This is a genomic window from Bradyrhizobium macuxiense, from assembly GCF_007993935.1.
Classification (GTDB): Bacteria; Pseudomonadota; Alphaproteobacteria; order Rhizobiales; family Xanthobacteraceae; genus Bradyrhizobium; species Bradyrhizobium macuxiense_A.
Genome location: NZ_VITY01000007.1, coordinates 392,670 through 446,966, shown reverse-complemented (window position 1 = coordinate 446,966; position 54,297 = coordinate 392,670). Strand labels below are relative to the sequence as shown.

Here is a 54,297-nt window from a genome sequence, read left to right as displayed (position 1 = left end):
CGGGACGTTCGACGGACTGCTGGAGGCCCAGATGTTCTCGCGCCTGCGGCTGCCGGCGGTTGCCGACGGCACCATGCCGCCGCATCAGGCTGCGAGCGGCCGGCGCTGGACCACGGCGCTCATCCTGTCCGCCTTCATCCCGGCGCTGACCTATTACCCGGCCTTTGCGCTGGGCGGCACCTTCGTCACCCCGAGCGCATTCCTGCCGCAGGGCATCACCAACCAGATCCTGGTGTGGGCCATCATCAACGGCCTGATCACTTTGGCCCTGATGCCGTTCGCCCCGAAGCGTACCAGCCGGGCCGGCCTTGTCGGTCAATCCGTCGTGATCGCGGTGATCTCGGTTGCGGTGGGTTACGCCGCGCTCTGGCTCGCCGACCTCGCCTTCAAGATCGACTTCAGGTTCTGGATCGTCGCGCTCAAATTGATGAGCGCGAAGCAATTCCTCATCTTCCTGATCTATCTGATTCCGTTCACGGCGTTTTTCGTCGTGGCGCTGCACGTGCTGCACCGGAATTTCTCGACCATGGATGCGCCACGCGGCGCGCTCTACCTCACCAACATGCTGGCGCTGACGTTGGGTTTCATCGTGTTGCTGGTGCTGCAATACGGCACGATGTGGCTCACGGGGAAGCTGTTCAATCCGGTGCCGGACCCCGGTTTCGTGCCGCTCTCGACCATTGTCGCGATCCAGTTCGTGCCGCTGCTGGCGATCGTGGCCGTGATCGCGACCTTCACCTGGCGGCGGACCGGCTCAAGCCTGCCGGGGGCCCTGATCGCGGGCCTGTTCGTGACCTGGTACATCGTGGCCGGGACCGCGACGCAGGTGCCTTTCTAGCGGGGGTCAGGTGAAGAAAACCGGTCCAGGACAGGGACCCGAGAGCCGCCGTCAGAATGGCGGTTCTCGGTGAAAAGATGGGCTGAAAGTGCATAACCGGTGCGCTTCCGCCCGTCCCCGGGCGGTGCTATAGCGCAGGCGTATTTTCCACCCCCCGCCGTCAAAAGCGCGCCGTTCCCAAGAGGGCCTCCCCGTCATGGCAAAAATCAAGGTATCCAACCCCGTCGTCGAGCTCGATGGCGACGAGATGACCCGGATCATCTGGCAGTACATCAAGGACAAGCTGATCAACCCGTTCCTGGATGTCGAACTGCTCTATTTCGATCTGGGCATGGAATACCGCGATGAAACCAATGACCAGGTGACCATCGACGCCGCCGAAGCCATCAAGAAGGTCGGCGTCGGCGTCAAATGCGCCACCATCACCCCCGATGAGGCCCGGGTGAAGGAGTTCGGCCTGAAGCAGATGTGGAAGTCGCCGAACGGCACCATCCGCAACATCCTCGGCGGCGTGATCTTCCGCGAGCCGATCATCTGCAAGAACGTGCCGCGCCTGGTTCCCGGCTGGACCAAGCCGATCATCATCGGCCGCCACGCCTATGGCGACCAGTACCGCGCCACCGACATCAAGTTCCCCGGCAAGGGCACGCTGTCGCTGAAGTTCGTCGGCGAGGACGGCACCGTGATCGAGCGCGAAGTGTTCAAGGCGCCCGGCGCCGGCGTCGCGATGGAGATGTACAATCTCGACGACTCCATCATCGATTTCGCCCGCGCCTCGCTCAATTACGGCCTGCTGCGCAACTACCCGGTCTACCTCTCGACCAAGAACACGATCCTCAAGGTCTATGACGGCCGCTTCAAGGACATCTTCCAGGACATCTACGACCGCGAGTTCAAGAAGGAATTCGAGGCCAAGGGCCTGACCTACGAGCACCGCCTGATCGACGACATGGTGGCCTCGGCGCTGAAATGGTCCGGCGGCTATGTCTGGGCCTGTAAGAACTATGACGGCGACGTGCAGTCCGACACCGTGGCCCAGGGCTACGGCTCGCTCGGCCTGATGACCTCCGTCCTGCTCACCCCGGACGGCAAGACGGTGGAAGCCGAAGCCGCCCACGGCACCGTGACCCGGCACTACCGCGAGCACCAGAAGGGCAAGGAGACCTCGACCAACTCGATCGCGTCGATCTTCGCCTGGACCCGTGGCCTCGCCCACCGCGCCAAGCTCGACAACAATCCGGAACTGGCGACGTTCGCCACCACCCTGGAGAAGGTCTGCGTCTCGACCGTCGAGGAAGGCTACATGACCAAGGACCTCGCGCTCCTGGTCGGCGCCGACCAGCGCTGGCTCTCGACCACCGGATTCCTCGACAAGGTGTCCGACAATCTCGTGAAGGCGATGGCGGCCTGACGGCTGCCGTCTTGGAATGACAGGTGCGAGCGTGACCATGGCCCTCATCAGAGCCGTCGTGCTCGCATCACTTTTGCTAACCGGGTCGGCGGCATCAGCTGCCGATCCCCTGCCCGACGCCGTCGCGGCACCGGGCGAGTCCCCGGTGCTGTCGGTCCATGCCGAGGGCGTCCAGGTCTACGAGTGCAAGCCGGTCACCGACGGCAAGCTGGCCTGGTCGTTCCGCGAACCGGTCGCTACCCTGATCGCCAATGGCCGCACGGTCGGCCGGCACTATGCGGGGCCCAACTGGGAGCATGTCGACGGCAGCGCCGTGACCGCCCGCACCGCCGGCAGCGCGCCCGGCGCGACGCCCGCAGACATTGCCTGGCTGAAGCTCGAGGTGATCTCCCATCGCGGCAATGGCGTGCTCTCGAGCGTTGCCACCGTGCAGCGGATCAACACTTCGGGCGGCGAACTCAGCGGCACCTGCGACAAGGCCGGCGCGCTGAAGGGCGCGGCGTATTCGGCGGATTACGTGTTCCTGCGCCGCGACTAGACTAGTCGCGGATACCGCCATCGGTTTCGTGCGGCGCTTGGGCGATCTCTGCGGCGGCAAGGTCGCCGCCGGCCGTGAGCGGATCGGCGAGCCGCGCCTCCGCCGTCTCCCGGACATGTGCGGCGAGTGCCGGCATGCGCTCGATCAGGGCATGGAAGTCCTGCGCATCGAGCAGCAGCAGCTTGGTCTTCCGCATCGCCGTCACCGTGCCCGACCGGTTGGTCCGCCTGAGCAGCGCGATCTCGCCGAAGAACGTGCCGTCGGCGAGCCGCACGCGCTGGCTCGGCAGGTCGATCTCGACCTCGCCGGCGGTGATGAAATACATCGACGAGGCCGCATCGCCGCGCCGCACCAGCACCTCGCCGGCCTCGATGGTCTGCGACCGCAACAGCCGCATGATGTCGGCGATGTCGGCGGCGTTGAGATGCGAGAACAGCGGCACCCGCGCCAGCATGCCCCAGGTCACGACGAAGTCGCGGCGCCGCACCTCGTCGGCGAACGCGGTCGAGATGATCGCAACCGGCAGCGCGATCATCGCAAACCCGACCACGATCGCAACCACGGTGACGATCCGCCCGAGCGGCGTCACCGGCACGACGTCGCCGTAGCCGACGGTGCCGAGCGTCACGATCGCCCACCACATTGCCTGCGGCATGGTGCCGAACTTGTCCGGCTGCACCTTGTGCTCGATGGCATAGAGCAGCGAGGCGAACAGCAGCACCGCGCCGGTCAGGATCACGACGCAGCCGAACAGCGTACGCCGCTCGGCATGCAGGGCCGCAAGCAGCGAGCGCATCGCGGTCGAATAGCGCACCAGCTTCAGGAACGGCAGCATGCCGAACAGCACGAGCGCGGTCTTGTCACCGATCGCGAGCGCGATGGCCGACGGCAGGAAAGCCAGCAGATCGATGAGACCGAGGGTCGAAAGCGCGTATTCGAGCCGCGCCCGCAATGGCGTCATGTCGCGCAGGGAATGGCCGACCACGCTCCAGAGCCGCGCGGCATACTCCAGCGCGAAGGCGGCCACCGCCGCGATCTCGACGGTCGTCAGCAGCCATCCGAACTGCGCGTCGATCTCGGGTACCGAGGCGAAGATCGCCGCCAGCACGTCGACGGCGATGATTGCGACGATGATCCCGGCAAACCGCGAGCCGCCCGAATGCGGCAGATCATCGCGCTCGAGCAATTCGTAGAGACGATTGCGCAGTCCGGGATCGCTGATCGTGGGCTTGAGCGGAGCCGTCGCCACGATCAGCCTCTCCGTCAGGCGCCGGCCATTGCCTGCTCAATCGCCGACAGCGCGGCGTCCGCCTTGGCGCCGTCGGGCCCACCGGCCTGCGCCATGTCGGGCCGGCCACCGCCGCCCTTGCCGCCGAGCACCTCGGAGCCCTTGCGGACCAGCTCGACCGCGTTGAAGCGCGAGGTCAGGTCGGCGGTGACGCCGACCACGATGCCGGCCTTGCCGTCCTCGGTGACGCCGACGATCGCGACCACGCCGGAGCCTATCTGCTTCTTGCCATCATCGACCAGGCTCTTCAGGTCCTTGGTCTCGACGCCTTCGACCGCGCGCGCCAGCAGCTTGACGTTGCCGACCTCGCGAACGGCTGAGGCTGCGCCGTTCGATGCTCCACCGCCGCCCATCGCGAGCTTCTTCCTGGCATCCGACAGATCGCGCTCCAGCTTCTTGCGCTCCTCCATCAGCGCGGCGATGCGCGAAGGCACATCCTCGATCGTGGTGCGCAGCTCGGCCGCCGCGGTCTTCGCCAGCGCCATGGTGTCGTTGGCGTGCTTGCGCGCGTGACGCCCGGTCAGCGCCTCGATGCGACGCACGCCGGACGCGACCGCGCTTTCGCTGGTCACCGAAATCAGGCCGATGTCGCCGGTGCGGCGGACATGAGTGCCGCCGCAGAGCTCGACCGACCAGCCGAGCGCGTTCTGGCCGTGCTCGCGGGCGCTCTTGCCCATCGAGACGACGCGGACCTCGTCACCGTATTTCTCGCCGAACAGCGCGCGCGCACCGGCCTCGCGGGCGTCGTCGACAGCCATCACGCGGGTCGTCACCTCGTCATTCTCGAGCACGACATCGTTGGCGATGTCCTCGACCCGGGCGAGCTCTTCCGGCGTGATCGGCTTCGGATGCACGAAATCGAAGCGCAGGCGATCGGGCGCGACCAGCGAGCCGCGCTGCGCGATGTGATCGCCGAGCACCTGGCGCAGCGCCTCATGCAACAGATGCGTTGCCGAGTGGTTGGCGCGGATCGCCGACCGGCGCGCGTGGTCGACCTCGAGCTGCAAAGCCGTGCCGACGTTCAGCGTGCCCTGCTCCACCGTGCCGACATGCACGAACAGATCACCGGCCTTCTTCTGCATGTCGGTGACGCGGAACTTGACGCCCTCGCCGGTGAGCACGCCGATGTCGCCGACCTGGCCGCCCGACTCCGCGTAGAACGGGGTCTGGTTGAGCACGATCGCGCCACTCTCGCCGGCCTTGAGGCTGTCGACCTCGGCGCCGTCCTTGAGCAGTGCCGTCACCGCGCCTTCCGCGCTCTCGGTCTCATAGCCGAGGAATTCGGTTGCACCGAGCTTCTCGCGCAGCGGGAACCAGATGGTCTCGGTCGCCGCCTCGCCGGAGCCTGCCCAGGAGGCGCGCGCCTTCTCGCGCTGCCGCTCCATCGCGTCGGTGAATGCCGCCTGGTCGACACTGATGCCGCGCGACTTCAGCGCGTCCTGCGTCAGGTCCAGCGGGAAGCCGTACGTGTCGTACAGCGTGAACGCGGTGTCGCCGTCGAACATGTCGCCCTTCTTGAGGCCGGCGCTCTTCTCGTCGAGGATCGATAGTCCCCGCACCAGCGTCTTGCGGAAGCGGGTCTCTTCCAGCTGCAGCGTCTCCTCGATCAGCTTCTCCGCGCGCACCAGATCTGGATAGGCCTGGCCCATCTCGCGGACCAGCGCCCAGACCAGGCGATGCATCAGCGGCTCGCTCGCGCCCAAGAGCTGCGCATGGCGCATCGCGCGGCGCATGATCCGGCGCAGCACGTAGCCGCGGCCCTCGTTCGACGGCAGCACGCCGTCGGCGATCAGGAACGCCGACGAGCGCAGATGGTCGGCGATCACCCGGTACGACGCGACGTTCTGCGCATTCGGTCCATGGCCGAGCGCCGACGAAGCCGCCTCGATCAGGTGCCGGAACAGATCGGTCTCGAACACGCTCTCGACGCCCTGCAGGATGCAGGCCATGCGCTCCAGCCCCATGCCGGTGTCGATCGAGGGACGCGGCAGCGCCACGCGCTCCTCCTTCGTCACCTGCTCGTACTGCATGAACACCAGGTTCCAGAATTCGAGGAAGCGATCGCCGTCCTCCTCCGGGCTGCCCGGAGGTCCGCCCCAGATGTGCTCGCCGCGATCGATGAAGATCTCCGAGCACGGACCGCACGGGCCGGTGTCGCCCATCGCCCAGAAATTGTCCGAGGTCGGGATGCGGATGATGCGGTCGTCGGAGAAGCCCGCGATCTTCTTCCAGTAGCCCGCCGCCTCGTCGTCGGTGTGGTAGACGGTGACCAGCAGCTTGTCCTTCTTCAGCCCGAAATCCTTGGTGATCAGATTCCAGGCGAGCTCGATCGCGCGCTCCTTGAAGTAATCGCCGAACGAGAAGTTGCCGAGCATCTCGAAGAAGGTGAGATGGCGCGCGGTGTAGCCGACATTGTCGAGGTCGTTATGCTTGCCGCCGGCGCGCACGCATTTCTGCGACGTCGTGGCGCGCTGATAGGCGCGCTTCTCGACGCCGGTGAAGACGTTCTTGAACTGCACCATGCCGGCATTGGTGAACATCAGGGTCGGGTCGTTGCGCGGCACCAGCGGCGACGACGCCACGATCTCGTGGCCGTTCTCCTTGAAGAAGTTCAGAAATGTCGACCTGATGTCGTTGACGCTGCTCATGTTCATCCAATCGGAAAAAGGGGCCGGCCAGCCGCAAAAAGGCGTCATTTTCCGGCCGAACGCTTTTAGACATTGCCAGCTGCGGTGTCCAGAAACTGTGCAGGCGGATCATGGGCTTGCCGCGGCAGCACAAAGCCCCGTTGGATAGTTGTTGCAGCTGCGTTGACAGTCTTGGTGGCGCCGTGTTTTCTACCTACCTGTTACCCGTCACGTCGGGAGAGACCGGCCTTAACCGCCGGCGCCGAAGGAGCAACCGCCCCGGAAACTCTCAGGCAAAAGGACCGCGTGACGTCTGACATCTGGAAAGAGGCGCTGGGGTTCTCCCCCGATTGCGTCCGCCGACGGGATAATACTCTCAGGCACAGCGACAGATGGGGCTTTCTGCAGGTTTCTCAAGGGGAAATGGGTCCCCGACGGGAACCGCGAGGGCCCTGTGATGCTTGCGCACGAAAACTCCCCGCTGAAACAGACCCCGCTGCACGCGCTGCATCTGGCGCGCGGCGCCAAGATGGTGCCGTTCGCCGGCTACGACATGCCGGTGCAATACACGGCGGGCGTGCTCAAGGAGCATCTGCACACCCGCAAAGACGCCGGCCTGTTCGACGTGTCCCACATGGGCCAGCTCGTGCTGAAGGCCAAATCCGGCAAGGTCGGCGATGCGGCGCTCGCGTTGGAAAAACTGGTGCCGCAGGACATCGTCGGCATCGCGCCGGGACGGCAGCGCTACGCGCAATTCACCAATGACGACGGCGGCCTGCTCGACGATTTGATGGTGGCGAATTTCGGCGATCACCTGTTCCTGGTGGTCAACGCCGCATGCAAGGCCGAGGACGAGGCGCATCTGCGCACGCACCTCTGCGACACCTGCGAGATCGTGTCGCTGGCCGACCGCGCGCTGATCGCGCTGCAAGGGCCGAAGGCCGAATCGGCGCTGGCAAAACTTTGTGCAGATGTCAGTTCGATGAAATTCATGGACGCCGGCCCGCGGCGCGTCGCCGACATCGACTGCTTCGTCTCCCGCTCCGGCTATACCGGCGAGGACGGCTTTGAGATTTCCGTGCCGGCCGACAAGGCCGAAGCCCTGGTCGCCGCGCTGCTCGACAATCCCGACGTACTCCCGATCGGGCTCGGCGCGCGCGACAGCCTGCGGCTCGAGGCCGGGCTCTGCCTCTACGGCCATGACATCGACACCACGACGACGCCGGTCGAAGGCGCGCTGGAATGGTCGGTGCAGAAGGTCCGCCGCAGCGGCGGCGCCCGCGCCGGCGGTTTTCCGGGCGCCGACAAGATCCTTAGCCAGTTCGCGCAAGGCGCATCGCGCCGCCGCGTCGGCCTCAGGCCCGACGGCCGCGCGCCGGTGCGCGAAGGCGCCTTGCTGTTCGCCGATGCCGCCTCGTCCGAGCAGATCGGCAAGGTGACCTCGGGCGGCTTCGGCCCGAGCCTCAATGCGCCGGTTGCGATGGGCTATCTGCCGACCGCTCTTTCCGCCGTCGGCACCACCGTTTTCGCCGAGGTGCGCGGCCAGCGGCTGCCGCTGAAGGTCGCCGCCACGCCCTTCGTCCCCAATACCTACAAACGCTAAACGCCAAAGGATCGATCCCCATGACGACGCTGTACACGTCCGACCACGAATGGCTCCGCATCGAGGGCGACGTCGCCACGATCGGGATCACCGACTATGCGCAGTCGCAGCTCGGCGACGTCGTGTTCGTCGAGCTGCCCAAGGTCGGCCGCAGCCTCAAGAAGGCCGAGGCCGCTGCCGTGGTCGAATCCGTCAAGGCCGCCTCCGACGTCTACGCGCCGATCACCGGCGAGGTGATCGAGGTCAACGAGGCGCTCGCCGCCGAACCCGCGCTGGTCAATTCGGATGCCGGCGGCAAGGCCTGGTTCTTCAAGCTCAGGATTGCCGACAAGGGCGAGCTCGGCGGCCTGATGGACGAGGCCGCCTACGCCGCGCACACCGCCTGAGGATGATGCCATGAACGCGCCCTTCAAGCCGATCAACGAAGCCGCCACCGATTTCGTCCGCCGACACATCGGACCGTCACCGCGCGACATCAACGCGATGCTCGACACGGTCGGCGCTGCGAGCCTGCAGGCGCTGATGGGTGAGACGCTGCCGGCGTCGATCCGCCAGAAGGCGCCGCTCGATCTCGGCCGCGCGCTGAGCGAGACCGAGGCGCTCACGCATATGAGCGAGCTCGCGGCGCAGAACCAGGTGTTCACCTCGCTGATCGGCCAGGGCTATTCCGGCACCATCCTGCCCGCGGTGATCCAGCGCAACATCCTGGAGAACCCGGCCTGGTACACCGCGTACACGCCGTACCAGCCTGAGATCAGTCAGGGCCGGCTGGAAGCTTTGTTCAACTTCCAGACCATGATCTGCGACCTCACCGGGCTCGACGTCGCCAACGCCTCGCTGCTCGACGAAGCGACCGCGGCCGCCGAAGCAATGGCGCTCGCCGAGCGCCACTCGCAGGTCAAGGCGAAGGTGTTCTTCGTCGACAAGGAGGTGCATCCGCAGACGCTGGCCGTGATGCGCACACGCGCGGCCCCGCTGGGCTGGGCGCTGCTCGTCGGCGATCCCCTCACCGAGCTCGACAAGGCCGACGTGCTCGGCGCGCTCTTGCAATATCCCGGCACCACGGGTGCGGTGCGCGACCTCCGGCCGGCGATCGCATCGCTGCGCGCCAAGGGTGCGCTTGCGATCGTCGCCGCGGACCTGCTGTCGCTGGCGCTGCTGACCTCGCCCGGCGAGCTCGGCGCAGACATCGCGATCGGCTCGGCGCAGCGGTTCGGCGTGCCGATGGGCTATGGCGGACCGCACGCCGCCTACATGGCGGTGCGCGACACGCTGAAACGCTCGCTGCCCGGCCGCATCGTCGGCCTCTCGGTGGATTCGCGCGGGGCACCCGCCTATCGCCTCGCGCTGCAAACCCGCGAGCAGCATATCCGCCGCGAGAAGGCGACCTCGAACATCTGCACCGCGCAGGTGCTGCTCGCCGTGATCGCCTCGATGTATGCGGTCTATCATGGTCCGGAGGGCCTGACCCATATCGCGCGCGGCGTGCATCGCCGTGCCACCGTGCTCGCTGCCGGCCTGCGCAAGCTCGGCTTCGCGCCGACCAGCGAGGCGTTCTTCGACACCGTGACGGTCGAGGTCGGTGCCAAGCAGATCGAGATCGTCTCCCGTGCGCAGGCGGAGCGGATCAATCTGCGCATCGGCGCGACCACGCTCGGCATCGCGCTCGACGAGACCACGACGCCTGAGACGGTCGAGGCGGTCTGGCGCGTGTTCGGCGGCAAGCTGAGCTTTGCCGAGATCGAGGGTAGCGCAAGCGAGACGCTGCCGAAGGAGCTGCGGCGCTCTAGCACCTTCCTCACCCACCCGGTGTTCAACACGCACCGCTCGGAGACCGAGTTGCTGCGCTACATGCGCAAGCTCTCAGATCGCGACCTTGCGCTCGACCGCGCGATGATCCCGCTCGGCTCCTGCACCATGAAGCTCAACGCCACCACCGAGATGATCCCGCTGACCTGGCCGGCGTTCGGCAATCTGCATCCGTTCGCGCCCACCGATCAGGCCAAGGGTTATCACGCGCTGTTCAAGCGGCTGGAGCAGTGGCTGTGCGACATCACCGGCTATGACGCGGTGTCGCTGCAGCCGAACTCCGGCGCGCAGGGCGAATATGCCGGGCTGCTGGCGATCCGGGGCTATCATCTTGCGCGCGGCGAGCCGCACCGTAAGGTGTGCCTGATCCCCTCCTCCGCGCACGGCACCAATCCGGCGTCGGCCGCGATGGTCGGCATGGACGTTGTGGTGGTCGCGTGCGATGCGCGCGGCGACGTCGACGTGAATGACCTCCGCGCCAAGGCGGAGAAGCATTCAGCCAACCTCGCCGCCGTCATGATCACCTATCCGTCGACCCACGGCGTGTTCGAGGAGCATATCAGCGAGATCTGCGACATCGTGCATGCGCATGGCGGACAGGTCTACCTCGACGGCGCCAACATGAATGCGCAGGTCGGGCTCTCGCGGCCCGGCGATTACGGCGCCGATGTCAGCCATCTCAACCTGCACAAGACCTTCTGCATTCCGCATGGCGGCGGCGGCCCCGGCATGGGCCCGATCGGCGTGAAGGCGCATCTTGCGCCCTATTTGCCCGGCCATCCCGCAACCGACGGTGCGACGGCACACGCCATCGGCCCGGTGTCGGCCGCGCCGTTCGGCTCGGCGTCGATTCTGACCATCTCCTACATCTACATCCTGATGATGGGCGGCGAAGGCCTGACGCGCGCCACCGAGATTGCGATCCTCAACGCGAACTACATTGCCGCACGGCTGCAGCCGCACTTCCCGGTGCTGTACCGCAACGAGCGCGGCCGTGTCGCGCATGAATGCATCGTCGACCCGCGGGCGCTGAAGACGACCAGCGGCGTCACCGTGGACGACATCGCCAAGCGGCTGATCGACTACGGCTTCCACGCACCGACGATGAGCTTCCCGGTGGCGGGCACGCTGATGATCGAGCCGACGGAATCGGAATCGAAGTTCGAGATCGACCGCTTCTGCGACGCCATGATCGCGATCCGGGGCGAGATCGCAGACGTCGAGAAGGGCCGCTGGAAGGTCGAGGCGTCGCCGCTGCGCCACGCCCCGCACACCGTGCACGACATCGCCGACGATGTGTGGGACCGGGCCTACACCCGCGCCGAGGGCTGCTTCCCCGCGGGCGTGTCACGGTCCGACAAATACTGGAGCCCGGTCGGCCGCGTCGACAATGTCTACGGCGACCGCAACCTGGTGTGCTCGTGTCCGCCGGTCGAGGATTACGCGCAGGCGGCGGAGTAAGGAGCTACTGCAGCTATGTGGCGTTGCGTCTCTGACGCCTGATTCACTCGGTGTCATTCCGGGGCTCGCGAAGCGAGAACCCGGAATCTCGACCCACGACTTCTGGATTCCGGGTTCGCGACTTCGTCGCGCCCCGGAATGACGGACTGGCCAGCGCCGCGGCAGGAGGAAACATGCGCGAGGAGTTCTGGTTTCACTTCCCGTTCCGCGTCCGCTATTCCGAGGTCGATGCGCAGGCCGTGGTGTTCAACGCCCACTACCTGACCTATTTCGACACCGCGATCACAGAGTATTTCCGCGCGCTCGGCTACGACTATCTCGGCGAGGTGGCGCGCACCGGGATCGACTTCCACACCGTGAAGTCGGTGGTCGAGTACAAGGCGCCGATCCGGTTCGACGAGGACATCGAGGTCTGCGTCCGCGTCGCACGGATCGGCCGCTCCTCGATCAATCTTGCGCTCGCGATCTTCGCCAAGGGCTCCGACGATCTCCGCGCCACCGGCGAGATCATCTGGGTCGCGACCGACCAGACAACCCATCAATCAGTCGCCGTGACGGACGACATGCGGGCGCTGATCGCGAGCCGGGAAAAGGCGCTGGCCTAGGGAGGAGCGACGCCTGCTGGCATCCCGCGAACAGGCCTTACGGCGCGATCAGGGCGCGGCTCTCGGTGTCCCAACGCCACAGCCGGTCATTGGTCAACTCCGTGCCGCCCCACCATCGATGGATCGGGTCGTACTGGCTGAAGTCGAGCCTGTGTTCGAGCACCTCTTCGCCGAAATCGGTCGTTGACAGGCGACTGTGCAGAAGACGCTCCTGCCGGGCCTTCGCATCGCCGGGCCCTTCCATTTCTGCGGGAAAGCCCGAGATGACCGGCGTCTGGCAGTAAGCCAGCCGATCGAGCACCAACTCTGCTTCCTCAAGGTCGAACACGCCGCGCTCCCTGTGCAGCTCGCTTGAAAGATTCCGCGGTCTTGTCTCGCCCTCGGAGACGAGATCCAGCATCCGCAACTCGGTCGCACCGAGGCCGGTATCACACCCGGGAAGCTCCTCAAGCAGCGCGATGAGCGCCGCCCGGAGCCGCGGAATAGCGGACAGATCCTGCATGAGAAGGTCGAAACAAGGCTCGGGAGTCGGAGCGCGATAGGCGTTCCAGGCGCGACTGGCCAACTCCAGCCGATCGTCGGCTACCGTAAGTGCAGGCAATCGCCATTTCGCCGAGCTCTCGCCTCGGTACCTGGCAATCTCGACATCGGTCTGAACCAGACTAAGCTTCGAGACGATGTGCCGGTGCGGCCGGAGCACGTCGAGCAACCAGAACAGGACCAGCTGATCATTCGGCTGCGGATCAGCCCATAGCTCGATGTCTTCGCAATGCTCGCACAGTTCGACAAGACCGACGTCATTGCCGATGGAGCCCAGCCATCTTGCACTCGCGAAGTCGAGCCAGTGGGTGTCGAAATCGGCATGGCTGGCGGAGCGTGGCGCCAGCAAGCGCGTAAGCTCGGCCGACGAGGGCATTTGCCCCCAAACGAAGCGCGGCCTCAAGCCGACGACGATATCAGCCCTGCCCGCCTGCCTCAGGCGATAGCTCGCGAGATCACTGGTCGCAAGAATCAGGCTCGTCACGATGCTCTCCGGCTACGCGCGATGGCACGTCAGCACCGCGACATGAGAACCACAGCTTCACCGACGCGAGAAAACAAAACGGGCGCCGATGACGTCGGCAACTCAACGTCCTCAGCGCCCGCTTGCAGCAAAATGATTGAGCCTTACTCCTCCGTCGGCTCCTCGCCGTCGGCGTCGCGCTCGGGCGCGCCGGCGAGGATCTGCTCGGAGATCAGGCCGGAGTTCTGCCGGATTGCGGCTTCGATCTTGGTGGTGATGTCGGGGTTGGCGCGCAGGAACGCCTTCGAATTCTCGCGGCCCTGACCGAGCCGCTGGCTGTCATAGGAGAACCAGGCACCCGACTTCTCGACGAGACCGGCCTTGACGCCGAGGTCGAGGATCTCGCCCATCTTGGAGACACCCTCGCCGTACATGATGTCGAACTCGACCTGCTTGAAGGGCGGCGCCAGCTTGTTCTTCACCACCTTGACGCGGGTGGTGTTGCCGACCACCTCGTCGCGCTCCTTGATCGCGCCGATGCGGCGGATGTCCAGACGGACCGAGGCATAGAACTTCAGCGCATTGCCGCCGGTGGTGGTTTCCGGCGAACCGTACATCACGCCGATCTTCATGCGGATCTGATTGATGAAGATCACCATCGTGTTCGACTTGTTGATCGAGGCGGTGAGCTTGCGCAGCGCCTGGCTCATCAGGCGCGCCTGCAGGCCCGGCAGCGCATCGCCCATCTCGCCCTCGAGCTCGGCCTTCGGCACCAGCGCCGCGACCGAATCGACCACCAGCACGTCGACCGCGCCGGAGCGCACCAGCGTGTCGCAAATTTCCAGCGCCTGCTCGCCGGTGTCCGGCTGCGAGATCAGGAGCTCGTCGATATTGACGCCGAGCTTGCGCGCATAGACCGGATCGAGCGCATGTTCGGCGTCGATGAAGGCGCAGATGCCGCCCTTCTTCTGGCCCTCCGCCACCGTGTGCAGCGCCAGCGTGGTCTTGCCCGATGATTCCGGCCCGTAGATCTCGACGATGCGCCCCTTCGGCAGGCCGCCGACGCCGAGCGCGATGTCGAGCCCGAGCGATCCCGACGACACCGTCTCGACATCCATCGAACGGTCGTTCTTGCCGAGCTTCATCACCGAGCCCTTGCCGAACTGGCGCTCGATCTGGGAGAGCGCGGCTGAGAGGGCCTTGGACTTGTCCATGGAGGATCCTTCGACGATACGCAGTGCAGTGGCGGACATTTGGGATGTGCTCCTTATGGCGAGGATTCGCTAGCGGGACAAACGGCGGGTGAGATCAGGCGGAATGCGTTGTTGATAGGAATCTCGTACCACGTTTGTTCCGTGTTCGCAATATGTTCTTTTGAGGAGTTAGGCGCTGTCGGTATTTAAGCCCCCGTGTCCCAAGTTGATTTTTGAAGTGTCCTAGTTCGGATTAAGCGAACGGAAACCATGACTTAACCGCGATTCTCGGTAGGACTACCGAACGGCGGTCACGGGATGTTCTTCCCATCCTCGGCTCTTATGCAGCTATAAGATTCAATATGCAGTTTGTGCCAAAATGCTCTTGTGGGTGGCGATCAGTTCCTATGCGGGAACAATCGACACTGTGGCGCGTTTTCTTACTCGCCCCCAGCCAGCTAGGTAGCCCCCCGACTGCTGGAGGAAAACCCGCCTCCGGGACGGGTTGGCGGCCCCCATTTGGGGCCGTTTAAAATTCCGGGTGCGCTCGGAGTTGTCCGGCTACAACCCCAGTGACAGCCCCTCGAATCTGGCTCCATATTTCGGGGATGCCCCCACTTGGAAGCCTGCTTGGGAATTCTGCGCCGCTTGATCGCCAAGGGTGACGTGAACGGCATTCCGCTAGCTGAGTGCGCAATCACCGAATATCTGGAGGTGACGCCGGGGGCCGCCCGGCGGAGCGGGCTTCGCTTAATTCAGGACGACGTTCTGAAACAGCGCGATGCCGTGATTGGAGACCGGCGCGAGCTCGCCGAAACCGTCAACGCATACATTGAGCCGATGCTAACTCGACGCTAGCGAGGGTCGGGCCGGTTTAGCATCACCAACGAGCCTGCTGCAGCGGTGATTGACGCGAGAAGCGACGCAACCTGGATAGCGAACAATACGTCTTCGTCTTGACCGGCCCCACGCTCGTATCTTGGCTCAAAGAAACGGCCCCAGAGAGTGGGCACAAGCTGGGGCCGAAGTAGTTCAAGGTGGATCGTCATCCGATCAGAAGCCAGCTCACACTGACGATGAGCGCAATGAACGACGCCCCGGCAAAGCCGAGGAAGCCGTAGTCCACTGCGTCCAAATGGTGATCTGATCTGAACATCCACACAGTCTGTACCCGGCAGGGCATGACCGCATTAGGATATGTAAGTCAGCTAGGGTGCCCTACGTCTCGCCAATCGAGACGGCCCCGGCGCGCTCGCAGGGGCTAGATGGCGGCCGGAGTCGTCCCACTAGCGCTCACTGTGAGCGCAATCACATTGTATCGGGAGTGCTGGCAACCGTAATGGTCCATCCCGGATTACCTCACTTTGACAAGTGTCCTAATTCCAGCCTGTGCCACATACGCGGGGGATTATGCACGGTTTTGGGCATATAGATTTCGATGGTGCCCAATCTGTTCGCAGTTCTCTGGCTGCCCGCGAGTTTGAACCGCGAAGTGCCTGGCCAGGCTGGCCAAACGCCATGCCCGCAGCCGCCGCGGATTGGCGCGGTCTTCCGGATCGGAGGCGCTAAAAGCGGCCCCAGCGAGTGGGCACTAACCGGGGCCGAGTTGCACTTTGGTCGTCCCGATGCTGCCCGGCAGGAACAGCACCCGAACGGGTGATAATCCGGGGTGCGATGCGCTGGTTCCTATTCCGGCCTGTCCTGGTTCCCCTCCGCGAGTGCCTAACAGGGACGGCACCGGCTGAACGCCCGTCGCAACGGATGGAGCGAACGGAAACCGCGGCCTGGCCGATGTTCTCAGTAGGACTACCGAGGCGGCATAGTAAATGTTCTAGCCCCATCATTTTCCATGGGACGACATCTGTTCTTACTGCGCGCCGAGGCCGAGCCGCTCGGGCTGGTCACCGTGATAGCCAATTTGGGACATGTCCTTTGGCACAAATTGTATAGGCTTCCAGTCATCAGGATTTTGCTCACCTTCCTGGGGCTAGGGCCAACGCCGTCCGCAGCTATTTCAAGCGGGCGGCGTTGTGCTGTCGGACGTCCGATCGGCTGAAAAGGTCGGCACCCCGGAACGCGGCGTGGGCCTGTTCTCGGACCGTTTGGGCCGCGGCCAGGTGCGATCCGTAGTTCTCCGGGCTAGAACAAAGTTCCGCGAGCAGGCGGATCCGCCCGCATCCCAAGTGCTCCGGATAATCAACGAGTTACCGGCAAATTTGGCGACAGCAGCGTGCGATTGGCACAATCTGCATACTACCTTGGTACCCCTCCTGACCCCCAAAAAAACTACGTAGCCTTCACGGGAAGACTCGGGTTCCGCCAGTGTTCGTAACATTGGCTCGCCAGCGCCAACGCCAGATTTCGCGTGGCGAGACATGGCGTGCCGGCGGATGGATCCACGTCGGGATCCACACCGACGCCCGGACGGGTGCCGCAGTTCACAACATCGTTTTACGGGTGTCAATCATTGTTACAACCTATAGTTTAAATATCGACGACCGCCATTCCTCCGCGGAACCGTTCCAGATGATTCACAAGGGCGTCGAATTCAGCGTCACGCAGGTCACGGCCGGCGTCTGGAAATGGCGTTTCCAGATCGGCGATCGGGTCTACACCGGCAAGACCGAAGCAAAGCTCGACCTGCTGGCGATCCGCCGCGTGCAGTTGCGGATCGACCGCGAGCTGAACAATCTCGGGCTGGGACGGCCCCGCGGGCACAGCGATCAGGATTGAGGCGCCGGTCGGATTGGCTCCGCTGCGCCGGCCAACAGGCGCGCGCTTCAGTCCGCGCTGGCCAGCCGCCGCATCGTGAACTCGATATCGCCGCCGGGCAGCTCACGCCAGCTCTCGACCGCGCTCATATAGGCGGCCTTCGGATAGCGCTTGAGAAAGGCGCGCGCCCGCAGGCGGGCCTGATCGCGCGGCAGGCTGAAGGTCTCGCGCAGATAGCCGTCATCCGGCTTGCGCCGCGCGGCCATCCGGCTGGCGAGATCGCGCGGACGAGACACCATTGCCGCAACTCCGGACCAACTGACGACGCCCCCAATATAGGGGCGACGCGGGGAGAATCCGAGTCTGCGGGAGCCGGCGAAGCAGGCCCGAACGGGGCTGGGCTTATTGGCTGCGCTGCGCGGAGCCTGCGGGCTGCGCGGAGCTTCCGGTCTTGGTCTTCGGCTTGGCGGGATGGGCCGCCGCCTTCGGCGCATCGCTGCGCACCGCGCCCCAGGGGTCGGACGATCCCTTGGCATCCGGAATCTTGCTCAGCGAGTCCTTGTAGGCCCGGTCGTTGACCGCGTCCCGATCCTTCTCGTCCTGGGTCTTGGTCTTGACCTCTGGCATCAGATTGACGTTCGGCATTTGCGCATAGGCCGGCGCCGACAGCAGCACCGCGACCGCAACTGCGCACAAAACTCTCATCACAACGCTCCCTGCATTTTCGTCAGCGGTATATCACCGCAAGAAAGCGGTCGCCAAGCGCGTCCGTCCCTGCCCTAGAGATGGTCTGATTTGCAGGATTTCGGCGACTGCATCCAGTCGTCCCAGATCGGACCGCATCGCGTGCACCCACCAAGCGCAAGCCCGATCGCGATCACGCCGCCCAGCAATACCAACCTGCGGAACATGTACGCCCCCAACGCTGACGAAGGGCAATTGGGCGCCGAAACTGGGGCATTTTCAAGCCGGGCACGGCGCTTGCAGCGCGGCGCAAGCGCGCCTCGGAGCGTGGCGCAAGCGCGTCGGAGCGCGGCGCACGCGCGACGGTTTGACCGGGCGGCTCTGCAAATTACAGTGCGCAACAAAGCAGAAAAGGAATCGACGACATGACTTTGGCGATGAGCTGGGACGAATGGACGCGGCATGACGGGACGGCGCTCGCCGCGCGCGTCCGCAAGGGCGAGCTGACGCCGCGGGAGCTCGCGGCGCAGGCAGCCGCTGCCGTCGCCAGGGTCGATCCCGCGCTGTCAGGCGTGGTCGAGCTGTTCGACGACGTGATCGCAGATCCCGCGCGCGACGGCGCCGACCTCAACGGCCCGTTCGCCGGCCTGCCCTTCCTGATGAAGGATCTCGGCCCGACCTTGAAGGGACGGTTGCAGGAGATGGGCTCGCTGATGATGCGCGGCAACCGCGCCGCGGCCGACACCTTCCTGACCACCAAGCTGCGCAAGGCCGGCCTCAATTTGATCGGCCGCACCACGACGCCGGAGTTCGGGGTCTGCAGCTCGGCCGAAAACCCCGCGGTCTATGTCACGCGCAATCCCTGGAACACCGACTACACCACCTGCGGCTCGTCGGCCGGCAGCGCGGCAATGGTTGCCGCCGGCGCGGTGCCGATCGCGCATGCGACCGACGGCGGCGGCTCGATCCGGATTCCCGCCGGCGTCAACGGCAATATCGGACTGAAAGTATCGCGCGGCGTGTTCTCGCTCGCGCCGCATCTGTCCGATCTCACTGGCCTCGTTTCGATCCAGGGCTGCCAGTCGCGCTCAGTGCGCGACACCGCCGCCTTCGTCGACGCGTGTCGCGGACCTGCGCCCGGCGAGTTCATGCCATTCTGGACACCGCCGGAGCCGTACACAGCAATGATCGCGCGCGATCCCGGCCGGCTCAAGATCGCGCTGTCGCACAGCTGGGGCGACTACCGCGCGACACCGCATATCGCCGCCGAGCTCGAGCGGGTCGGACGCTTCCTCGAAGGTCTCGGCCATCAGGTCGATTACGCACTGCCGTCGCTCGACTACGCTGAAGCCTTCGCGGCGCAGACCACCTGCTACATCAGCAATTTCGCCGTCGTGATCGGCAACATGCTCGCCGTGCGCGGACTGACGCGGCCGCCGGCGGACCTGATCGAGCCGATCAACATCCGCATCTGGGAGCACGGCCGCGACTTTAGCTTCGCCGATCGCGCCCGCATGCAGGCCACCTTCAATACGACGGCGCGCGGCTTCGGCGCCTTCTTCGAGGATTGGGACATCATCCTGACCCCGATCACGGCACTGCCGACACCGAAGGTCGGCACCACGGAGTATCTCACCATCAGCGACAATCCGTCGGTGCTGGACTGGTTCGGCAATCTCTGGCGCAACTTCGCCTTCACGCCGCTCGCCAATCTCTGCGGCATCCCGGCGATCTCGCTGCCGCTCGCGACCAACGAGCACGGCCTGCCGCTCGGCATGCAGGCGATCGCAAAGCAGGCCGATGACGGCCTGCTGCTGCAGCTCGCCGCCCAGATCGAGCGGGCGATCGACGGCAAGTGGAATGCCGGCAAGACGCCGGGCGTGCATGTCACGCGCAACTAGGCGATAGATAGAGAACGATAAATCAACAGGGGAAACGGGACGTCATGCAGCAGGCCGGTGAATTCGGGATCGACGAGGCGCGACGGGTGCTCGGCGACGTCTTTGCGCCGTGGGTGCAGGATCTCAATCTGTCGATCGAGCAGTTCGAGTTCACACAGCCGCCCGGCAACGCTGCCGATTGGCAGCCTGGCGCCATCCTGCGCATGCCGTTCTCGGAGCGGCTGTGCCGCAATGGCGGCATCGTCTGCGGCCAGGCGTTGATGGCGTTCGCCGACACCGCGATGGTGCTGGCCAATCTCGCGGCCAACAAGGGCTACCGCCCGATGACGACGGTCGACCAGACCACGCATTTCATGCGCGCGGTGACTGCCTCCGATGTGCTGGCCGACGCCCGCGTGGTCCGGCTCGGCCGCACCATGAGCTTCGGCCGCGTCACGCTATCCTCCGCCACCGACAACAAGCCGGTGGCGATGGTGTCGAGCGCGTTCGCGATGCTGCCGGGATAGAGCTGATCCGGAAAAGTGCGAAGCGGTTTTCCCGCGACAAACGCAACGCGTTTGCGCTGAGATCATGCTCAAGCAGTTACTTCCCAAGGACAGCCTCCGCCGCATTGACGATGCTGATGGTCGGATTCTTTCCGCAATAGGTGCCGAACTTCTTGGCGTTCTCGGTAAACACGTCGGTGTCGATGATCGCCTCGTCGGAATCGCCCTTGTACCAGCCATCCATCCAGACCAGCACCATCTTGATGGTGTCGTCGCCGCCTTCGACGAACTGCTTGCAGGTCATGGTCGAGAGATCGAGGACGGTGGCGTTGGCCGGCGCGGACGACAGCGCGAGCGCGGCGGCAAGCATGATCGAGGCAGTGATCTTCATCGCAATCTCCATGGGCAATGATCTGAAATGAACAGCTCGCTGGGAAAGCCAGCGTGTCCGCCCGCGACCCGTAAGCGATGCGTTGCATGGAACGCAAGCACGGCATCGCACGGATCAGCCCAAACGTCGTTTCGGTGCACGCATTGAGAATTCGTGTTTCTGATTTTTGACGGCGCCGCGCTAAAACATGATGACGGTCAACCGGAAGAAGACCCCACTTGTCGGAGCCGTTACGCGATCAAATCACGATGCGTCGATATCGTGCCACCGCGTCGTTGCGAGCGACGGGAAGATGCGCGGGTACAACCGCGGTACGCGCACCCGTTGATCGCTCTGTGGATGAACGCGCGTGTGTTCTCTTTGGGTCGAGGATAAGCTCCGCTAAAGAAGGGACGTGGTTTAGATCAGCTTCAGTTTCTTTTAGACTGGCGTGACCTTGCTTGCCGACGATGATGTGGTCCTGGATCGCAAGACCGAACTGCTTCGCGATCTCAACAATCACTCGCGTCATCTCGATGCCAGCACGCGATGGTATTGAGTCTCCTCCCGGATGATTGTGCATCAGCACGACCGGACGGCATGATGTCCGCTTGAGGTCAAATGCCGCCCATCGCGACCGAACCGGGAACTTCCGGTTCACAACGATGAGCCGACGTTCCAGGTGGTCACGCAGACCGTCAGCTATGGACCAGAAGGCGACGTAAGCCGTGACGGGCCAATAGGCGACATGATAGATCGAGTGTGCCTTGTGTGGTCCGAGAGGTGAAATGGCTGGAGTTCTGAATGTAGCAGGCTTCATTATAGCCGCTTCCCTTGACGTCTGATTTAGCAGGGGCAGAGCTGACATGCTCTGCCCTGCGTCGCAGGCGGCTTGGGGCCAGCCCCGGAGTGGATCGAGCCCGCGACGGCAGGTAGGTCAGGCCGTCGACGCGCGTGTGCTATCGTGCAGCAAACCGCTCATCACGCAAAAGCCCCAGAACACCTGAGGAGGAGAGGCTCTCCGCGAAGAGAGCCTCTCATCCCTCGACGTTAGCTTGCTTCAGGCGTCGGCCTTCTTCACCGCCGGGGGCTTCCACGACCCGTCGATGATCGAAGGGTTCTTCTCGCTTGGCCAGTACAATCGCATCATCAGGACGAAATCGCCCGCCGGCGCTGGAAGCCAATTGGATTCCTTGTCCTTCCCGGGCGAGTCCTTCTGGATGTAGAGATCGGTCGAGCCGTCCGGATTTGTTTTTAGGTTTTCGCGCGCGCTGATCGAGTAACGGTTGATCGGGTTGGCCACGAAGAAATAGGAGGCATCGTACATCGTCACGGACCAGAAGCCTTGCGCCGGCGGCATTTGGCCTTTGGGGAAACGCATGACGTATTTGTTGGCGCCGCTGTATTTGCGGCCCTCGGCATCCTTCAGCGAAGTCGGATACACGGCGTCCTGCGGCCGGTTGGCGCCGAGGCCGATGGCGGTGACGAGCGCCCGCATCAGGTAGTCGGTGCCGTAGACGCCGGTTTTGGTCGTGAAACCCCAACCGTTCTCATCCTTCACGTCCTTGTTGATCTTGAACTGAAGCATGATCCGGTCAAAGCCGATTTCCGGAATCCGCTTGACGAAATCCGCCTTGAGCTTGCTCGCATCGAAATCCTGCCCCGGCACGATTCCGATTCGGGCGAACTTGGCGAGCTGCGGCGCATCGGCCGCGGTGGGCGGATTGTCTTTCATGAGCTTGCAGAGCAGCGTGAAATAAGCCACCGCATCCATGCGATTGACCTGCTCTCGCACCGCCGTCTTCATGTCCTGAGACGGATCGACGGTGCCCGGGGGCGGCGTGTAGGGTTTGCCATACGAGCTTAGCGGCACCAGCTTGCACTCGTCCTGCAGCTTGTGCACCGCGGCGTAATCCTCCGGCGTGCCGGTGCAATAGATGCGGCCGAGCAACCACACGATGCTCGTCGGCGACTTGTATTCCTTCACGCCGGCTGGCAGCATGCCTTTCCATCCAGGGCCCGTGATCGCATAGGTCTGCGCGCCGGTGCCGGTGGTCCGCTTGCCCGGCACCTGGAAGACGGTGGTCCATCCGTCCAGCATCGGAAACAGGGCGTAGCGGCCTTTCGTGTCTGGGATACTGAGTACCCACGGCTCCTTGCCGACGTCGAAGAACGACGTGGTGTAAAGTGTGTCGGCGTTCGGCGCCGTCACGTCCCGGAATGACGCGTTGGGATATTGACGCAGCTTGATGATCTGTCCCATCGGCGCTCGCGTTCCCTCCGGCGCCGCGACGTTGGTGACAACCCTGCGCGTCATCTCCATCGTCACCAGCGGATAGCCGAAGATGTAGGCGTCTGTAGCAAGCGCGAAGTCCTCAAATCCCTCACCGATTCCGAGGAGCTCACCGAACTCGGCCCGGCCCATCGTGCTCATGGAGGTGCTGGCGAGCAGGCTGAGGCCGCCAATCGTTACGTTGCGACGCGTGAAGTTCATGGGAACGATCTCCTTACATCTGCGTGGGGAAACGGTATTGGCGTGATGTCTGGAAACGATGGTCCTGGTACGTTGGCGTGCCGATCGTCTTCATGGTCGGCGGCCATGGCGTGTTTTGGGCAAGTGCTGCGTCAGTCCCGCAAAGCGGTGGTCAGAGCGAGCAATCCGAAAATCTGATTCAATCTTGCGACGAGCATGGCATCGACTCCCTATTCTTCGCAGAAGTTCGATCGTCGTCTTTAGTACACTCGCTTCGATGCGAGAGGCCGGCAAGGAAATGCGCAATATCAGTCAAGCAGGACGGCGTCTGCGGGATCGAAAACGATCGCTGAAATCAAAGATCGTAGACCTGCAGCCTAAGGTTGACAACGAAGAAATGATGCTTCGGCTACTTCCACGGGAAACAGATTAACATGAGCTAAAAACGGGGTCTAGCGATTACCACATTTTGCGCCTCTACATCCTTGCAGTGTCGCGCAACTTCGAATTTGGGCTCGTCCGCAGGCTGGCTTTTCGCACGATCGCGCTGCTGACCTGCCGATTCATTCCCGCGACATTGCTCGCGCTCTTCAATTACCTCACGCAGTCGGACCGGCGGAAATCGGTAGCGTCATCGAAGTGACGCTGAACGTGAAATGACAAATTGTCGCAGTCTCGTTCAAGCAGAACCTGCCGGTGAAGAGGACGCCGTGCTGTCTGGGATCGACCCGGCGTCGTTTCAGTACATGGCCGCGGAGCTACAATGGGGCAGCCGGCCCCCGCTCTCCAGTCGCCGGCGCAGGAATCGGCGCCGCTAGTCAGCCTATGATGTGACTCCAGCGCCACAACGTAGACCGATCTTCCGGCGTGCTACTTTAGGGTGAGACGTCCTGAGGCGGCTAGTGTACCGTCGCAAGCGGACATGAAGGCAAAGGGGGCGAGCAATGAAGCGCTGCATGGCGAAGTCTCGTCGTCGGCTGGTTTACCCGGCCGTTGGAGTGATCCTGGCGATGTCCGCAACCTGGTCCGACTTCGCACACGCCGATGAAGGCGGCGTTTCCTATTGGCTCCCCGGCCGCTTTGGCAGCCTCGCAGCAGCCCCCACGGTGCCGGGATGGTCGATGGCGGAAGTGTACTATCACACCTCGGTATCGGCCTCAGGCGCAGCTGCTGCGGCAAGAGAAATTACGATCGGCAGAATTCCCGCGAGCGTAAACGTCAACGTGAATCTGAACCTGAGCGCGCAGGGCGATCTCGTATTTCTCAACCCGACCTACACATTTGCTTCTCCGGTGCTGGGCGGACAATTTGCGATCGGGGTGACAGGGTTGTTCGGCCGCTCGGCCGCCGACCTCAGCGGGACACTCACAAAGAGCCTGGGACCGGTCTTCATCACTCAAACTGGAAGTATCAGCGATTCCATTACCTCGGTCGGCGATCTCTATCCGCAAGCAACATTGAAGTGGAACGCCGGCGCCCACAATTTCATGACCTATGTGACCGGAGACGTTCCGGTCGGCGCCTACAGTCCGACACGCCTCGCCAATCTCGGGATCGGTCACGGCGCCATCGATGGCGGCGGTGGCTACACTTACTTCAATCCGGAGACTGGGCACGAATTTTCCGCGGTCGCGGGCTTCACCTACAATTTCAAGAATCCGGACACGCGGTATCAGAGCGGTATCGACTTCCACCTCGACTGGGGTGCCTCGCAGTTTCTCTCAAAACAGTTCTTTGTCGGTCTGGTCGGATATGCGTATCAGCAGGTCACCGACGATTTCGGACAGAATCCTATTCTGGGCAACTTCCGCTCACGCGTCCTTGGTGTCGGTCCGCAAGTCGGATTCCTGTTTCCCGTCGGCGACATGCAGGGCTATTTGAACCTGAAGGGATACGGTGAATTCGATGCGGCCAACCGGCCATCAGGCTGGAATACTTGGTTGACGTTCTCGCTCTCTCCGGTGGCGCCAACCGGCACTGCGACACCAACACGGCGGATCGTGACGAAGTAGCAACGGTCTATGGCGGGCCGCGAAGCACTGTTCGCCGCTGCTCCATCAGATGATGAAGCCTTTGCGCGGCCAGGCCAAGGGCGGTCAACTCGCTGTTTTCGGCGCCATCCCTGCTTGCGTTCCTGGCAAGCTCCGTTTTCAGAATGTCGTCAATGCGCTTTTCCGTGTCGTCCAGCTCGGTCTCGCTCCGCGCATTCCTGATCTCGTCGCCAAGCGCGTAGAACGGCTCCAGCATGCTTTTCGACCCGCCCCCGGAATAGGCGAACCGCCATGCGGCCAGAATGATCGAGATCAGCGACCCCAGCAGGAGCGACGCATAATAAAGCTTGTCGTCGTATTTATCGAGGAAGCTCTGCTGGTTTCCGTTGTAATAGGTGGCCGCTCCCGGATGAATCGGGATCAACGCGTTGGTATCCGTGCTGGGCGCGGCGGCTTGCGCCAGTATCGGGTATTGCGACAACAGATCCCGCCGTACATCGACAAGGGATTGCGTCAAGTCGGTGATGGTGTCGGCATCCACCGACTTGTTGGCAACCAGAAAGAATGACACCCGCAGCGACGTCAGATCGTCAGACGGAACGGGCGGCGCTCCTCGCAGGGTGCCCTTGGGAATGTCATAGCTCTCATAATATTGTGCGACATCGGCGACCGCGCCGGCCGATTCGATTTCTATCAGCTTGGGCGCTGCGCCCTTCGCGCCAGCTTTCTGAAACAATTGCCGCGCCTTTGCCAGGTATCGTTCGGTAACGGGCACGACGGCAAGCAGCGCTTGTACCTGTCCGGAAGATAGCGCCGCCGCGCCTTCTGTCACCGCAACGTCGCGGAAGCCAACCTTGGTGCGGTCGAATTGATAGACTTGCTTCAGCGCATTGACGATTGGCCGGTTGATGGGACCGCCGACAACCCCGATGGTGACGTCGTGCAAATCGCCAAGACTATCGGCGCTCGCGCTCGAGGGCGCCATGATCAGGACGACGCCGTGTGTCAGCAGGAGGACGCTTCTCGCATCTGCGAGGCCTGCCGTGTCACCGCGGACCACCGCAAGATCCGCCTTACCCGAGGCCAATAGCTCCGATGCTCCGGCTGACGTTTGGCTATCGACGACTTGCAGCCGCGTGTGTGCGTTCGATGCCGCCAGGCGGGCTGCGATGGCTGAGATCAGCGACAGCGCCTCACCATCGACCGAGCCGGCGGCCACGGTGAGATGAACGGGCTTGGCAAAATAGCGATAGGCAAGCCATCCTCCGGTGATGCAGGCGGCGGTTGCGATCCCGACCAAGGTTATCCGCAGCGATCGAGGCCACAGATCGACGGCAAGGCTCGACATCGCGTTCCCCCTGGCGCTGAGCGAGCCGGTGCGCTCTCGCCGCTGCGATTTTACATGGGACATCGCGCAAAGCGAGCGTAAACTGCGAGCGACTACTCGGATGCCGGGGACGGCCGAATGGGAGGCCGATATGATATTACCTAAAAACTGCGACGGGTCGCCAATCTCAGGTCGGAGCCAATGTTACCAGTCACTCCATCAGTCAGTCAGCTCTCGCATGTCATCTCGCAGGCGGCCGCTCCTGCGTTTCTTCTCGGCGCGTTGGCCGCCTTCATCTCTGTGCTGATATCTCGCATGAACAGGATCATCGACAGAACGATCTACCTGAACGGAATCCCCGACCAGGATGCAGCGAGGTCAAGGCTCAAGACCGATCTGCCTCGTCTCATGCGACGCGCAGCCATGCTCAATCGCGCAATCTTCTGGTCAGTGTTAGCAAGCATCTCGATCGGCATTCTGATCGTTGTGGCGTTTGTGAGCGCGTTCTTTGAAATTCAGCACGAGCGTGGCGTTGCCGTCCTCTTCATTGTCTCGGTGATCGCCTTCATCGTGTCGCTGGTTGATTTCGCGCGGGAGGTTCGAATTGCCCTGAGCGAACTCGACCATCACGGCTGATCTGCGCCTGCTGCGTTGGTTGGTGCGCACGTCTGAGTTAATGCCGCGTGTCGGCTACGGGTCAAATGCGGCGGTCGAGGATCGTTGATGAAAAGTGCGGACTACATCTAACACCGGACCAGTCGGAAGCGGCGAAGTTGTCCCACAAGGCGACATCTGCGCCGCGTGTCCGCATTTCCTTTGGGAAGCGATATCCCAGATTTATGAGTCCGCACCCCAGGTTCGATCGCATCCGCGAACAACCCGCGCTCCCTCTCCGGTTGCGGGTGAGATGCAGCGAATGCCGCAAGGCCGATTCAACCTGAATTCATCGCGCTTGAGCGGAGCGAGGCGACATTTGCACCATTTCGGAATATTGGAAAAATACCCCTGACTTGCCCGACGTGTCAAGTTGCTTTCGAACGCCGGCAGCCGCCGGCTCCTTTGCATGGGGTTGTTTTCGATATTTTGGCGGCGCGCACCTGCGACAGGGAGCACCTAGGCGGATCGCGAGCGGCGGCTCCGCCGCCAGCACCACAACAGCGCAACGAGGGCGACGAGCACGAGGCCGCCAGCGACCGCCTTGACGGTCAGTCGTCCGCCGGGGCGATCAATCAGGCGCGACCACAGCGAAACAGCTTCGCCCTGATGCGGCAGGCGAAACGCCACGACGCTGTCGCCGATCGATGTGCCGCCTTCGGAATGGCCGCCGGCGCCGATCACGACATACTGCTCGCCCTTCCACAGATAGGTCATCGGATTGGCGACGCCCGGCACTGGAAGCCGGCCGAGCCACAATTGCTTTCCCGACTTGACATCGAACGCGCGCAGATAGGCGTCCATCGCGCCGGTGAACACCAGTCCGCCCGCGGTGATCGCAACGCCGCTGAGCAGCGGCGTGCCGGTATTGAGCGCGATGCCGAGCGGCGCGAGATCCTCGCTGGTGCCGACCGTCGAATGCCAGAGCACCTTGCCGGCCTTGAGATCGACCGCCACCGTCTCGCCCCATGGCGGCTTGTTGCACGGCGAGCCGACCTCGGTGCTCGCCAGTGCCCGCGACATCGCAAACGGCGCGCCCTGTTGCTGGCCGAAATCGTGGCCGGGCGGCGGATTGAAGCCCTTGGCCTGGTCGCGCGGAATCAAAGTGATGATGTGCGCCGCATGGCTGACATTGGCGAGCAGGATCTGGTTCATCGGATCGAACGCCGCGCTGCCCCAGTTCACGCCGCCGCCGGTCATCGGATAGACGATCGTGCCTTGCGTCGACGGCGGCGTGTAGAGCCCCTCATTGCGGGATTGCGCGAGCAGCTTCTCGCACGCCGCGCTGCCGACGCCCGGCAGCATGCCGCCGACATCATCGGCCGTCATGCGCTGCGTCAGCAATGGCGGCACATGGGTCGGAAACGGCTGCGTCGGCGACAGCTTTTCGCCCTCGGCGCCGCTCTGCGGCACCGCGCGCTCCTCGACCGGCCACACCGGCTTGCCGGTGTCGCGATCAAGCACGAACACAAAGCCCTGCTTGGTCGGCTGGATCACGACGTCACGCATGCCGTTGCCGGTGTCGATCCGCGCCAGCGTCGGCTGCGCCGGCAGGTCATAATCCCAGACGTCGTGATGCACGGTCTGGAAAGCCCAGGCGAGCTCGCCGGTCTCGATCCGCAGCGCGACCACCGAATTGGCATGCTCGTCATTGCCGGGGCGCTTGCCGCCCCAGAAATCGGGACTCGGCGATGTCGTCGGCAGGAACACCAGGCCGCGCGCCTCGTCCACCGACATCGGCGCCCAGACATTGCTGTGGCCGGCCTCGACGCTGTCGTGCACCAGCGGATCGAAGGTCCAGCGCGGTTGGCCGGTCCGTGCATCGAAGGCGCGCACCGCGCCGACCGGTGCGTCGACCCGCCGGTTGTCGCCGATCGCGGACCCGACCACGACCACGCCGCGGCCGGTCACCGGCGCCGACGTGATCTGAAATTCGCCCGGCCATTCCAGTTTCATGCCGGCATCGATCTTGATCTCGCCGCCATTGCCGAAATCGGCGCAGGGCTTACCAGTCCTGGCATCGAGCGCGATCAGGCGCGTGTCATTGGTGCCGGTGAAGATGCGTGACTTGCAGGCCGCAGCTTCGGCCGCACGATCATCCGTCCAGTGCGCGACGCCGCGGCAGACGAAGCGGTTGGCCGGCCGCTGCGCCATGCTGATCTTCGGATCGAAGCGCCATTTCTGCGCGCCGGTGCCGGGATCGAGCGCGATCACTTCGTTGAACGGCGTGCAGAAGATCAGGCTGTCCTCGACGAACAGCGGCGTCACCTCGAACTTGGTGCGCTTCATGACCTCGGGCGGACGGGCGTCGAGATCGCCGGTGCGGAATTCCCAGCCGCGCACCAGCGTGCCGACATTGTCCGTTGTGATCTGCGTCAGCGGCGAGAAGCGTTGTCCACCGCGATCCCCTCCCCAATACTCCCAGGCGAGCGCCGGTTGTACGCAAAGCACCAGGGCGGCGAGCAGGCGAAACAGGGACCGCATTGCGTCCTCCCGCAAGATGCGATCATCGGACGCCGCATCTCATGCGGGAAAGCCTTTACGCGATTGGCGCCTCAGTATCCACCCCTGTGATAGCCGCCGCCATAATTGCCGCGATAGCCGCCGCGGATGCCGATCCCGATTCCGATCGGCGGCCCGACCGGCTCGTAGACCACGGTCGGCGGCGGCCGGCGCACCACGACGACGTCGTCCTCGACCACGACGCGCGGCGGGCGCTTGCCTGCACGCCGCGGCGGATCGGGATCGGCGCGTTTCTTCGCCGGCGCGGCAGCCTTCTGCTGCTCCGGCGGCGCGGCATTGCAGGGACACATCGGCGCTGCCAGCGCGACATTGGTCGCGGGCACGCTGAGCGCTGTGGCCGGCGTCAGGTCGGGACGGTAACGCAATCGTTCGATCATCTTGCGCGCGGTGGCGGTGAGATCGCCGTCGGGATACAGCACGAGGAAACTGCGATAGGCCGCCGCGGTGTTGGCGAGAACAGCGTCGTTCCACGCCACCATGCGGCGATGCCGGTCGAGCCAGTCGCGCGCCTGCAGGCCGCGCGGCGTACCGGCGAAGATCGCGGCGAAGGCCTCATAGGCTTCGTCGGTGCTGTCCACCACGATCAGTTCGTTTGCAGCCTCGATCGGCTTGCCCTGCAATTCGCGCTTCCATTCGTCGACGGTGCGTTTGGTCGCGGCCGGCGCCGCCGTGGCCGCGGGCGAGGATGAAGGACCTGCCATGAAGCGGAAGTCGTCGGTGAGCGACGAGGAGTCCCATGGTGTCTGGCGGCCATCGGTCGCCTTGTTCACGGCAAGACGAACGCGCTTGAACGTATCCTCGATCGGAATCCCCGGCTCCTTCGCGGAAGCCAGCAATGCGGTCGTATAGGGGCTGTTGGCGCCGCTGCCGTCCTCAGCCTCGGCGCCCGGTGACGTCGAGAACGACACGAAGGTACCGGGCGCACCGATCCTGGCGTCGACGATGGCAAGCCCGTGCCCCGCGGTCTTGCTGAGTTCGGGGAACGGATTGTTGCGGCAGGCATCGAGCAGCACGATGCGCATCCGGCTCGGCACCGAGGTCAGCGTGTTCAGGATGTCATTGAGACGAACCGCCTGGATCGGGATGTCGGCCTCACGCTTCGGATCGACGTCGACCGGCACCAGATAGTTCTCGCCATCGATCTGCAGGCCATGCCCGGCATAGAACACCAGCGCCACGGTGTCGGCGCCCTTCGCCGCCACCTGACCGGCGAAATCGCTGATCCGGGCGCGCATCTCATCCTGGGACAGGTCCGATGCCGTCGTCACCGCAAATCCGGCATCCGTCAGCATCTGCGACATCGCCTTGGCGTCGTTGGCCGGATTGGGCAGTGCTGGCACCGACTTGTAGGCGGACTGCCCGATCACCAGCGCCAGGCGGCTTTCCGCGGATGCCGGCACGGCGCCGAGCAGGATCGCGGCCGGAACGATCAGGCTGAGGAGCGAACGGCGAAGCATGGCGGCCTCCGACAACAGATACCGGAGATGGGTCGAAAGCCGTCAGGTGAAGGTTCATGCCGTGCGGCAATGTGCTGCCGCCGACGCCGATTATTACGTCGAGACGCCGCAGGAGCCCGATGAGCTCCCGATAAGTCTTAGCTATTTCAGCTGACTATTTCGGTTTCTTGGCCGGATCGGCGGCCGGCTTGGTGACACCCCAGGGATCGTATTTCTCCTTGGGCTCTGGGATACGATCGAGCGCGGCCTTGTAGGCCTTCTCGTCGATCTGGGGCTTCTTCTCCGTCTTCCTGTCGTCGCCTCCGCCGCCTCGCCGGCCCTGGGCCAAGGTCGGTGTCGCGATCAGCGCCAGAATGACGGCAGCCACCGTGAAGCTTTTCATGTCAGTCCGTCTCCCCCGCAGCCGTAGAAACATCCGGCAACACCTCTGCCCCCAGGATAACTTGTCGCTCGACATTTGTTGATCGACAAAGCGTCGCGCGATGCGAATTCAGCCCCACCAGGGGGGCGCAATCTTGGCGGCGGCACATTAAATACGCCCGATGGGACAGGGACAGGTACACGTGGCGGCGCTGCTGGCCGGCGCCGCCTTCATCTTGAGCGGCTGCGGGCTGGCGGATAGCCACGCGGTGTGGCCGGAGATGTTGAAGGTCAAGGCCAGCGACCCGGCGCCGCTCGAGACGCCTCCGGATGTCAAGCGGCTGGTCGCGGGCAAGCTGGATTCGGTGTTCACCGCCGGCTCGCAGCCGTCGCATGTGCGGGTCTCCGCGCCGCTGCACGACCCGCGCGGCACCGGCTGGACCGCTTGCGTGCGCGCCGAACTGACATCGGTGATCGGCAAGCCGCTGGGGACGCAGACCTATCGCGTCTTCATCAATGAAGGCGCGATCTTCGATCGCCGGCAGGTGGAAGCCGACGACAATTGCGTGACAGAGACTTACGAACCGGTCGAGAGCACCGTTGCGGTGGAAACGCAGCGGAGTGCGAAACCCTAGCGCATCCTCGGCCCCGGCCCGCTAATCCTACATCGGATATTTGATGAGGTTCTCAAACACGAGCGCCGCCCGCGCCTGGATCAGGCGCCGCTACAGGAAAGGTCCGGTTCGCAGGTCAGACGTTGCTGACGCCGCCGTCGACGACCATGTCTGAGCCGGTCATGAACGAACTCTCGTCCGACGCGAGGAAGACGGCTGCTGCGGCCAATTCCTCCGGACGCCCGATCCGCAGCATCGGCGTGTAGTTGGAATACATCTTGCGGATCGCGGCGGCTTGCTCGGGCGTCGACGCCTGGGAATCCATGATCGGCGTATCGACGGGGCCGGGGCTGAGCAGGTTGGCGCGGATGCCGCTGTCCCTGAACTCGGCGGCCCAGGTCCGGACGTACGAGCGCACCGCCGCCTTGGTGGCCGCATAGGTCGAGTGGTTCGCGAGGCCCATATAGTGCATGGCCGAGGACACCAGGATGATCGATCCTCCGCCAGCCATCATCGGCAGCATCTTCTGCACCAGGAACAGCGGCCCCTTGGCCATCAGGTTGAACGTGCGGTCGTAATGCTCCTCGGTGATGTCGCGCAGCGGCACCTGCTCGGTGAAGCCGGCGTTGGACACGACCGCATCCACCCTGCCCTTTGCCTTTCGAACGACACCGGCGACGCGATCGAGGTCTTCAAGGCTGGACGCGTCCGCCCGGATCGCGCTGACGTCGCCGCCGATGAGCTTCACCGCCTTGTCGAGCGCATCCTGGCGTCGGCCGAAGATGAACACGTGCGCGCCCTCCTTCACGAAGCGCTGGGCGATCGCGAGCCCGATGCCGCTGTTGCCGCCGCTGATCACGGCGACCTTGCCTTCCAATCTCGACATATCGATTCCCTGGGTTTGCACTCCCGGTTCATCCCGGGACCTTGCAGGTAGGCGCGCCTGCATTGGCCGCTCAGTGCCGAAGTACGCACACCGGCGGTGCAGGAACGATCCGGCTCACGCCTGTTCCGGGAGATGCGTTTTCCACCGCCATATGACCTCGCGATCCGCGTTGCCCACGACCGCAATGCCTTGCCGGCCAACCCTCACGGCCCGAAAGACCGGAGCTGCGCGGCGGCGCTTAGTGGCGTACGCCGTCACATGCTGAATGCCCCGTTAACATGATCGCTCGAATTGCCGGATGGCCCCAACGGCATTTTCCATTTCTTTCCGCTAGCGTTGCCTCCGATGAACGCAAGGCCGATCAGCCTCGCGGAGCGGGGAAACAGGGACGTGGCCGATATTGCTGACCAGGCGATGATCCGCCGTGCATCGCGCAAGGATGCCACGGACGATCGCGCATTGCCGCCGCTGTCTGCGGCGCCGGTCGGCGCATGGCGCGCGCTTGCCGAGCGCGCGATCGAGCCCAACGGCTACTACCAGGCGGACTGGGAATTGGCGGTCGATGCCTCCGCGCGCGGCCGCACCGGCGCATCGCTGCTCAGCGCCACCGGCGATGCCGGGCAATTGATCGGACTGTTGCCGGTTATTCCGATGCGGCGGATCTACCGGATGCCCCTGCCCGCGCTGGTCGGCGCCGAACCCTACGGCACGCTGTGCACGCCGCTGCTGGATCGCGACGCCGCCGAGCAGGCCGCCGGCAAGATGTTGCAGCAGGCGCGCGATGCGGGCGCGCATGCGCTGATCCTGCGCACCATGTCGCTCGATGGCCCGGCGATGGCGGCGATGCGCACGGTGCTCGCGCGCGACGGCTTGCAGCCGCGGCTGCTGAGCACCTATCAGCGCGCGCAGCTCGATGCGACGCGCGATGCCGAGGAATTGCTGCGCGACGCGCTCGGGTCCAAGAAGCTGAAGGAGCTGCGCCGTCAGCGCCATCGCCTGTCCGACCATGGTGCGGTGCGCTTCGACGTCGCGCGCACACCGCGTGCCGTCGCGGCTGCGCTCGAGACCTTCCTTGCGCTCGAAGCCGGCGGCTGGAAGGGCCAGCGCGGCACCGCGCTCAGCCAGCACGCCGGCGACGCGGCCTTTATCCGTCGCGCGACGGCGGCGATGGCCGAAGCCGGCCGCTGCGAGATCGTCATGCTGCATGCGGGCGGCACCCCGGTCGCCGGCGGCATCGTGGTGCGCCATCAGGACCGCGCGTTCTTCTTCAAGATCGGCATCGACGAGCGCTTTGCGAAGCATTCGCCCGGCACGCAATTGACGCTGGAGCTGACGCGCCATCTCTGCGCCGATCCAACGATCAATTCGGCCGATTCCACCGCGGCGCCCGGCCACCCCATGATCGACCCGATCTGGCGCGGCCGCTTCGCGATCGGCGACGTGCTGCTGCCGCTGCGGCGCCGCGATCCGCTGGTCGGCGCCATTCATGCCGCGCTGACCCTGAACAATGCCGCCTACGAAGCCGCGCGCAGCGCCGCCCGCTTCATCCGCAGCCGGCGCGGCAAACCCGGGTAGCAGGCGTCATCACAAGAGCCGCGGCGGATGGTTTACCCTTTCGTAGCCATGCAGACACATCAGGAAACAATCAATTCCAGCCGTCAGCTTGGTGTCAGCTGGCCCTTCTAGCGTTACGGAGCGCTGTTTCTCAGGCAGCGCATGCCCTTGCCTGGAAAGCCCCATCGGACGGAAACGTCGGTGGGGCTTTCTGCCGGCACGAGTCCGCGGCCGCCCGCTCATTGCAACGGCGAGTGCGGCGCCGGCAGCATGATGGTCGAGTGCATCTCTTCGAGCAGCTGCGTGCCCTTGCCGAGGAATTCCTGCCAGGCCGGATCCTTCAGCGCGGCGCCGCGCGCAGCAGCGCGGGCGTTGAGATCGGGATAGGCCCAGATGTGGCAAACCTCGTTGGGCTGCCCCGCATCGGTTTGCCAGAGGCCGACGATCTTGGAGTATTTCTCGCGCTCCGGCATCACGCCGGTGAACAGATCGAGCCACTGCTTGACGCCGCCGAGCGGCTTGGCGCGGTAGTTGCGGAATTCGTAGATGTTGCCCTGGGTGGCCGGCGCCACCGGCGGAATGATCGCATTGAGCAGCCGGACCTCCTGACGCACCAAGAGCGGACGAATCGCCGGAATGTACTCGCCGGTCCAGCGCGGATTTTTCCCGAGCTCGGCGCGCAGCTTTGTCCGTTCGTTGAGATCGGCATAGCTCCACATGTGCATGACCTGATTGAGCGGACCGATCTCGGTGATCCAGTAGCCTTCCAGCTTGCCGAAATTATCGGCGCGGATGTCGCGCGAGATCGTGCTCGCGGCCTTCACCAGCTCGCCGACGGTGCCTGGACGTACCGTGTAGGTGCGCAGCTCATAGATCATGGTTGTCTCCCTGATTGTTTCCGATGGATGGTGTGGGCAAACGAAAAAGCCCGGCGTGAGCCGGGCTTTGGAAAGGGATTGCGGGCTACTCCGCCGCCTGCGCGTTGATCTCGGCCGAGACCTGACGGATGGCGCGGGCGAGCTGCTCGGCCGGCTGCGCGCCGGATACCGCGTATTTCTGCGCGAACACGAAGGTCGGCACGCCGGAGATGCCCTTCTCGGCGGCTTCCTGAGCCTGCGCGGAGACCAGGGCAACGTCTTCGTCGGTGGCAAGACGCTTGCGTACATCGTCGGCATCGAGCCCGACATCGGCCGCTGCCTGCACCAGCACATTGGTGTCGGTGAGATCGCCGCCGTCGCGGAAGTACAGCTCCATCAGCCGCTGCTTCATCTCGGCCGCCTTGCCCTTGGCCTCGGCCCAGTGGATCAGGCGATGGCAGTCGATCGTGTTGGGCTGCCGCTTCACGAGCTCGGGATGGTAGGTCAGCCCCTCCTCGCTGGCCGCGGCGACCACACGGCCGGCGATGCCCTTGTAGGCCTCGACCGAGCCGAATTTGGCCGTGAGATATTCGTCGCGGCTGATGCCCTCGCGCGGCACCCAATTGTTGAGGAAGAACGGCCGCCAGTGCACCTCGACCGGCACATCAGGCACCAGCTTGAGCGCATCCTCGATGCGATGTTTGCCGATGTAGCACCAGGGGCAAACGACGTCGGAGACGATATCGAGGCGAAGCGGCTTCAGATCGCTCATGGCAGGGTTCCCGGCGGAAATGGAACCCCAAAGGTAGGCCGAAAGCGTCCCGAGACAAGCCGCTATTTCATACTGGCTGCCATCTGCCGCATCCGCTCGGCGGTCAGCTCATCGGCCGGAAAGAAGGTCTCCAGCGCCAGTTCCTGCAGCGTGATGTCGACCGGAGTGCCGAACACCATGGTGGTCGAGATGAAGCTCAGGATCTCGCCATTGAGGCGGAGCTTGAAGGGCAGCGCGACATTGTTGTCGGTGGTGATCGGCGCCGACCGCGCCGGGATCGGATAGGACTTCAGGTCCTGGTAGAGTTTGAGCAGCTCCGGATCGGCGGTCGCCTCGCATTGCCGGTGCAGCCGCTCCAGCAGATGCGCGGCCCATTCCGCCAGATTGACGGTCCGCGGCGCGAGGCCCTCGGGGTGGAAGGCAAGCCGCAGAATGTTGAAGGGCTGGCCGAGCAGCCGCTGCGGCACGCCCTCGAGCAGCGGCGCCACCATGCGGTTGGCCGACACCAGATTCCAGTGCCGGTCATAGGCTAGCGCCGGATTTGGCTCATGCGCCTTCAGCACCAGGTTGATCGCCTCGCGCGCCGATCTCAGCGCGGGATCATCCAGCGAGCGTTGCGGGAATGCGGGCGCGAAACCCGCGGCGACCAGCAGCACGTTGCGTTCGCGTAGGGGCACGTCGAGGCGCTCCGCCAGTTTGAGGACCATGTCGCGCGACGGCGCCGAGCGGCCGGTCTCGACGAAGCTCAAATGTCGCGCCGAGATCTCGGCATCGACGGCAAGGTCGAGCTGGCTGAGATGGCGGCGCTGCCGCCACTCGCGCAGGTGCTCGCCGATCAGGACGGGTTTTGCGGGCTCGGCCCGCGCCAGGGATGCATGTGCGTTCATGGTGCAAAACCTACCATGCGGAATTCGCCCGTTCCATTACATGCGAGGTAATCGAATTGGCGCGCGGGGCGGCGCATCTTCCACGGCACAGGAGATGACCATGCTGATGCTGTCCCTTGTCCGCGCCTTCGCCGTCCTGCTCCCGTGGCTGGTCCATCTGGCCACCTGGCTGGTCGCGCGCTCGCTCAACATGCCCCAGCCGCTCGTGCACGACACGGGCGTGTTCGTGTTCGCGCAGGTCTATGCGGTCGAGATCAGGGTCGGCAAGGCGCTGTGCCCGCCTCGGCTGTGGCGTCAGCTGCAGTCCCTGTTCCGCTGACCACCCCCGTCCCACCCCAAGGAGATGCTGCCATGATCCACTCGTCCCAGCTGCTGCGCCGCGCTTTGCTTGCCGATGCCGTGTTCAGCGGCGTATCCGCCATAGCGATGGTGCTCGACACCAGCGCGCTGGCCTCGCTGCTCGGCCTGCCGGAAGCGCTGCTGCGCGAGACCGGGCTGTTCCTGATCGCCTACACCGCGCTGGTCGGCTGGCTCGGCGCGCGAACCTCGCTGCCGAAAGGTCCCGTGATCCTCGTGGTCGCCGGCAACGCGGCCTGGACGCTCGCCAGCGTCGCGCTGCTGCTGTCGGGCGCGGTGTCACCGAACCTCTTCGGCACGATCGTGATCCTCGCCCAGGCGATCGCCACCGGCGTGTTCGCCGAGCTGCAATATGTCGGCCTGCGCCTCAGTGATGCGACGGTCGCAGCTTAAAGCCGAATACAGCAGGCGATTAAGGCGGCCGTCGCGGCAAACGCGGCGGCCGTTCTCTTCTGTCAGCTCAACGCCACTGCGACGATCATGCCCGCAAAGGTCAGCGCCAGACCGATGATCAGCATCGGCACCAGGCTGCTGCCGGAAAACGGATCGGCTTGATCCTGATGAAACCACGTGCCGTCGATGGCACGCGCGATCGCCTTCGCCCTGTTCCTCATTGCACTGCTCCTGCTTCGCTTCGCCTGTAACGTTCGCCGACCGCCAGCATCACGCCCTGCCCGCTGGCGACCCCCATCTCGAGGCTGGAGGCGATGCGGCGCGCGCGCTCGGTGAAATGCTCCGCCGCGACCGGCGGGCACAGCTCATGCGCGGTCGCCTCGAACAGTTCGAGCCAGCGATCGAAATGCGCGGCATCGATCGGCAGCGGCATATGCTTGACCATCGGCGTGCCGTGGTAGCGCCCGGTCATCAGCGCGACCGACGACCAGAACGCGCACATCTGCGCCAGATGTGGCTCCCAATTGCTGATCCTGGCCTCGAACACCGGTCCGATCATCGGGTCCTTGCGGACCTTGGCGTAGAAGGCGTGCACCAGCTGCGCGATCATGGCCTCGGTGATCCCGGTCCGCGCGACAATCTCGGCGGTGATCTGCTCGCGGCGCTCTGCTCCTGTCATCGCTCACATCCTAAATATGCATTTCAAATACCTATTTAGACTGCTATAGCTGATCCGCCAAGTGCTGATTTCGAAGGGCTTCCATGCGCCTGACTTCGTTCACGGATTTTGCGCTCCGCGCGCTGATGCGGCTGGCCGGCGAGCCGGATCGGTCATTCGCGACGAGCGAGATCGCGGCCGAGTTCGGCATTTCCCGCAATCACCTCGCCAAGGTGGTGCGCGACCTCGCAGAGGCCGGCTTCATCGCGACCCAGCGCGGCGCGGGCGGCGGGTTTTTGCTGGCGCGGCCGGCGGAGACCATCACCCTCGGGCAAGTGGTCCGTGCGCTGGAAGGCGGCAGCGCGCTGGTGGAATGTTTCAGGGATGATGGCGGCGATTGCGTGCTGCTGCCGCGCTGCCGGCTGAAGGCGAAGCTCGCCGCGGCCCGCGAGGCCTTCATGCGCGAGCTCGATGGAACCACGCTCGCCGAATGCGCTTACCTGCCGCGGCCCGCGCGCCATCCGGCGCGCGCATCATAGCGATCGTCGAACAGGATCGGTCTCGGGACTCAGGCTTGCAGCGGACGCGCAGCGCCACGCTTTGAAGGGACCGCGCGCTTACCGGCCGCGGCGGTGAGGCTGTGGCCGTTGAGGTGCTTGCCGTTCAGGGCGTTGCCATTCAGGGTCTTGTCGTTGCCAGTCTTGCCGTTCGGAGCCTTGCCGTTTGATTTGGCGGCCTTCTTCGCATTGGCCTTCCTCTGCCTGGCCCGCGTCTCGGCGAGCTTCTCGGCCTCGCGCTTGGCTTTCCGTTCGGCCTTTTCCTTCAGCCGCAACCGCTCCGCCCTCGCCTCCGCGCGCTTCTTCTTGCGCTTCTTCTCGCAGGCATCGCACTTGCAGCCGATCGGCTTCAGATAGGCTTTGAAATAGTCGGTTCCGTAATCATAATTGATCTCGTCGCCCGGCTCGATGTCCTTGATGGCGCGGATGAACACCTTGCGCTTGCGGGGCTTGACGTCGGATTCCGCGTTCGGCCGGCAGGCGTGGTTGATGTAGCGGGCGACGTTCTCGCGGATCGAGCCGTCGATGGTCCAGCGGTTGGTGAGCTCGAACAGGTATTTGTTCTCGATCGCGTCCTCATCCTTCTTCTTCGAATCGAGCAACGGCCCGAAATAGCGGATGATCTTGGTGCCTTTCTTGATCGGCTTGGTGGCGAAAAGGCCAAGGCCGGTACGGGAACGACCAACGCGATAGGGCTTGTGCGATAATGATGCGGGCATGATGATCGAGGCTACGGCACGCCGGGGCGCACGCGACAAAGTTGCGAAGCCGCCCTTCTAGGACGATTCCGCGCGCCTGTCAGGTGTTTCCGGCATGTCTGTTGAACCTTCCCCAGATTGCATATGTCAGACACAAAGTAACGTCCGGATCGCAGGTTTCCCCCGATGAAATACCTTGCTTTTGCAACAGCCGTTATGACGCTGGCCTGCGCAAATCCCGGTCAGGCTGCCTCTGAGACGATCAGCAGCAGCTACACCTCGACCGCGCTGAAGGCCTGCCGCATGATCGGCAAGCCCAACGAGGAGGATGGCAGCACCACGCGGGTCTGCCCGGGGAAATCCGGCCTCGTGGTGCTGATCAATGAGGGCGATCTGCGCGAAGTGGTTTCGGTCGGCCGAAACCGTGCTGCTGCGGCGAAGGAACCGGCGGCGCAGGCCTGGTTCGGCCCGTTCAGCTCGACCGGCGATACGGTCGAATGGCGTGCCGCGGGCAGCAAACCCTTCGCGATCATCCAGCGCTGGCAGATCGCCGACAACAGCGAGCAGGACAAACGCGGCGGCCCGGTCTCACGGGCGATGCTCGCGGTGACGCGGCTGCCGCCGGGCGATGTCTGTCATGTCGCCTATGTCGACGTCGCGGCCAATCCCAATGCCAACGAGCTGGCGCGGCAGGCCGCCGACGAGTTCGCCCGCGATTTCAGATGTGGCGCGGATCAGGTCAAGACGATCGGCCAGAGCGGCCCCACGACGTCGCTGACAAAACGCTAGGGCCGCGCCGAGCGGCCCGCGGACAAACGCAGCATCGCGGTCAACAACGTCTCCACCGATGTGCCTTCGGGCGCCCGGTCCAGAATCGTCTTGAGGCGTCCGTCGAGCAGCAGCATGGTGAAGCCATGCACCAGCGACCACGCGGACGCGATCGCGGCAGCCTGATCCAGCGTAAGCTGCTCCTTGGAGATCTGTTCGTGCCGGCTGGCACCGACGCCGCGGGTCAGACCTGCGAACGATGCTTCGGACGCCTCATGCAGCGAGGGCCGCGAATGATCGAGCCGCTCGCTGCGGAACATCAGCCCATACATGCCGGGATGCGCCTGCGCATAGGCGACATAAGCCTTGGCGCTCGCCACGCCTTTCTCGGGCGGCGTCGCCGCTGAAGCGTCCGCCGCCGCCATCGCCTGGCCGAATTGCCGGAAACCGATCGCCGCGAGTTCGCTGAGCAATCCGGTGAGATCGCCGAAATGATGGGTGGGAGCCGCGTGCGACACACCGGCCTCGCGCGCCACGGCACGCAAGGTCAGTCCCGCCAGTCCGTCACGCTCGAGCACGCGCTCGGCGGCCCTGAGCAGCGCCTCGTGCAGATCGCCGTGATGATACGGCGTGTCATTGGCCCGGCGCCGCGATGCCGGACGGTCCACGGCGACCCGCGCAACCCGGCGCGTCGGAGCCCGCACCGGGCGAGTCGCTTTGTTTTCCTTGGATAATCTTGCCATGACGCCGTTATATGTCGCAATTTTTACACTGTAAAGATTTTGCTTGACGATCGAAGGCGTCATCCCTACTGATATCTTTACGATGTAAAGATCATAATGCAGGGAGATGCGAATGCTCGACCAGGTCACCTCGAACACGGCGCGGTCCAATCTGGCGCCGATCCCGTTTGAAGCCGATGCGCCGTTCCTGAAGGTCACCGGCGAGTTGCCGCGCGAACTCAACGGTACGCTGTACCGCAACGGCCCCAATCCGCAGTTCGAGGCGCCGGGCGCGCATTGGTTCGTCGGTGACGGGATGCTGCACGCCTTCCATCTCGAGAACGGCCGCGCCAGCTACCGCAACCGCTGGGTCCGCACCCCGAAATGGCAGGCCGAGCACGACGCGGGCCGCGCGCTGTTCGGCGGCTTCGGCCGCAAGATGCCGGATGCTCCCGCCGACATCACGACCGATGGCGGCGTCGCCAACACCAACATCATCTTCCACGGCGGCCGGCTGCTCGCGCTCGAGGAAGGCCATCTGCCGACTGAGATCGAACCCGGCACGCTCAATCGCCTCGGCTACTGCGATTACAAGGGCGCGATATCCGGCCCGTTCTCCGCGCATCCCAAGATCGACCCGGTCACCGGCGAAATGGTGTTCTTCGGCTACAACGCCGCGGGGCCGCTGACGCCGGCGCTGTCGTACGGCGCGGTGAGCTCATCCGGCGTGGTGACGCGGTTCGAACGCTTTGAGGCGCCCTATGCCAGCATGGTGCACGACTTCATCGTCACCGAGAATCACGTGCTGTTTCCGATCCTGCCGATCACCGGCAGCATGCAACGCGCGATGCGCGGACAGGCGCCCTACGCCTGGGAGCCGGAGAAAGGCGCCTATGTCGGCGTGATGAAGCGCAGCGGTTCGTCAAAGGACATCGTCTGGTTCCGCGCCGAGACCTGCTACGTCTTCCATGTCATGAATGCGTGGGAGGACGGCAACCGCATCATCGCCGACGTGATGCAGTTCGAGGAAGCGCCGCTGTTCAACCATCCCGACGGCTCGCCGACCGATCCGAAGAAGAACCGCGCGCGCTATTGCCGCTGGACTTTCGACCTTTCCGGCAACACCGATCGCTTCACGCAAACCTATCTCGACGACCTCACCGGTGAATTCCCCCGCGTCGACGATCGCCGCGCCGGATTTGCGAGCAATCACGGCTGGTACGCCTGTGCCAACCCTGACCTGCCGATGTTCGGTGCGCTGTCGGGCATCGTGCATGTCGACGGCCGCGGCAAGCGGCTCGGCCACTATCTCCTGCCCGCCGGTGATACGATCTCCGAGCCGGTGTTCGTCGAACGCGGCGCGGACGCCGCGGAAGGCGACGGCTGGCTGCTCGCGGTGGTCTGGCGCGCCCGCGAAAACCGCAGCGACCTCGCCGTCTTCAACGCACAGGATGTCGAGGCGGGCCCGGCCGCGCTGGTCCATCTCGGCCATCGCGTGCCGGATGGATTCCATGGCAATTGGGTGGGGGCGGAGTAGCACTCAATCGTCCCAGACGTGAAAGCCACTAATCTCTCCGCTGATCATGCCCGGCCGCGTGCCGGGCATCCACGTGAGCGTAGGCGCCCTATTTCGTTGTCATTTCTCAGTTTTCCCTCGTCGCATCACGATTTTGACACTGTAAAGATTTCGCTTGACGCTCTCCTTGCCCGCCTCTAGGTTATCTTTACGTTGTAAAGATTAGCCCTCGAGGCTCCCAATGACGATCTTCCTGATCCTCGCTCCCTACGGCGCCTTCGCCACGATGATGCTGGTGACCTCGGCCACGGTGAGCCTGCTCGCTGCTGCATTGATCTGCCTTGCCGTGATCGCCTTCGATATCGCACGCGGCCGCAGCATCAAGATCCTCGGCGTCGGCTCGGTACTCGTGTTCACCGCGGTCGGCTTCTACCTCACCTTCGTCGATGCGACGCCAAGCATGATCGCGGTGAAGATCGCGGTCGATGCCGGTATTCTCGCGGTGTCGCTCGGCTCGATCCTGATCGGCCATCCCTTCACGCGGCAATATGCGCTCGAGCAGGTCGATGCCGAGACCGCGAAGCAGCCGGGCTTCCTCCATGCCAACTACCTGATCACCGGCGCCTGGACCGCGGCGACGCTGCTGATGTTGATCAGCAACATCGCGGTGCTCTATGTGCCGGCGCTGCCGCTGTGGACCGGTCTGCTGGTCGCCTTCGCCGCACGCAACGCCGCGGTCGGCTTCACCCGCTGGTATCCGCAGTATCGCATGGCCAGGGACGGCGCGCCGCCGGCTGGCGCGCTGCCGTCGCACTGAACACGGCCATCACAAAAATAATCGCCACACAAGAGGAAACGGAAACCACGACGATGAAGAGCGTATTTGCCAGGCTCGCGAGCGACTTCCTCTCCACCATCGTGTTCCTGGTGGTCTATCTCGCCACCGACAATGTCCTGATCGCGACCGGCGTTGCGATCGCGGGCGCAATCGCGCAAGTGATCTACGCGCGTGTGAGGGGACAGGCGCTCGGCTACATGACCTGGGCGAGCCTTGGGCTGGTGATCGTGCTGGGCGGCGCGACGCTCTTCACCAACGATCCGCGCTTCGTGCTGGCGAAGCCCGCGATCGGTCACATCGCGATCGGTGCGATCATGCTCAAGCGCGGCTGGATGCTGCGCTATCTGCCGCCGATCGTGACCGAGACCATTCCGGAATACGCCACCCTCGCCGGCTATGCCTGGGCCGGGCTGATGTTCATCCTCGCCGCCGGCACCATCGCGGTCGCAGCGACCGGCGACATCAAGCTGTGGGCGTTCTACGTGTCGGTGGTGCTGCTCGGCGCCAAGATCGCCGCCTTCGCGATCCAGTATGTCGCCTTCCGCTTCCTGACCGGCAGCCGGCTGCGCGCCACCGCCCGCGCCTGATCGCCGCAGCCGCGAACTAGGCGCAAGCAGCAAGATAGGCTATACCGCCGCGCACGCTTTTCATCTCGAGGGGAGACATCAATGGCGGTGGACGGAAACTGGAATCTCACGATGACGACGCCGATGGGCGAGCGCAAGGCGACGCTGTCGCTTTCGAGCTCGGGCGGTACGCTCACCGGCACGCAGGGCGCCGAGGGCAACTCCACCGAAATCTTCGACGGCACCGTGAACGGCGACGACGTCGCCTGGAAGGTTTCCATCACCAACCCGATGCCGCTGACGCTCGAATTCTCCGGCAAGGTCGCCGGCGACGGCATCTCCGGCGAGATGGGCATCGGCCCGATGGGCAGCTTCCCCTTCACCGGCTCGCGCGCGTAAGCAAACCATCTGGAGCTTCAGTTCTGATTGAATCAGAACCGAAGCTCCAGCTTCTTTCCTTGACGCGTTTTCTTCACGCGAACCGGTGTCCACTTCGCTCGAAAACGCGTTTAGAACCAGATCCGCATCGGCAGATCATGTCCATCCAGCGGCTGCGGTCCCTCGGGAACGCAGCCGCTTGGTTCATGGGCAGCCAGCGCCACCGCGCAGGCATCCAGCATATCGTCGCTCTTGGCGCCGCTGCCGATCCGCACCTCGGAGAGCCAGCGATCGATGTCGTGAAAGCCTGAGTGCTTGAGCAGCTTGCGGCGGAGCGTATCGCCCTCCTCCGATTTCTTGCGCGGCAGCGGCGCGCCGCCGTTCAGCCGTAGGAACACCAGTTCGGGATGCACCTCGCGGATGTCGCATGCGGCGTTCGCACGAACGAACGCATCGACCTCCATGATCTTCTTGCCGAGGTGCCAGAGCTGGCGCGAGACGGCGGTCTGGCCGCGGCGCCTCGCTTCCTTGTTCGCATTGTCGGGGTCTTGAAACTCCTGCCACAGCCAGCGCCGCGCGCCGGTGAAGACGCGCGAGGTGTGCGGGCGCAGGCGCTCGCGGGCAAGACGGTCGCAGCCGCGCTCGCCGTCATCGGTCATGCCGATCGGGATATCGATCCCGGCACGATCGAACGGACGCGAAAGCGCGTCCGCAACATCGCTGTGAAAGGAAATCGTGCGCTGGTCGCCGTCGATGCTGACGGCGACCCAGCCTTTCGAGAATCCGTCGAGGCCGATCGCCCTCAACCCAGATTCAATTCCTTGAAGAAGTCGTTGCCCTTGTCATCGATGATGATGAAGGCCGGGAAGTCGACCACCTCGATGCGCCAGATCGCTTCCATGCCGAGCTCGGGATACTCGACCACCTCGACCTTCTTGATGCAGTGCTCGGCGAGGTTCGCCGCGGCGCCGCCGATCGAGCCGAGATAGAAGCCGCCGTGCTTCTTGCAGGCCTCGCGCACCGCGACGGCACGGTTGCCCTTGGCGACCATCACCATCGAGCCGCCCGCGGCCTGGAACTGGTCGACGAAGGAATCCATGCGGCCGGCGGTGGTCGGGCCGAACGCGCCGGAGGCGTAGCCATCGGGCGTCTTGGCGGGACCGGCGTAGTAGACCGGGTGGTTCTTGAAATAATCCGGTAGCGGCTCGCCCTTCTCCAGCCGCTCGCGCAGCTTGGCGTGGGCGGAGTCGCGCGCAACGATCATGGTGCCGGTCATCGAGACGCGGGTCTTGATCGGATATTGCGACATCGTCGCGAGAATTTCCTTCATCGGCTTGTTGAGGTCGATCTTGACCACCTCGCCGCCCAGCGACTGCTCGACCGCGGGCAGGTACTGCGCGGGATTGTGCTCGAGCTCCTCGAGATAGACGCCGTCCTTGGTGATCTTGCCGAGCACCTGGCGGTCCGCCGAACAGGACACGCCGAGCCCGATCGGCAGCGAGGCGCCGTGACGCGGCATGCGGATCACGCGCACGTCGTGGCAGAAATACTTGCCGCCGAACTGCGCGCCGACACCGAGCGACTGCGTCATCTTGAGGATTTCCTGCTCCATCTCAAGATCGCGGAACGCATTGCCGTCGGCCGAGCCGTGGGTCGGCAGCGCATCGAGATAGCGCGCCGAGGCAAGCTTCACCGTCTTCATGCAGAGCTCGGCGGAGGTGCCGCCGATCACGATCGCAAGGTGGTACGGCGGGCACGCCGCCGTGCCGAGCGTCAGCACCTTCTCCTTCAAGAACGCCAGCAGCCGGTCCTTGGTCAGCACCGACGGCGTCGCCTGGAACAGGAAGCTCTTGTTGGCGCTGCCACCGCCCTTGGCCATGAACATGAACTTGTAGGCATCATCGCCCTCGGCGTAGATCTCGCACTGCGCCGGCATGTTGTTGGCGGTGTTCTTCTCCTCATACATCGACAAGGGAGCGACCTGCGAATAACGCAGATTGCGGCGCAGATAAGCGTCGCGCGCGCCCTCGGAGAGCGCGGCCTCGTCGCCGCCATCGGTGATGACGTTGCAGCCCTTCTTGCCCATGATGATCGCGGTGCCGGTGTCCTGGCACATCGGCAGCACGCCGCCGGCGGCGATGTTGGCGTTCTTCAGGAAGTCGAAGGCGACGAACTTGTCGTTGTCGCTGGCTTCCTTGTCCTCGAGGATCGAGCGTAGCTGCTTCAGATGCCCCGGCCGCAGATAGTGATTGATGTCGCCGAAGGCGGCCTCGGAGAGCGCCCGCAGCGCCTCCCGCGACACCACCAGCATATCCTTGCCCAAGACCTTCTCGACCCGGACGCCCTCGCTCGTCACCTTCTTGTAGGGCGTGGTGTCGGCACCAAGCGGGAACAGCGGGGTGTGCTTGTAGGGCGGAACGGGCTTCTGCTGGTCGGGAAAGGCTGAGGTGGCGTTCATGAGTTGCTCGTCGGTTTCGAAAGGCCCGGTCCGGCCGCACGGCCGCCGGCAATGTAGAGCCGTTCTAAGCCTTTTTCGGGCAAAGGAAAGGGAAGCCGGCCGCCTTCCAGCCATGCGCCGGACCGGCAATCCACGTGCTAGGTTTCATGCCACGGTAATCTCGGGTTGCCACAACGCGCGGCACATCGCCAAACGGCCAGGAAAGCCATCAGGAGACCTTCATGAAGACAGCGCTTTTCATACGGTTTGCGGCGCTGGCCTTGCTGATGGCGCTCCCGAGCGGCGCTGATGCGGCTCGCCTCGGTAGATCATGCGGCGGCCTTGCCGGCCTGCAATGCAGCCGGGTCGGCCAGTTCTGCCAGTTCAAGCAAGGGCAATGCGGCCGGGCCGACCAGACCGGCACCTGCGCGTTCCGGCCGACGATCTGCAACAAGATCTTCAAGCCGGTGTGCGGCTGTGACGGCAAGACCTATGGCAATGATTGCGAGCGCCGCGCCGCCGGTGCCTCCAAGGCGCAGGACGGCAAGTGCACGTCCTGACCGACGGGCCATATTGACGCGCTGCGCGGGAGCCTGCATGTAGCTTCGCGTATTTTCATACCGCGGGGGTATTTCGTGACAGCATCGTTGCGCCGACGCTTGCCCTTGGGCATCCGCTCCACCCTGCCCGCCGCGCTGATGGCGCTGGCGACGGCTTTCGCCGCAGCACCCGCGCATGCCGATCCCTGCGAGGACATCGCCAAGCAGCTCGCCGGCCAGATCGACGGGCTGAAGGTCAATTTCACCGCCGCCAACATCACCTACCTCACGCACCCGGCGGCGAAGGAATTGTCGCTCGGCTGCCGCGGCAAGGACTATTCGACCGAGCTCTATGCCAAGACCGACCGCAAGATGAAGCCGGAGTTCTTCAACCTCGTCGGCTCCGCGACGGCACTGATCTTCACCGTGCCCAAGGACGACGTCATGACCGGCACCTCGCGCTGCCTGAAGCGCATGGGCATCCTGCGCGGCAACACCATCACGATGCGCTACAAGCGGCTCAGCATGGAATGCACGCGCACCAAAACCGAAGCGTCGATTACGGTCCGCCGCGGCAACAACGAGTGATCGGTTCGAGCGTTTTCGAGCGAAGTGGGTACCGGTTCGCGTGAAGAAAACGCGTCAAAACTAGAATCTAGAGCCCCGTTCCGATTCAATCGGAACGGAAAGTGCTCTAGGCCTCCGCGGTGACCCGCCCGATCGCGTCGACGATCTTGCCCCAGCCCGGGCTCATCATATCGAAGGCGAAGCGGTTGCCGGGGAAGGCGAAGCCGTCATGCACCATGCGGACATGCGTGCCGCCCTCGACCGGCGTCAGCGTCCAGGTGACGACCGAGTCGAGCTTGGAGCCGTAGTCCGGGTTGGTGTCGGCGCCGCCCTTCCAGGAATAGCGCAGCAGGCGCGGCGGATCGCAATCCAGCACCTCGCAATGCACGACGCCGTCCCAGTCGCCCATCGGCTTGGTGCGGAAATTGAAGCGGTGCCCGACGCTCGGCTGAAAATCGTTCGGCATCAGCCATTTCATCAGCAATTCGCTCGTGGTCAGCGTCCGCCAGATCCTGTCGGCGGCGTAAGGCAGCACCTTATCGACCGTGATCGCGTGCGTCTCACCCATCACTCACTCTCCTTCAACAATTTCTCGAGATTGGCGAAGCGCTCGGCCCAGAACGTCTCGTAATGGCCGAGCCAGTCGATCAGCGGGCCGAGCCCCTTCGGCGCGACGCGATAATGGATGTGCCGGCCCTCGCGCCGCTCGGCGACGAGCCCGGCATCGCGCAGCGCGCGCAGATGTTGCGACACCGCCGGCTGCGACACCTTTGAGCCCTGCACCAGCCCGGTCGCAGCGACTTCGCCCTCCCGGATGATCCGCTCGAACACCGCCCGCCGCGTCGGATCGGCAAGGGTCTTGAGCACATTGGTCAGCTGCATGGCGGCGGTCATGCGAATATATAAGCGAATACTTATACGATTGTCAACACAGAAGCGATGCAGTTGCGGCGCTGGAACACCTCCCCTGCTCCGAAAGTTGATGGCTGCGGTCGCATGTTTGCCGGAGAAACAGTGCGATAATCGCGGCTGGAATCACGGAGCCGCCCATGATCGCAAAGCTCCTCGTGCAGAATACGTTCTTCGTCCTCGCCATGGCCGCGCTGCTGTTTGCCTTCGCCGGCACGCTGCACTGGCCCGGCGCGTGGGCTTACCTGATCGCCTCGGCGCTGATCGGCCCGGCCTGCGGGCTGTGGCTTGCCAAGGTCGATCCCGGCCTCTTGGCCGAGCGCATGCGGCTCACCGCACGTGAGGGCCAGCCCGCCGAGGACAAGCGGTTCATGCTGGTGTTCCTGGTCATCGCGGTGCTGTGGTTCGTGGCGATGGGGCTCGATCGCCGCTTCGGCGGTGCCAATGCCAGCGTGCCGCTGATCGTGCTCGGCCTCGCGCTGTATCTGCTCTCGACCGTGCTGATCCTGTGGGTGTTCCGCACCAATTCGTTCGCAGCACCGGTCGTCAAGGTGCAGACCGAGCGCGACCATCACGTGATCTCGACCGGTCCCTATGCGCTGGTGCGGCATCCGATGTATGCGAGCGTGATGCTGTTCTTCATCGGCGTGCCGCTGACGCTCGGCTCATGGTGGGGTCTTGCCTTCGTGCCGTTGTTCTTCGCGATGTTCGCATTCCGCACCGGGATCGAGGAGCGCACGCTGATGGCGGGATTATCAGGCTATGCTGACTACGCGGCGCGGGTGCGCTATCGTCTGGTGCCCGGACTGTGGTGAGGGACCGACCGTCATGGCAGAGAGCAAGGTCTACACCGGCGGCTGCCATTGCGGCCAGGTGCGTTTCGAATGCACCACCGACATGGCCATGGTGACCGCCTGTAACTGCTCGATCTGCACCAAGAAGGGCCTGCACTTCGTGTTCATGCCGCCAACGAGCTTCCAGCTTCGCGCCGGCGCCGAGAATTTGAAGGAATATCTGTTCAACCGCCATGCGATCCGCCACCAGCTCTGCGTCGATTGCGGCGTCGACGTGTTCGCGCGTGGCAAGAAGCCCGATGGTTCGGACATCGTGGCACTTAACGTCAGCTGCATCGACGGCATCGACCTGTCGAAGATCACGATGACGCCGGTGGATGGGAAGAGCCGGTGACGTTTCTATCACGATAGTCATTCCGGGCAGCGCGAAGCGCGAGCCCGGAATGACGAGGCCTACAAATCCAGCGCCTTGTAGCGCCGGAAAATCCCCTCCTCGTTGAACGGAATCCGCCGCTCGCTCGCCAGATACGCCTTGATGTTCGGCCGCCCGGCGACGCGGTCGCGCAGTGCGATCAGGCGCGGGACCTTCTTCTCGAACACGGCCATGCGCTTCGGAAAGGCGTAGCGCAGGCCTTCCACGATCTGGAACAGCGACAGGTCGACGTAGGTGATCCGGCGTCCGCAGACGAATGCACCGCCGTTCGCCGCGACCAGGTCCTCGAAATAGCCGAGATATTTCGACACCCGCGACGCCCAGAATTCTTCCGTGCGCTTCTTGGCCGGCGCCTTCTGGTCCTCGTAATACAGCGACGGGCCGAGCGGATGATGGGTGTCGTGAATCTCCAGCACGAAGTCTGCGATCGTCAGCTGCAGCTGGTGCACCCAGAGCTTCCCCGCCTCCGCCTTCGGCGCCAGGCCGTGACGCGCCCCGAGATAGAGCAGGATGTTGGCGGTCTGACCGATCACGAGACTGCCGGCCTTGACGAACGGCGGCGCAAAGGGCGGCGTGCCCTTGTGTGCGTCCATCATCTTCATCATGGCGCCGATGCCGCCCTTGCCGCGCGCAACATCGGTGTAGCCGGCGCCCGCATCTTCGAGCGCGAGGCGGACATATTCGCCTCGGCCCTGGATCATCGGCCAGTAGTAAAGCTGATAGTGCATGCACATACCTCCAAAAACTTCGCAGCGTCGTTTCTCTTCAGTCGTTTCTCTTCATCGCGATCGTAGCCGCGCCGCGGCCCAATCGTCCATCGCACCCGGGCCGCCTGTCCGAACCGCGCGGAGACTGCTAAGGTTCCAACATCGAGTGTTCGATGAAGGATCAACTGATGGCGGACAACAAGAAGAAGCGGGGCGCGCAGGATCGCGCCCTGATCGCGTTGAGCGAGTCCTACGAAGTTGCGTACTGGTCCAAGAAGTTCAAGGTCACGCCTGCGAAGCTCAAGGCCGCCGTCAAGAAGGTCGGGCATTCCGCCAAGAAGGTGGAAGCCCATTTCAAGGAGCAGCGCCACATGGCCGCCGATCGCGCCCGGATCGCGATCAGCGAGCCCTACGAGGTCCGCTACTGGTCGAAGAAGTTTAAGGTGAGCCCTGCCCGGCTCAAGGCCGCGGTCGCCGAGGTCGGACATTCCTCGAAGAAGGTCGAGGCCTATTTCGCGACCGAGAAGAAAACCGCGAAGAAAAAGCAGACGGCCAAGAAGACAGTGAAGAAGACCGCCAAGCGGAAGAAGAGCTGAGCCGCCGCTCACCCGTCATTGCGAGCCACCGGGTCGCGCGAACGCGCGCCCGATGACAGGCTCCGCGAAGCAATCCATCGTGCGGCATACGCGGATGGATGGATTGCTTCGTCGCTTCAGCGCAAAATTGCTTTGCAATTTTGTCGCGAGCTCCTCGCAATGACGGATATACATTCGCAGAGGTTCGGACTGCACCCGTGCTCCCTCTCAGTTCGCCGCGAAGCAGTACAGCAGGCCGTCGCCGCCGGTGCTCCTCAGATCGGCCTGCGAGCAGCCGCCATCGGGGCCGCGCGAGGGATGCGACGTGTTCCAGGATTTTGACGGCTCGTCGTCGCGCAAGCCCTTGCGGTCGAAATGCCCGACCATCGCAGCGCCCTGCGTGCTGCTTGTCCAGTTCTTGCAGGTGCGGTCCTCGCCGGCCGCGAACGCCGTCCCGTCGGCCTGCGATCCCGTCAGCACGTCGTGGCGGTTCGGCGTGTCGCCGGCACCGTTGATGACCTCGCCCTTCTCGGACAGCGCGGTCTGCTTGGTGAGATTGTTGCCGGCACTGTGAAGATCGGCGACGTCCTTGGCGACCACGACGCCCTTCACATTCTTCCACGGTCCCTTGCCGATGCGATCGCGCGCATTCTCGGCAGGCTTACCATCGGCCGCCTGGGTCGAGAGATAGGCCCGCCAGGTCTTCGGCGCGCCGAAGCCCGCCGCCTGCGCCAGGGTCTGGCAATGATTGTCGGCGCCGGCGAGGCCGCCGAGATTGCCGCCATTGCCGATGCCATTGCTGGTTACGAAGAAGCTGGTGTCGGCGGTCTGCGCGCCAGCCGGCGGCGCGGCCAGGACGACGAACGCAAGACAGGTGGGAACCGCGATTTGCGCAAACTTCATTCCATCCTCCCGATGGTTGTTATGGTCCGCTGACATCAACCCGCGCCATGTCCGGATATTCCGGCGCCACGACACGGCAATGAACGCGCAAAACAAAAGCGCCGCGGACGATGCCGCGGCGCCTTGTGTTCGTCATGTCAGACCATCGCTCAGTTGGTCTGCTGGATCGCCGAAAGCTCCCAGTTGCCGCCGCGCTGGCGCACGAAGGTCCAGACCTCGGTGACCTCCTCCGGCTGCCCGCCGCTGACCTGACGGCCGGTGCCGCGCTCCAGCATGGTGTCGACCAGCGCGTAGCGCATCGCGACCGTCGCGTATTCGCTGTCGCCTTCACGCCAGGCTTCCGCCAGATCGCCCTGCAAGAGCTTCACATTGGCCACCTTGTTGGTGACGTTGCGCGCCTTGTTCTCCTCGAGATCCCTGGAGAAGTACGACACCATTTCCGGTGTCGCGAGCGTGTGCAGCTTCGCGATGTCCTCGTTCGACCACGCGGTCTGGATGTCGCCGAGCAGCCGCTCGAACGTCTCATAGTCGGCAGGTGCGATCTCGACCGGCGCGTTCGATCCGCCGCCGAGGCCAAAGCCGAAGCCCGAGCGGGCATTCGCCTGCGGGCCGGGGCCGACGTCGGGTCCGCCAGCGTAAGCGGCGGCCGGCGCATTGCGGCGCTGCCACCACGACATCGCGAGCCGGACCACGAGCACGATCAGACCGATCTGCAGCAGCAGACCGAGCATCGACGACAGGCCGCCGAGACCGGAGAACAAGCCGCCACCGAACAGCATGCCGAACAGGCCGGCGCCGAGGAAGCCCGCGGCGAGGCCGCCGAGCAGGCCGCGCCCCATTCCGCCGCGGCCGAACAGGCCGCCGGAGTTCGCAGCAGCCGGCGAGTTCATACCCGGGCTACCGGGCTGGCTGAAGGTGCGGTTCATCGGCGCAACCGAGCCCGGCGCCGTGTTGGTCGGGGGCGGCGCGGAGAATGTCCGCGAGCCGCGCGAGCCGCCACCGCCGACGCGGGCGTCGGCCGCCGAGACGGTCATCATCACAGGCAGCGCCAGCGCCATCGCGACGGCGATCGCCCGGACAATTCCACGCGTGCGTTGCGAGAAATTCATGTTGGTTTCCTCAAAGGATTCCCCGGCATGGGGAAACGCCCCTAAGATGGGCAGGGCCTGACAAAAGTGAAGCGGGAAACGGGAACCGCGGCTGCGGCCCTCGGTCGCGGCGATGTGACACTATGGGCCTTGTGGCCGCGACAACGCGTCCTAGCGCGAGATGAGGCCCGGTTTCAATCGCGGTTGCAGCGGAATTTCACCTCGCACTTGCGAGAAGCGAAGGCAGTTGCGGCGGCAACCGGCTAGTTCGCCGTCATGGTTTCCTTCACCGCGGCGACCAGCTGCGTCAGCGTGAACGGCTTCGGCAGGAAGGCGAATTGCTGGTTCTCCGGCAGGCTCTTCTCGAACGCGTCCTCAGCGTAGCCGGAGACGAAGATGATCTTCAGCTCGGCATTGCGGCTGCGCATTTCCTTCAGCAGCGTCGGCCCGTCCATCTCCGGCATCACGACGTCGGAGACGACGAGATCGACGGCGCCGTTCTTCTCCTCGAACGCCTCCAGCGCCTCGACGCCGTTCGCCGCCTCGATCACGCTGTAGCCGCGTGAGCGGAGACCGCGTGCATTCAGCGAGCGCAGGCCATCCTCGTCCTCGACCAGCAGGATGGTGCCCTGCCCGGTGAGGTCGGGCTTCGGCTTGGCAGCCTCCGCCGCGGCAGCGGTTTCCTTTGCCGCGCCGTTGCCGGGCTGCGCCTCCGGTGCGACCTCCTGCTCCTGGCGATGCCGCGGCAGGTAGATCCGGAACGTGGTGCCGCCGCCCGGCACGGAATCGACATAGACGAAGCCGCCGGTCTGCTTGACGATGCCGTAGACCGTCGACAGGCCGAGACCGGTGCCCTTGCCGACTTCCTTGGTCGAGAAGAACGGCTCGAAGATCTTGTCGATGATCTCGTGCGGAATGCCGGTGCCAGTGTCCGAAATCTCGATCTTCACATAGTCCGCCGCCGGCATGCCCTTGTTGGCGAGCTGGGCCGCCTCCTCAGTCGGCACATTG

At 64.3% G+C, this 54,297-nt stretch carries 57 protein-coding genes, 1 pseudogene and 1 riboswitch (2 of these 59 running past the window's edge); of the genes and pseudogenes, 29 read left to right on the top strand and 29 right to left on the bottom strand.

What is annotated here, in order from left to right; all coding sequences use genetic code 11:
- The 3 genes from FBZ93_RS21165 to FBZ93_RS21155 all read left to right on the top strand — a co-directional run.
- Positions 1-838 carry the end of an alpha/beta hydrolase family protein gene (locus FBZ93_RS21165; RefSeq protein WP_246667571.1) on the top strand. The gene continues 890 nt to the left of window position 1, outside the view, so 838 of the gene's 1,728 nt are visible here — the last part of the coding sequence; its start codon lies beyond the left edge, outside the window; its stop codon occupies positions 836-838.
- Positions 839-1,034: 196 nt separating this feature from the next.
- Positions 1,035-2,249: an NADP-dependent isocitrate dehydrogenase gene (locus FBZ93_RS21160; protein ID WP_146988099.1), complete on the top strand. Its 1,215-nt coding sequence runs from the start codon at positions 1,035-1,037 to the stop codon at positions 2,247-2,249.
- Between the two features lie 37 nt (positions 2,250-2,286).
- Entirely contained in the window at positions 2,287-2,787 is a 501-nt protein-coding gene (locus FBZ93_RS21155; RefSeq protein ID WP_167529137.1) for a DUF3455 domain-containing protein, read from the top strand.
- A gap of 1 nt (position 2,788) precedes the next feature.
- Here FBZ93_RS21155 and FBZ93_RS21150 read toward each other — a convergent pair whose 3' ends face one another.
- Both FBZ93_RS21150 and alaS read right to left on the bottom strand, forming a co-directional pair.
- On the bottom strand, positions 2,789-4,039 hold the full coding sequence (locus FBZ93_RS21150; protein ID WP_146988095.1) for a cyclic nucleotide-gated ion channel: 1,251 nt from the start codon (positions 4,037-4,039) through the stop codon (positions 2,789-2,791).
- A gap of 11 nt (positions 4,040-4,050) precedes the next feature.
- Positions 4,051-6,723, bottom strand: a complete 2,673-nt coding sequence (gene alaS, locus FBZ93_RS21145) for an alanine--tRNA ligase (RefSeq protein WP_167529136.1) — start codon at positions 6,721-6,723, stop codon at positions 4,051-4,053.
- Between the two features lie 202 nt (positions 6,724-6,925).
- Positions 6,926-7,017: riboswitch (glycine riboswitch) on the top strand.
- Between the two features lie 142 nt (positions 7,018-7,159).
- Between alaS and gcvT the strand changes: the two genes are divergently transcribed.
- From gcvT to FBZ93_RS21125, 4 genes are all read left to right on the top strand, one after another.
- Complete coding sequence (gene gcvT / locus FBZ93_RS21140) at positions 7,160-8,305, top strand: glycine cleavage system aminomethyltransferase GcvT (protein WP_167529135.1); 1,146 nt, start codon at positions 7,160-7,162, stop codon at positions 8,303-8,305.
- A 20-nt stretch (positions 8,306-8,325) separates the two neighbouring features.
- Positions 8,326-8,691 carry a glycine cleavage system protein GcvH gene (gcvH, locus tag FBZ93_RS21135; protein WP_146988090.1) on the top strand — a complete coding sequence of 122 codons (366 nt, stop codon included), beginning with the start codon at positions 8,326-8,328 and terminating at the stop codon, positions 8,689-8,691.
- 10 nt (positions 8,692-8,701) lie between these two features.
- Complete coding sequence (gene gcvP / locus FBZ93_RS21130; protein ID WP_146988088.1) at positions 8,702-11,575, top strand: aminomethyl-transferring glycine dehydrogenase; 2,874 nt, start codon at positions 8,702-8,704, stop codon at positions 11,573-11,575.
- 173 nt (positions 11,576-11,748) lie between these two features.
- On the top strand, positions 11,749-12,180 hold the full coding sequence (locus FBZ93_RS21125; protein WP_146988086.1) for an acyl-CoA thioesterase: 432 nt from the start codon (positions 11,749-11,751) through the stop codon (positions 12,178-12,180).
- A 37-nt stretch (positions 12,181-12,217) separates the two neighbouring features.
- Here the strand turns inward: FBZ93_RS21125 and FBZ93_RS21120 are convergent, their stop codons facing one another.
- Both FBZ93_RS21120 and recA read right to left on the bottom strand, forming a co-directional pair.
- On the bottom strand, positions 12,218-13,204 hold the full coding sequence (locus FBZ93_RS21120; protein ID WP_146988084.1) for a hypothetical protein: 987 nt from the start codon (positions 13,202-13,204) through the stop codon (positions 12,218-12,220).
- 143 nt (positions 13,205-13,347) lie between these two features.
- A complete protein-coding gene (gene recA, locus FBZ93_RS21115; protein WP_146988083.1) occupies positions 13,348-14,436 on the bottom strand; it encodes a recombinase RecA in 1,089 nt (362 codons plus the stop codon).
- 570 nt (positions 14,437-15,006) lie between these two features.
- On the opposite strand from recA, the gene FBZ93_RS21110 reads away from it, so the two are divergent.
- Positions 15,007-15,234 (top strand): hypothetical protein, encoded by a 228-nt coding sequence (locus FBZ93_RS21110; protein WP_246667570.1) that lies wholly within the window; start codon positions 15,007-15,009, stop codon positions 15,232-15,234.
- Between the two features lie 1,668 nt (positions 15,235-16,902).
- A complete protein-coding gene (locus FBZ93_RS21105; RefSeq protein ID WP_146988161.1) occupies positions 16,903-17,109 on the top strand; it encodes a hypothetical protein in 207 nt (68 codons plus the stop codon).
- Between the two features lie 47 nt (positions 17,110-17,156).
- On the opposite strand, the gene FBZ93_RS21100 is transcribed toward FBZ93_RS21105, so the two are convergent.
- Together FBZ93_RS21100 and FBZ93_RS21095 are read right to left on the bottom strand one after the other, a co-directional pair.
- A complete protein-coding gene (locus FBZ93_RS21100; RefSeq protein ID WP_146988079.1) occupies positions 17,157-17,387 on the bottom strand; it encodes a hypothetical protein in 231 nt (76 codons plus the stop codon).
- Between the two features lie 103 nt (positions 17,388-17,490).
- A complete protein-coding gene (locus FBZ93_RS21095; RefSeq protein WP_146988077.1) occupies positions 17,491-17,793 on the bottom strand; it encodes a hypothetical protein in 303 nt (100 codons plus the stop codon).
- A 404-nt stretch (positions 17,794-18,197) separates the two neighbouring features.
- Between FBZ93_RS21095 and FBZ93_RS21085 the strand changes: the two genes are divergently transcribed.
- Both FBZ93_RS21085 and FBZ93_RS21080 read left to right on the top strand, forming a co-directional pair.
- A complete protein-coding gene (locus FBZ93_RS21085) occupies positions 18,198-19,673 on the top strand; it encodes an amidase (protein WP_167529134.1) in 1,476 nt (491 codons plus the stop codon).
- A 44-nt stretch (positions 19,674-19,717) separates the two neighbouring features.
- Positions 19,718-20,179, top strand: coding sequence for a PaaI family thioesterase (locus FBZ93_RS21080; protein ID WP_146988076.1), 462 nt, complete (start codon positions 19,718-19,720; stop codon positions 20,177-20,179).
- A gap of 76 nt (positions 20,180-20,255) precedes the next feature.
- Here the strand turns inward: FBZ93_RS21080 and FBZ93_RS21075 are convergent, their stop codons facing one another.
- Complete coding sequence (locus tag FBZ93_RS21075) at positions 20,256-20,549, bottom strand: HdeA/HdeB family chaperone (RefSeq protein WP_028339845.1); 294 nt, start codon at positions 20,547-20,549, stop codon at positions 20,256-20,258.
- A 187-nt stretch (positions 20,550-20,736) separates the two neighbouring features.
- On the opposite strand from FBZ93_RS21075, the pseudogene FBZ93_RS41965 reads away from it, so the two are divergent.
- A pseudogene (locus FBZ93_RS41965) lies at positions 20,737-20,814 on the top strand (hypothetical protein); the annotation flags it as partial.
- On the opposite strand, the gene FBZ93_RS41830 reads toward FBZ93_RS41965, so the two are convergent.
- A complete protein-coding gene (locus FBZ93_RS41830; RefSeq protein ID WP_349643261.1) occupies positions 20,788-21,348 on the bottom strand; it encodes a JAB domain-containing protein in 561 nt (186 codons plus the stop codon). The pseudogene FBZ93_RS41965 and the gene FBZ93_RS41830 overlap by 27 nt on opposite strands.
- A gap of 240 nt (positions 21,349-21,588) precedes the next feature.
- On the bottom strand, positions 21,589-23,022 hold the full coding sequence (locus FBZ93_RS21060) for a DUF1254 domain-containing protein (RefSeq protein ID WP_146988065.1): 1,434 nt from the start codon (positions 23,020-23,022) through the stop codon (positions 21,589-21,591).
- 935 nt (positions 23,023-23,957) lie between these two features.
- Between FBZ93_RS21060 and FBZ93_RS21055 the strand changes: the two genes are divergently transcribed.
- Positions 23,958-25,013 (top strand): SphA family protein, encoded by a 1,056-nt coding sequence (locus tag FBZ93_RS21055; RefSeq protein WP_433995430.1) that lies wholly within the window; start codon positions 23,958-23,960, stop codon positions 25,011-25,013.
- Between the two features lie 7 nt (positions 25,014-25,020).
- Here FBZ93_RS21055 and FBZ93_RS21050 read toward each other — a convergent pair whose 3' ends face one another.
- Positions 25,021-26,340 (bottom strand): TAXI family TRAP transporter solute-binding subunit, encoded by a 1,320-nt coding sequence (locus tag FBZ93_RS21050; protein WP_167529133.1) that lies wholly within the window; start codon positions 26,338-26,340, stop codon positions 25,021-25,023.
- Between the two features lie 180 nt (positions 26,341-26,520).
- On the opposite strand from FBZ93_RS21050, the gene FBZ93_RS21045 reads away from it, so the two are divergent.
- Positions 26,521-26,955 (top strand): DUF2721 domain-containing protein, encoded by a 435-nt coding sequence (locus FBZ93_RS21045; RefSeq protein WP_146988060.1) that lies wholly within the window; start codon positions 26,521-26,523, stop codon positions 26,953-26,955.
- A 477-nt stretch (positions 26,956-27,432) separates the two neighbouring features.
- Here FBZ93_RS21045 and FBZ93_RS21040 read toward each other — a convergent pair whose 3' ends face one another.
- The 3 genes from FBZ93_RS21040 to FBZ93_RS21030 form a co-directional block, all read right to left on the bottom strand.
- Entirely contained in the window at positions 27,433-29,457 is a 2,025-nt protein-coding gene (locus FBZ93_RS21040) for a pyrroloquinoline quinone-dependent dehydrogenase (protein ID WP_146988058.1), read from the bottom strand.
- A gap of 71 nt (positions 29,458-29,528) precedes the next feature.
- Positions 29,529-30,953: a caspase family protein gene (locus FBZ93_RS21035; RefSeq protein ID WP_146988056.1), complete on the bottom strand. Its 1,425-nt coding sequence runs from the start codon at positions 30,951-30,953 to the stop codon at positions 29,529-29,531.
- Between the two features lie 154 nt (positions 30,954-31,107).
- The gene (locus tag FBZ93_RS21030; protein ID WP_097676049.1) at positions 31,108-31,335 is read right to left on the bottom strand and encodes a hypothetical protein; all 228 of its coding nucleotides are present in this window, start codon (positions 31,333-31,335) and stop codon (positions 31,108-31,110) included.
- A gap of 181 nt (positions 31,336-31,516) precedes the next feature.
- Here FBZ93_RS21030 and FBZ93_RS21025 point away from each other — a divergent pair, with 181 nt between their 5' ends.
- Positions 31,517-31,948, top strand: coding sequence for a hypothetical protein (locus FBZ93_RS21025; RefSeq protein ID WP_246667569.1), 432 nt, complete (start codon positions 31,517-31,519; stop codon positions 31,946-31,948).
- A gap of 115 nt (positions 31,949-32,063) precedes the next feature.
- Here the strand turns inward: FBZ93_RS21025 and FBZ93_RS21020 are convergent, their stop codons facing one another.
- Positions 32,064-32,813 (bottom strand): SDR family NAD(P)-dependent oxidoreductase, encoded by a 750-nt coding sequence (locus FBZ93_RS21020; RefSeq protein ID WP_146988052.1) that lies wholly within the window; start codon positions 32,811-32,813, stop codon positions 32,064-32,066.
- 390 nt (positions 32,814-33,203) lie between these two features.
- Here FBZ93_RS21020 and FBZ93_RS21015 point away from each other — a divergent pair, with 390 nt between their 5' ends.
- On the top strand, positions 33,204-34,388 hold the full coding sequence (locus FBZ93_RS21015; protein ID WP_146988050.1) for a GNAT family N-acetyltransferase: 1,185 nt from the start codon (positions 33,204-33,206) through the stop codon (positions 34,386-34,388).
- A gap of 218 nt (positions 34,389-34,606) precedes the next feature.
- Here the strand turns inward: FBZ93_RS21015 and FBZ93_RS21010 are convergent, their stop codons facing one another.
- From FBZ93_RS21010 to FBZ93_RS21000, 3 genes are all read right to left on the bottom strand, one after another.
- Positions 34,607-35,245 (bottom strand): NIPSNAP family protein, encoded by a 639-nt coding sequence (locus FBZ93_RS21010; protein ID WP_146988048.1) that lies wholly within the window; start codon positions 35,243-35,245, stop codon positions 34,607-34,609.
- 85 nt (positions 35,246-35,330) lie between these two features.
- On the bottom strand, positions 35,331-35,996 hold the full coding sequence (locus FBZ93_RS21005) for a DsbA family oxidoreductase (RefSeq protein ID WP_146988046.1): 666 nt from the start codon (positions 35,994-35,996) through the stop codon (positions 35,331-35,333).
- A 62-nt stretch (positions 35,997-36,058) separates the two neighbouring features.
- A complete protein-coding gene (locus tag FBZ93_RS21000) occupies positions 36,059-36,883 on the bottom strand; it encodes a helix-turn-helix domain-containing protein (protein WP_028337125.1) in 825 nt (274 codons plus the stop codon).
- A gap of 94 nt (positions 36,884-36,977) precedes the next feature.
- Here FBZ93_RS21000 and FBZ93_RS20995 point away from each other — a divergent pair, with 94 nt between their 5' ends.
- Together FBZ93_RS20995 and FBZ93_RS20990 are read left to right on the top strand one after the other, a co-directional pair.
- Positions 36,978-37,202: a hypothetical protein gene (locus FBZ93_RS20995; protein WP_146988044.1), complete on the top strand. Its 225-nt coding sequence runs from the start codon at positions 36,978-36,980 to the stop codon at positions 37,200-37,202.
- Between the two features lie 32 nt (positions 37,203-37,234).
- Complete coding sequence (locus FBZ93_RS20990) at positions 37,235-37,633, top strand: hypothetical protein (RefSeq protein ID WP_146988042.1); 399 nt, start codon at positions 37,235-37,237, stop codon at positions 37,631-37,633.
- Positions 37,634-37,695: 62 nt separating this feature from the next.
- Here FBZ93_RS20990 and FBZ93_RS40700 read toward each other — a convergent pair whose 3' ends face one another.
- Together FBZ93_RS40700 and FBZ93_RS20985 are read right to left on the bottom strand one after the other, a co-directional pair.
- Positions 37,696-37,854, bottom strand: coding sequence for a hypothetical protein (locus FBZ93_RS40700; RefSeq protein WP_167529132.1), 159 nt, complete (start codon positions 37,852-37,854; stop codon positions 37,696-37,698).
- A complete protein-coding gene (locus tag FBZ93_RS20985; RefSeq protein WP_146988040.1) occupies positions 37,851-38,312 on the bottom strand; it encodes a group III truncated hemoglobin in 462 nt (153 codons plus the stop codon). The genes FBZ93_RS40700 and FBZ93_RS20985 overlap by 4 nt, the downstream gene beginning before the upstream one ends.
- 83 nt (positions 38,313-38,395) lie before the next feature.
- Here FBZ93_RS20985 and FBZ93_RS20980 point away from each other — a divergent pair, with 83 nt between their 5' ends.
- Positions 38,396-38,830, top strand: coding sequence for an RrF2 family transcriptional regulator (locus FBZ93_RS20980; protein ID WP_146988038.1), 435 nt, complete (start codon positions 38,396-38,398; stop codon positions 38,828-38,830).
- Positions 38,831-38,859: 29 nt separating this feature from the next.
- Here FBZ93_RS20980 and FBZ93_RS20975 read toward each other — a convergent pair whose 3' ends face one another.
- Positions 38,860-39,567 carry an SET domain-containing protein gene (locus FBZ93_RS20975; RefSeq protein WP_146988036.1) on the bottom strand — a complete coding sequence of 236 codons (708 nt, stop codon included), beginning with the start codon at positions 39,565-39,567 and terminating at the stop codon, positions 38,860-38,862.
- Between the two features lie 165 nt (positions 39,568-39,732).
- On the opposite strand from FBZ93_RS20975, the gene FBZ93_RS20970 reads away from it, so the two are divergent.
- Positions 39,733-40,335 (top strand): hypothetical protein, encoded by a 603-nt coding sequence (locus FBZ93_RS20970; protein ID WP_246667568.1) that lies wholly within the window; start codon positions 39,733-39,735, stop codon positions 40,333-40,335.
- Here the strand turns inward: FBZ93_RS20970 and FBZ93_RS20965 are convergent.
- Positions 40,332-41,057 (bottom strand): TetR/AcrR family transcriptional regulator, encoded by a 726-nt coding sequence (locus FBZ93_RS20965; protein ID WP_146988034.1) that lies wholly within the window; start codon positions 41,055-41,057, stop codon positions 40,332-40,334. The genes FBZ93_RS20970 and FBZ93_RS20965 overlap by 4 nt on opposite strands.
- A 112-nt stretch (positions 41,058-41,169) precedes the next feature.
- Between FBZ93_RS20965 and FBZ93_RS20960 the strand changes: the two genes are divergently transcribed.
- From FBZ93_RS20960 to FBZ93_RS20945, 4 genes are all read left to right on the top strand, one after another.
- Complete coding sequence (locus FBZ93_RS20960; protein WP_146988032.1) at positions 41,170-42,573, top strand: carotenoid oxygenase family protein; 1,404 nt, start codon at positions 41,170-41,172, stop codon at positions 42,571-42,573.
- A 220-nt stretch (positions 42,574-42,793) separates the two neighbouring features.
- Positions 42,794-43,369, top strand: coding sequence for a hypothetical protein (locus FBZ93_RS20955; RefSeq protein WP_146988031.1), 576 nt, complete (start codon positions 42,794-42,796; stop codon positions 43,367-43,369).
- Between the two features lie 53 nt (positions 43,370-43,422).
- A complete protein-coding gene (locus FBZ93_RS20950; protein WP_146988029.1) occupies positions 43,423-43,977 on the top strand; it encodes an inner membrane-spanning protein YciB in 555 nt (184 codons plus the stop codon).
- Positions 43,978-44,058: 81 nt separating this feature from the next.
- Positions 44,059-44,355 (top strand): hypothetical protein, encoded by a 297-nt coding sequence (locus FBZ93_RS20945; protein WP_146988027.1) that lies wholly within the window; start codon positions 44,059-44,061, stop codon positions 44,353-44,355.
- 110 nt (positions 44,356-44,465) lie between these two features.
- Here the strand turns inward: FBZ93_RS20945 and FBZ93_RS20940 are convergent, their stop codons facing one another.
- Positions 44,466-45,140, bottom strand: a complete 675-nt coding sequence (locus tag FBZ93_RS20940; protein WP_146988026.1) for a DUF429 domain-containing protein — start codon at positions 45,138-45,140, stop codon at positions 44,466-44,468.
- Entirely contained in the window at positions 45,137-46,792 is a 1,656-nt protein-coding gene (locus FBZ93_RS20935; RefSeq protein WP_146988024.1) for a fumarate hydratase, read from the bottom strand. Before FBZ93_RS20935 ends, FBZ93_RS20940 begins: the two co-directional genes overlap by 4 nt.
- A gap of 221 nt (positions 46,793-47,013) precedes the next feature.
- Between FBZ93_RS20935 and FBZ93_RS20930 the strand changes: the two genes are divergently transcribed.
- Positions 47,014-47,331, top strand: coding sequence for a Kazal-type serine protease inhibitor family protein (locus FBZ93_RS20930; protein WP_146988023.1), 318 nt, complete (start codon positions 47,014-47,016; stop codon positions 47,329-47,331).
- A 138-nt stretch (positions 47,332-47,469) separates the two neighbouring features.
- Positions 47,470-47,898: a hypothetical protein gene (locus FBZ93_RS20925; protein ID WP_246667575.1), complete on the top strand. Its 429-nt coding sequence runs from the start codon at positions 47,470-47,472 to the stop codon at positions 47,896-47,898.
- 106 nt (positions 47,899-48,004) lie between these two features.
- On the opposite strand, the gene FBZ93_RS20920 is transcribed toward FBZ93_RS20925, so the two are convergent.
- Together FBZ93_RS20920 and FBZ93_RS20915 are read right to left on the bottom strand one after the other, a co-directional pair.
- Positions 48,005-48,445 (bottom strand): SRPBCC family protein, encoded by a 441-nt coding sequence (locus FBZ93_RS20920; RefSeq protein WP_146988021.1) that lies wholly within the window; start codon positions 48,443-48,445, stop codon positions 48,005-48,007.
- Entirely contained in the window at positions 48,445-48,771 is a 327-nt protein-coding gene (locus FBZ93_RS20915; protein ID WP_146988019.1) for an ArsR/SmtB family transcription factor, read from the bottom strand. The genes FBZ93_RS20920 and FBZ93_RS20915 overlap by 1 nt, the downstream gene beginning before the upstream one ends.
- A 155-nt stretch (positions 48,772-48,926) precedes the next feature.
- On the opposite strand from FBZ93_RS20915, the gene FBZ93_RS20910 reads away from it, so the two are divergent.
- Together FBZ93_RS20910 and FBZ93_RS20905 are read left to right on the top strand one after the other, a co-directional pair.
- Positions 48,927-49,601: a methyltransferase family protein gene (locus FBZ93_RS20910; RefSeq protein WP_146988017.1), complete on the top strand. Its 675-nt coding sequence runs from the start codon at positions 48,927-48,929 to the stop codon at positions 49,599-49,601.
- Positions 49,602-49,614: 13 nt separating this feature from the next.
- Complete coding sequence (locus FBZ93_RS20905) at positions 49,615-49,974, top strand: GFA family protein (protein WP_146988015.1); 360 nt, start codon at positions 49,615-49,617, stop codon at positions 49,972-49,974.
- A gap of 59 nt (positions 49,975-50,033) precedes the next feature.
- Here FBZ93_RS20905 and FBZ93_RS20900 read toward each other — a convergent pair whose 3' ends face one another.
- Positions 50,034-50,741, bottom strand: coding sequence for a glutathione S-transferase (locus FBZ93_RS20900; RefSeq protein WP_146988014.1), 708 nt, complete (start codon positions 50,739-50,741; stop codon positions 50,034-50,036).
- Between the two features lie 167 nt (positions 50,742-50,908).
- Between FBZ93_RS20900 and FBZ93_RS20895 the strand changes: the two genes are divergently transcribed.
- Entirely contained in the window at positions 50,909-51,316 is a 408-nt protein-coding gene (locus FBZ93_RS20895; protein WP_146988154.1) for a DUF3606 domain-containing protein, read from the top strand.
- 207 nt (positions 51,317-51,523) lie between these two features.
- Here FBZ93_RS20895 and FBZ93_RS20890 read toward each other — a convergent pair whose 3' ends face one another.
- From FBZ93_RS20890 to cckA, 3 genes are all read right to left on the bottom strand, one after another.
- On the bottom strand, positions 51,524-52,198 hold the full coding sequence (locus FBZ93_RS20890; RefSeq protein ID WP_208764037.1) for a lectin: 675 nt from the start codon (positions 52,196-52,198) through the stop codon (positions 51,524-51,526).
- 149 nt (positions 52,199-52,347) lie between these two features.
- Positions 52,348-53,307, bottom strand: coding sequence for a Tim44 domain-containing protein (locus tag FBZ93_RS20885; RefSeq protein ID WP_146988012.1), 960 nt, complete (start codon positions 53,305-53,307; stop codon positions 52,348-52,350).
- Between the two features lie 242 nt (positions 53,308-53,549).
- On the bottom strand, positions 53,550-54,297 hold the end of the coding sequence (cckA, locus tag FBZ93_RS20880) for a cell cycle histidine kinase CckA (RefSeq protein ID WP_146988150.1). It continues 1,823 nt past the right edge of the window; the window shows 748 of its 2,571 coding nt (coding positions 1,824-2,571); its start codon lies beyond the right edge, outside the window; it ends in the stop codon at positions 53,550-53,552.

Excerpts from the sequence above, each read along its gene's own strand:
- FBZ93_RS21160 (WP_146988099.1), top strand. The coding sequence starts at position 1,035 with ATGGCAAAAATCAAGGTATCCAACCCCGTCGTCGAGCTCGATGGCGAC.
- FBZ93_RS21155 (WP_167529137.1), top strand. The coding sequence starts at position 2,287 with ATGGCCCTCATCAGAGCCGTCGTGCTCGCATCACTTTTGCTAACCGGG.
- alaS (WP_167529136.1), bottom strand. The coding sequence starts at position 6,723 with ATGAGCAGCGTCAACGACATCAGGTCGACATTTCTGAACTTCTTCAAG.
- gcvT (WP_167529135.1), top strand. The coding sequence starts at position 7,160 with ATGCTTGCGCACGAAAACTCCCCGCTGAAACAGACCCCGCTGCACGCG.
- gcvH (WP_146988090.1), top strand. The coding sequence starts at position 8,326 with ATGACGACGCTGTACACGTCCGACCACGAATGGCTCCGCATCGAGGGC.
- gcvP (WP_146988088.1), top strand. The coding sequence starts at position 8,702 with ATGAACGCGCCCTTCAAGCCGATCAACGAAGCCGCCACCGATTTCGTC.
- FBZ93_RS21125 (WP_146988086.1), top strand. The coding sequence starts at position 11,749 with ATGCGCGAGGAGTTCTGGTTTCACTTCCCGTTCCGCGTCCGCTATTCC.
- recA (WP_146988083.1), bottom strand. The coding sequence starts at position 14,436 with ATGTCCGCCACTGCACTGCGTATCGTCGAAGGATCCTCCATGGACAAG.
- FBZ93_RS21105 (WP_146988161.1), top strand. The coding sequence starts at position 16,903 with ATGATTCACAAGGGCGTCGAATTCAGCGTCACGCAGGTCACGGCCGGC.
- FBZ93_RS21100 (WP_146988079.1), bottom strand. The coding sequence starts at position 17,387 with ATGGTGTCTCGTCCGCGCGATCTCGCCAGCCGGATGGCCGCGCGGCGC.
- FBZ93_RS21095 (WP_146988077.1), bottom strand. The coding sequence starts at position 17,793 with ATGAGAGTTTTGTGCGCAGTTGCGGTCGCGGTGCTGCTGTCGGCGCCG.
- FBZ93_RS21085 (WP_167529134.1), top strand. The coding sequence starts at position 18,198 with ATGACTTTGGCGATGAGCTGGGACGAATGGACGCGGCATGACGGGACG.
- FBZ93_RS21080 (WP_146988076.1), top strand. The coding sequence starts at position 19,718 with ATGCAGCAGGCCGGTGAATTCGGGATCGACGAGGCGCGACGGGTGCTC.
- FBZ93_RS21075 (WP_028339845.1), bottom strand. The coding sequence starts at position 20,549 with ATGAAGATCACTGCCTCGATCATGCTTGCCGCCGCGCTCGCGCTGTCG.
- FBZ93_RS41830 (WP_349643261.1), bottom strand. The coding sequence starts at position 21,348 with ATGAAGCCTGCTACATTCAGAACTCCAGCCATTTCACCTCTCGGACCA.
- FBZ93_RS21060 (WP_146988065.1), bottom strand. The coding sequence starts at position 23,022 with ATGAACTTCACGCGTCGCAACGTAACGATTGGCGGCCTCAGCCTGCTC.
- FBZ93_RS21055 (WP_433995430.1), top strand. The coding sequence starts at position 23,958 with ATGGCGAAGTCTCGTCGTCGGCTGGTTTACCCGGCCGTTGGAGTGATC.
- FBZ93_RS21050 (WP_167529133.1), bottom strand. The coding sequence starts at position 26,340 with ATGTCGAGCCTTGCCGTCGATCTGTGGCCTCGATCGCTGCGGATAACC.
- FBZ93_RS21045 (WP_146988060.1), top strand. The coding sequence starts at position 26,521 with ATGTTACCAGTCACTCCATCAGTCAGTCAGCTCTCGCATGTCATCTCG.
- FBZ93_RS21040 (WP_146988058.1), bottom strand. The coding sequence starts at position 29,457 with ATGCGGTCCCTGTTTCGCCTGCTCGCCGCCCTGGTGCTTTGCGTACAA.
- FBZ93_RS21035 (WP_146988056.1), bottom strand. The coding sequence starts at position 30,953 with ATGCTTCGCCGTTCGCTCCTCAGCCTGATCGTTCCGGCCGCGATCCTG.
- FBZ93_RS21030 (WP_097676049.1), bottom strand. The coding sequence starts at position 31,335 with ATGAAAAGCTTCACGGTGGCTGCCGTCATTCTGGCGCTGATCGCGACA.
- FBZ93_RS21020 (WP_146988052.1), bottom strand. The coding sequence starts at position 32,813 with ATGTCGAGATTGGAAGGCAAGGTCGCCGTGATCAGCGGCGGCAACAGC.
- FBZ93_RS21010 (WP_146988048.1), bottom strand. The coding sequence starts at position 35,245 with ATGATCTATGAGCTGCGCACCTACACGGTACGTCCAGGCACCGTCGGC.
- FBZ93_RS21005 (WP_146988046.1), bottom strand. The coding sequence starts at position 35,996 with ATGAGCGATCTGAAGCCGCTTCGCCTCGATATCGTCTCCGACGTCGTT.
- FBZ93_RS21000 (WP_028337125.1), bottom strand. The coding sequence starts at position 36,883 with ATGAACGCACATGCATCCCTGGCGCGGGCCGAGCCCGCAAAACCCGTC.
- FBZ93_RS20995 (WP_146988044.1), top strand. The coding sequence starts at position 36,978 with ATGACCATGCTGATGCTGTCCCTTGTCCGCGCCTTCGCCGTCCTGCTC.
- FBZ93_RS20990 (WP_146988042.1), top strand. The coding sequence starts at position 37,235 with ATGATCCACTCGTCCCAGCTGCTGCGCCGCGCTTTGCTTGCCGATGCC.
- FBZ93_RS40700 (WP_167529132.1), bottom strand. The coding sequence starts at position 37,854 with ATGAGGAACAGGGCGAAGGCGATCGCGCGTGCCATCGACGGCACGTGG.
- FBZ93_RS20985 (WP_146988040.1), bottom strand. The coding sequence starts at position 38,312 with ATGACAGGAGCAGAGCGCCGCGAGCAGATCACCGCCGAGATTGTCGCG.
- FBZ93_RS20980 (WP_146988038.1), top strand. The coding sequence starts at position 38,396 with ATGCGCCTGACTTCGTTCACGGATTTTGCGCTCCGCGCGCTGATGCGG.
- FBZ93_RS20975 (WP_146988036.1), bottom strand. The coding sequence starts at position 39,567 with ATGCCCGCATCATTATCGCACAAGCCCTATCGCGTTGGTCGTTCCCGT.
- FBZ93_RS20970 (WP_246667568.1), top strand. The coding sequence starts at position 39,733 with ATGAAATACCTTGCTTTTGCAACAGCCGTTATGACGCTGGCCTGCGCA.
- FBZ93_RS20965 (WP_146988034.1), bottom strand. The coding sequence starts at position 41,057 with ATGGCAAGATTATCCAAGGAAAACAAAGCGACTCGCCCGGTGCGGGCT.
- FBZ93_RS20960 (WP_146988032.1), top strand. The coding sequence starts at position 41,170 with ATGCTCGACCAGGTCACCTCGAACACGGCGCGGTCCAATCTGGCGCCG.
- FBZ93_RS20955 (WP_146988031.1), top strand. The coding sequence starts at position 42,794 with ATGACGATCTTCCTGATCCTCGCTCCCTACGGCGCCTTCGCCACGATG.
- FBZ93_RS20950 (WP_146988029.1), top strand. The coding sequence starts at position 43,423 with ATGAAGAGCGTATTTGCCAGGCTCGCGAGCGACTTCCTCTCCACCATC.
- FBZ93_RS20945 (WP_146988027.1), top strand. The coding sequence starts at position 44,059 with ATGGCGGTGGACGGAAACTGGAATCTCACGATGACGACGCCGATGGGC.
- FBZ93_RS20935 (WP_146988024.1), bottom strand. The coding sequence starts at position 46,792 with ATGAACGCCACCTCAGCCTTTCCCGACCAGCAGAAGCCCGTTCCGCCC.
- FBZ93_RS20930 (WP_146988023.1), top strand. The coding sequence starts at position 47,014 with ATGAAGACAGCGCTTTTCATACGGTTTGCGGCGCTGGCCTTGCTGATG.
- FBZ93_RS20925 (WP_246667575.1), top strand. The coding sequence starts at position 47,470 with ATGGCGCTGGCGACGGCTTTCGCCGCAGCACCCGCGCATGCCGATCCC.
- FBZ93_RS20920 (WP_146988021.1), bottom strand. The coding sequence starts at position 48,445 with ATGGGTGAGACGCACGCGATCACGGTCGATAAGGTGCTGCCTTACGCC.
- FBZ93_RS20915 (WP_146988019.1), bottom strand. The coding sequence starts at position 48,771 with ATGACCGCCGCCATGCAGCTGACCAATGTGCTCAAGACCCTTGCCGAT.
- FBZ93_RS20910 (WP_146988017.1), top strand. The coding sequence starts at position 48,927 with ATGATCGCAAAGCTCCTCGTGCAGAATACGTTCTTCGTCCTCGCCATG.
- FBZ93_RS20905 (WP_146988015.1), top strand. The coding sequence starts at position 49,615 with ATGGCAGAGAGCAAGGTCTACACCGGCGGCTGCCATTGCGGCCAGGTG.
- FBZ93_RS20900 (WP_146988014.1), bottom strand. The coding sequence starts at position 50,741 with ATGCACTATCAGCTTTACTACTGGCCGATGATCCAGGGCCGAGGCGAA.
- FBZ93_RS20895 (WP_146988154.1), top strand. The coding sequence starts at position 50,909 with ATGGCGGACAACAAGAAGAAGCGGGGCGCGCAGGATCGCGCCCTGATC.
- FBZ93_RS20890 (WP_208764037.1), bottom strand. The coding sequence starts at position 52,198 with ATGAAGTTTGCGCAAATCGCGGTTCCCACCTGTCTTGCGTTCGTCGTC.
- FBZ93_RS20885 (WP_146988012.1), bottom strand. The coding sequence starts at position 53,307 with ATGAATTTCTCGCAACGCACGCGTGGAATTGTCCGGGCGATCGCCGTC.